This is a genomic window from Alkalinema sp. FACHB-956 (genome assembly GCF_014697025.1).
Taxonomy (GTDB): Bacteria; Cyanobacteriota; Cyanobacteriia; order Leptolyngbyales; family Leptolyngbyaceae; genus Alkalinema.
On record NZ_JACJRC010000036.1, the window covers coordinates 1 to 43,607 of the forward strand.

General features: G+C 52.2%; 30 protein-coding genes and 1 pseudogene. 15 read left to right on the plus strand and 16 right to left on the minus strand.

The features are described 5' to 3' along the window. The first annotated feature begins 130 nt into the window (after positions 1-130). On the plus strand, positions 131-1,939 hold the full coding sequence (locus H6G21_RS22845; protein ID WP_277875324.1) for a response regulator: 1,809 nt from the start codon (positions 131-133) through the stop codon (positions 1,937-1,939). An 81-nt stretch (positions 1,940-2,020) separates the two neighbouring features. On the opposite strand, the gene H6G21_RS22850 is transcribed toward H6G21_RS22845, so the two are convergent. Continuing rightward, positions 2,021-2,431, minus strand: a complete 411-nt coding sequence (locus H6G21_RS22850; RefSeq protein WP_190576398.1) for a response regulator — start codon at positions 2,429-2,431, stop codon at positions 2,021-2,023. 610 nt (positions 2,432-3,041) lie between these two features. On the opposite strand from H6G21_RS22850, the gene H6G21_RS22855 reads away from it, so the two are divergent. From H6G21_RS22855 to H6G21_RS22870, 4 genes are all read left to right on the plus strand, one after another. Then, positions 3,042-6,734: a PAS domain S-box protein gene (locus tag H6G21_RS22855; RefSeq protein WP_190576400.1), complete on the plus strand. Its 3,693-nt coding sequence runs from the start codon at positions 3,042-3,044 to the stop codon at positions 6,732-6,734. A gap of 240 nt (positions 6,735-6,974) precedes the next feature. Continuing rightward, entirely contained in the window at positions 6,975-7,373 is a 399-nt protein-coding gene (locus tag H6G21_RS22860) for a response regulator (RefSeq protein ID WP_190576401.1), read from the plus strand. 789 nt (positions 7,374-8,162) lie between these two features. Further along, positions 8,163-8,708, plus strand: a complete 546-nt coding sequence (locus H6G21_RS22865) for a helix-turn-helix transcriptional regulator (protein ID WP_190576403.1) — start codon at positions 8,163-8,165, stop codon at positions 8,706-8,708. A gap of 151 nt (positions 8,709-8,859) precedes the next feature. After that, positions 8,860-9,513 carry a DUF2301 domain-containing membrane protein gene (locus H6G21_RS22870; protein ID WP_190576405.1) on the plus strand — a complete coding sequence of 218 codons (654 nt, stop codon included), beginning with the start codon at positions 8,860-8,862 and terminating at the stop codon, positions 9,511-9,513. A 115-nt stretch (positions 9,514-9,628) separates the two neighbouring features. On the opposite strand, the gene H6G21_RS22875 is transcribed toward H6G21_RS22870, so the two are convergent. Further along, entirely contained in the window at positions 9,629-10,552 is a 924-nt protein-coding gene (locus H6G21_RS22875; RefSeq protein ID WP_190576407.1) for a glutaminase, read from the minus strand. Positions 10,553-10,772: 220 nt separating this feature from the next. Next, entirely contained in the window at positions 10,773-11,717 is a 945-nt protein-coding gene (locus tag H6G21_RS22880; protein ID WP_190576409.1) for a DNA polymerase III subunit delta', read from the minus strand. Between the two features lie 193 nt (positions 11,718-11,910). Here H6G21_RS22880 and H6G21_RS22885 point away from each other — a divergent pair, with 193 nt between their 5' ends. From H6G21_RS22885 to H6G21_RS22895, 3 genes are all read left to right on the plus strand, one after another. Then, complete coding sequence (locus tag H6G21_RS22885) at positions 11,911-12,282, plus strand: hypothetical protein (protein WP_190576411.1); 372 nt, start codon at positions 11,911-11,913, stop codon at positions 12,280-12,282. A gap of 224 nt (positions 12,283-12,506) precedes the next feature. Then, complete coding sequence (locus tag H6G21_RS22890) at positions 12,507-14,492, plus strand: SUMF1/EgtB/PvdO family nonheme iron enzyme (RefSeq protein WP_190576421.1); 1,986 nt, start codon at positions 12,507-12,509, stop codon at positions 14,490-14,492. A gap of 826 nt (positions 14,493-15,318) precedes the next feature. Beyond that, positions 15,319-15,531, plus strand: coding sequence for a hypothetical protein (locus tag H6G21_RS22895; protein WP_190576423.1), 213 nt, complete (start codon positions 15,319-15,321; stop codon positions 15,529-15,531). On the opposite strand, the gene H6G21_RS22900 is transcribed toward H6G21_RS22895, so the two are convergent. Beyond that, a complete protein-coding gene (locus H6G21_RS22900; RefSeq protein ID WP_190576425.1) occupies positions 15,506-15,652 on the minus strand; it encodes a hypothetical protein in 147 nt (48 codons plus the stop codon). The two genes, H6G21_RS22895 and H6G21_RS22900, sit on opposite strands and share 26 nt — an antisense overlap. 202 nt (positions 15,653-15,854) lie before the next feature. Here H6G21_RS22900 and H6G21_RS22905 point away from each other — a divergent pair, with 202 nt between their 5' ends. Continuing rightward, on the plus strand, positions 15,855-16,406 hold the full coding sequence (locus H6G21_RS22905; RefSeq protein WP_190576427.1) for a hypothetical protein: 552 nt from the start codon (positions 15,855-15,857) through the stop codon (positions 16,404-16,406). Between the two features lie 248 nt (positions 16,407-16,654). Here H6G21_RS22905 and H6G21_RS22910 read toward each other — a convergent pair whose 3' ends face one another. Both H6G21_RS22910 and H6G21_RS22915 read right to left on the minus strand, forming a co-directional pair. Further along, entirely contained in the window at positions 16,655-17,086 is a 432-nt protein-coding gene (locus tag H6G21_RS22910; RefSeq protein WP_190576429.1) for a hypothetical protein, read from the minus strand. 102 nt (positions 17,087-17,188) lie between these two features. Next, positions 17,189-19,069, minus strand: a complete 1,881-nt coding sequence (locus H6G21_RS22915) for a M48 family metallopeptidase (protein WP_190576431.1) — start codon at positions 19,067-19,069, stop codon at positions 17,189-17,191. Between the two features lie 115 nt (positions 19,070-19,184). On the opposite strand from H6G21_RS22915, the gene H6G21_RS22920 reads away from it, so the two are divergent. Further along, the gene (locus tag H6G21_RS22920; RefSeq protein ID WP_190576433.1) at positions 19,185-19,457 is read left to right on the plus strand and encodes a cupin domain-containing protein; all 273 of its coding nucleotides are present in this window, start codon (positions 19,185-19,187) and stop codon (positions 19,455-19,457) included. A gap of 6 nt (positions 19,458-19,463) precedes the next feature. On the opposite strand, the gene H6G21_RS22925 is transcribed toward H6G21_RS22920, so the two are convergent. The 5 genes from H6G21_RS22925 to H6G21_RS22945 all read right to left on the minus strand — a co-directional run bounded on the left by H6G21_RS22925 (position 19,464) and on the right by H6G21_RS22945 (position 27,798). Further along, complete coding sequence (locus H6G21_RS22925) at positions 19,464-21,641, minus strand: caspase family protein (RefSeq protein ID WP_190576434.1); 2,178 nt, start codon at positions 21,639-21,641, stop codon at positions 19,464-19,466. An 81-nt stretch (positions 21,642-21,722) separates the two neighbouring features. After that, positions 21,723-22,424, minus strand: coding sequence for a hypothetical protein (locus tag H6G21_RS22930; protein WP_190576436.1), 702 nt, complete (start codon positions 22,422-22,424; stop codon positions 21,723-21,725). Next, entirely contained in the window at positions 22,408-24,834 is a 2,427-nt protein-coding gene (locus H6G21_RS22935; RefSeq protein WP_190576439.1) for a CHASE2 domain-containing protein, read from the minus strand. Before H6G21_RS22935 ends, H6G21_RS22930 begins: the two co-directional genes overlap by 17 nt. 247 nt (positions 24,835-25,081) lie before the next feature. Beyond that, entirely contained in the window at positions 25,082-26,227 is a 1,146-nt protein-coding gene (locus H6G21_RS22940) for a DUF1822 family protein (protein WP_190576441.1), read from the minus strand. 185 nt (positions 26,228-26,412) lie between these two features. Next, positions 26,413-27,798: a hypothetical protein gene (locus tag H6G21_RS22945; protein ID WP_190576443.1), complete on the minus strand. Its 1,386-nt coding sequence runs from the start codon at positions 27,796-27,798 to the stop codon at positions 26,413-26,415. Positions 27,799-28,105: 307 nt separating this feature from the next. Between H6G21_RS22945 and H6G21_RS22950 the strand changes: the two genes are divergently transcribed. Next, positions 28,106-28,465: a recombinase family protein gene (locus H6G21_RS22950; protein ID WP_190576445.1), complete on the plus strand. Its 360-nt coding sequence runs from the start codon at positions 28,106-28,108 to the stop codon at positions 28,463-28,465. A gap of 251 nt (positions 28,466-28,716) precedes the next feature. On the opposite strand, the gene H6G21_RS22955 is transcribed toward H6G21_RS22950, so the two are convergent. Then, on the minus strand, positions 28,717-28,947 hold the full coding sequence (locus tag H6G21_RS22955) for a hypothetical protein (RefSeq protein WP_190576447.1): 231 nt from the start codon (positions 28,945-28,947) through the stop codon (positions 28,717-28,719). Between H6G21_RS22955 and H6G21_RS22960 the strand changes: the two genes are divergently transcribed. Beyond that, positions 28,942-30,474 (plus strand): IctB family putative bicarbonate transporter, encoded by a 1,533-nt coding sequence (locus H6G21_RS22960; protein WP_190576449.1) that lies wholly within the window; start codon positions 28,942-28,944, stop codon positions 30,472-30,474. The two genes, H6G21_RS22955 and H6G21_RS22960, sit on opposite strands and share 6 nt — an antisense overlap. 267 nt (positions 30,475-30,741) lie before the next feature. After that, positions 30,742-32,220 carry a glycoside hydrolase 100 family protein gene (locus H6G21_RS22965; RefSeq protein WP_190576451.1) on the plus strand — a complete coding sequence of 493 codons (1,479 nt, stop codon included), beginning with the start codon at positions 30,742-30,744 and terminating at the stop codon, positions 32,218-32,220. Between the two features lie 287 nt (positions 32,221-32,507). Here the strand turns inward: H6G21_RS22965 and H6G21_RS22970 are convergent, their stop codons facing one another. Further along, a complete protein-coding gene (locus H6G21_RS22970) occupies positions 32,508-33,440 on the minus strand; it encodes an NmrA family NAD(P)-binding protein (RefSeq protein ID WP_190576453.1) in 933 nt (310 codons plus the stop codon). A 460-nt stretch (positions 33,441-33,900) separates the two neighbouring features. Beyond that, entirely contained in the window at positions 33,901-36,777 is a 2,877-nt protein-coding gene (locus H6G21_RS22975; protein ID WP_190576463.1) for a CBS domain-containing protein, read from the minus strand. A 114-nt stretch (positions 36,778-36,891) separates the two neighbouring features. Here H6G21_RS22975 and psbZ point away from each other — a divergent pair, with 114 nt between their 5' ends. Both psbZ and ribH read left to right on the plus strand, forming a co-directional pair. Then, a complete protein-coding gene (psbZ, locus tag H6G21_RS22980; protein WP_190576465.1) occupies positions 36,892-37,080 on the plus strand; it encodes a photosystem II reaction center protein PsbZ in 189 nt (62 codons plus the stop codon). Between the two features lie 294 nt (positions 37,081-37,374). Beyond that, positions 37,375-37,947 (plus strand): 6,7-dimethyl-8-ribityllumazine synthase, encoded by a 573-nt coding sequence (gene ribH, locus H6G21_RS22985; RefSeq protein WP_190576467.1) that lies wholly within the window; start codon positions 37,375-37,377, stop codon positions 37,945-37,947. A 1,414-nt stretch (positions 37,948-39,361) separates the two neighbouring features. Here the strand turns inward: ribH and H6G21_RS25890 are convergent. Together H6G21_RS25890 and pruA are read right to left on the minus strand one after the other, a co-directional pair. Further along, positions 39,362-40,012 (minus strand): annotated as a pseudogene (locus H6G21_RS25890) (BMC domain-containing protein); the annotation flags it as partial. Between the two features lie 127 nt (positions 40,013-40,139). Further along, on the minus strand, positions 40,140-43,172 hold the full coding sequence (gene pruA / locus H6G21_RS22995) for an L-glutamate gamma-semialdehyde dehydrogenase (protein ID WP_190576471.1): 3,033 nt from the start codon (positions 43,170-43,172) through the stop codon (positions 40,140-40,142). Positions 43,173-43,607 lie beyond the last annotated feature (435 nt).

Sequence of the window (43,607 nt, forward strand, 5' to 3'; positions counted from 1 at the left end):
GAGCTGGATGGGTTGAAGCGCAGGTTTACTCACAGATTCAATCTCTAGTCCCTAATAGAATGCTAAATTAACTGCTTTTTCTGGATTCTTGTAAAAACTCTCTATTTTTTTAAGCCTGAGTAGTTACGATCTGATTTTATTAGACTTGAGCTTGCCAGATGTCGATGGCATTACCCTCTGCCGCCAACTCCGCACCACTGGCAACCAGACTCCGATTCTAATGCTTACGGCCAAGAATAGTCCCTACGATCGGGTGGCGGGGCTAGATGCAGGAGCCGATGATTACCTCAGTAAACCGTTCCATGAAGCTGAACTCTTAGCCCGGATTCGGGCTTTGTTACGACGACAGCAAGCCTCAAAGCCCTCGTTGTTGCAATGGGAACGGCTACAAGTTGATGTGGATGACCGAACGGTGTTATATGACAGCGTGCCGATTCACCTCACCCCCAAGGAATACGGCATTTTGGAAATGTTATTGCAGTTTCCCCGGCGCATTTTTAGTCGATCGGCCATTTTGGATCAGGTGTGGGGTCTGGACACCGTCTCTGGAGAACGAGCCGTCAATACACAGATTGGCGGACTCCGGCAAAAGCTCAGAGCCGCTGGCATCAGCTTCGAACTGATTGAATCCGTTTATGGACTGGGCTACCGCCTCTTGCCCCCTCCGTCGCCCTCCGATCCGCCATCAGAGCCTAGCGTTCCGGCAGAGGGGGGATCCTCGCGATCGAAGCCTGCACGGCGATCGCAGAAAACTCCGGCCCCTGCCCGTCCCTCCGTGGAAGCTGAGATTCAAGCCAAAATGGCCCAAGCCTGGGCGATGTTTCAAGAGACACTGCCCCCCCGCCTAGCCCAATTGGAGAGGGCGATCGCGCAGTGGAGCCAGGGCACGCTGACACTAGAAGTCCGCCAACAGGCCCAAGCCGAAGCCCATCGTCTCATTGGATCTTTCGGATCCTTAGGATTTCCCCAGGGCTCGGAACTGGCCCGCAGCTTAGAAACAGCCCTCCAGTCCGATCGTCCCTGCGATGCAACCCTGGCTCAGCAAGTTTCCGAGACCCTTCAGACCTTAGAACAACAGCTAGCCGCCTATACTGCCAGGCTCAATCAAGACACCTACGCCGGAACCCAACCGCAACTCCCCCTTGCCAGTCCCACCGGAGAGACCATTCTGGCGATCATGACCCAGGATCGGCAATTGCTGACCACGATCGAGCATTTTTCTCCCCTGAGTGCTTGGCAAACGGTGTTAGTGGCCAACCTCAGTGACATCCATCAACTGCTGAAGCAACAACTGCCCTTGGTGAGCATCCTGGATTTCGCCATGGCTCCCGAAGCCGAAGCCATCCAGGTCTTGAATACGCTCACAAGCCAACGGGTGCCCGTGGTGATTCTGCTAGACCAAGATGCTTCTCTGCAATCTCCAATTGATCGCTTACAGCAACGGGTTTACCTGACTCGGTTGGGGGCAAGGGCGATTGTCAGCCGACCGATCGAGCCTGCCATGCTTTTGAAAAGTTTGACCCAGGCGATCGAAGCGACCCCGGATCCCGATGCCCAAATTTTGCTAGTGGATGATGATCCCCAGGTGCTGGCCACCATTGCCACCCTGCTGGAACCCTGGGCACTCCAAGTCACGCCCTTAGAGAATCCAAAATATTTTTGGGAAATTCTCAATACTTGCAACCCTGATTTATTGATTTTAGATATCGAGCTACCTGAAATTAGTGGCTTTGATCTCTGTCGGGTGGTGCGGAGTGATCCGGATTGGGTGGACTTACCGATTATCTTTTTGTCTGCCCACACCGATCGGGCCACTGTTACACAGGTCTTTAGTTTGGGGGCAGATGACTATGTGAGAAAACCGATCGTGGAGCCGGAGCTCATCGCACGCATCTTGAATCGCCTGCGCCGATCGCCCAGTCGCGATCGGTACCCATAGGAGTAGCCCCAGCAGCCCCCACCGTTGTCAATTGCACCTTGAACCCTGTCGGGATGATGGGAGAGGAGATCCCCAGATTCCCTAAACCTTTTGCAAAGAGGTTTGCTGGATCGTTGTAATCACTTCCAGCAACTGAAACAGCCGGAGCGGTTTTTTTAAATAGGCCGTCGCGCCTAACTGTAGAGTCTGTTGGTGATTCTCCTCATCCATTTCAGCAGTCAGGAAAATAAATGGAACCTGTGCCAGAGTCGGATCATTACGGATAGCGTTTAACACGCCATAGCCATCCAGTTCTGGCATATTGATATCACAGATAATCAGATCAGGGTGATGTTGCTTGGCAAGTTGCAATCCCTGCATCCCATCTTCAGCGCGGATGGGTAAAAAACCAATATCAGTCAAAATTTCGGCTAAAATAGCTTGAAATTTTTCGTCGTCATCAATCAGAAGAACCGTTTGATTCACGCACAAATCATTTTGAGTCACGTACATTACCGAATTCAACGTTTTGGTTAAACTACTTTGATCAAGCTCAAATCTATAATGAACGCTTCACTTAGAGCTACACATCATCCACTTGCATTATCCATGTAAAATACATCATCCACCGGCACCTGACTGGGGAAACACCAGGATTCCGTGAGTACAGCAACTCTGATGAGCGGAGTAAACGGAGAGTTCTTGACTGGAAAGCTTTACTTTGTAGCCGTATTGGTTAGGCTAATTTGCTGGAGCTTAACTTAATTTGCTGGGGCTGATTTGCTAGAGCTGATTTGTGTAGAAATGTGAGGACGTCTCAACCCAGTGAAAAAACAAACAGATTGACTAGATTGTAGATTTTCCCTGCTAGAGAAGAAAGGCTTGGAATCCGACTGTGTAGCTCATTAGAAGCATACTCATTTACCTTCATCCCTCAGCATAGCTTTAAAAAATCAGGAAATTGTAAGGTTTTTCACTTTTTTCATGCCTTGTTATCCACTTCTACAAACTTCCCCTTGGTCACTGGGCGCACAGAAGGAACTACAGAAGTAACTGACGCCCATGGGGAACCGGGCCCTAGCTTATCATGGAACAAAGACTCCAGACAGAAGGGCTGACAGTCATGTCCCAGCGATCATTCCAACAAGCACCATTTGAAACTTTCATTGAATCTGCCCATCAGCGTCTTGCGAACTTGTTACATCGGGTGCACATGCTAGAACAGGGTGGAGAAATGACTAACTTGGTCATGGAGACCGTTGGGGAAGTTGCGATTACCCTAGAAGAGCTGGAAGGATTGGCCCACAAATTACGGCAATATAATCAGGAATTAATTCAAGCACGACAATCCGTAGAACAGGAACGACAACGCTATCAGGATTTATTTAACTTTGCCCCCGATGGTTACCTTGTCACTAATGAATTAGGCCATATTCAAGAAGCTAACCAAGCCACTGCTAATTTATTGCGGGTCTATCCAGAAGATTTATTGGAGCGATCGCTGGCGACCTTTGTACATCCAGCGGATTTACCCATCTACGATCGAGTCTTTCAAAGATTACGGCAAGTGGGTCAAGTCCAAGGCTATGAATTGCGAATTCATCGTGCGGAGAATCCCCATAGCAACCCCGTGGAGAACCAACGGGAACATCCAACTGACAACCCAACCCCTCCTCAACCCGAGCACTGGGTTGAACTAAGTGTTGCAGTGATCCAGAGTCAAGACGGAACGGGACGATCGCTGCGGTGGTTAATGCGAGACATCACCGATCGTAAACGGATGGAATTTCAACTGAAAACCTCCTCCATCCATTTGAAGGACATTCTGAACCATGCCAGCGCAGCCATTCTCAGTTTTCGAGGATTTCTCAACAACACTTGGCATATTGACTATTGCTCCGCCGGATGTGCAGCCTTATTTGGCTATACCTCCGATGAAATGATTGCCGATCAGACCCTATGGGGCAATCGCGTCCTTCCCGAAGATTTGGCAGAGATCGTCCCTGCCATTTTTGAGAGTCTCCGCAAGGACAACGCTGGACAAGTGGACTATCGCTTTCGTCGGAAGGATGACACTTTAAAATGGATGAATGCTAACTTTACGGGCCGCTGGGATGAGGCAGAACAATGTTGGTTTGGCACGGGAGTGTTGACAGATATTACCGATCGCAAACAGCTAGAACTCCAACTACAGAAGTCTACAACTCAACTCAGTGCCATTCTGGATAATGCGATCGCCTCCATTTTTCAGGTGCGGGTCTATCCCAACTTTGAGTTGCAATACGACTATCAATCTGCTGGGGCAGAAGCGGTCTTTGGCTATACGGCGGAAGAATTGATGGCCGACAATTATCTATGGATGTCGCGGGTGCATCCGGAAGATTGGGCGAACCGCTTAGTCCCCGGTTTTCAGGATGTTTTCTCGGAGCGATCGAACACGATCGAGTACCGCTTATACCGCAAAGATGGGGAACTGCGATGGCTCACGGTTACCTTTGCCTCGCGCCAGGATGAAGCCGCAGGCTGTTGGATTGTCACTGGCATCAGCACTGATATCACCGCTTTCAAAGAAGCCGAAGCCTCCCTCAAAAAAAGTGAAACCCTCTATCGCACCTTGGCCAGCCATTTTCCCAATGGAGCCGTTTGTTTATTTGATGGAGATCTTCGATTCACCCTAGCCGATGGATTGGGTCTGGTGGAAGCAGGCTTATCCAAAGAACAATTGGAAGGCAAAACGATTTGGGAGGCCCTCCCTGCAGATTTTGTCGCTCAGGTAGAACCCTTTTATCGATCGGCCTTAGCGGGTAAAACCACAACGACAGAGCTGATGTTTGGTGCAGCAACCTATCAGGCGTACCACCTGCCTATCACCAATGATTGTGGTGAGATCATTGCAGGAATGGTCATGACTCAGAATATTACCGATCGCAAACGTCGAGAGGAACAGTTACGTCTGTTGGAATCAGTTGTTACGAATATTCACGAAGCAGTCATTATTACAGAAGCGATTGATACAGAAGCGATCGATACAGAAGCGATTGAGACATCGGCAATTGATACAGAAGCGATTGATACAGAAGCGATCGAACCCATCGTGGATGAAACAGCTACATTACATCCAGGCTTATCCGTAGAAAATGCTCAGTCTTTAGAAGAATCGTCAATGCAGTCCCACGCTAGCAATTCCCAAGCTGGGAATTCCCAAGCTGGCAATTCCCAAGATAATAATCCCTATCCTCCCCATCACCGGATTGTATATGTCAATCCAGCCTTTAGCGCAATGACGGGCTATTCCGCCGCAGAGGTTTTGCAGAAAACACCCCGATTTTTACAAGGGCAATGCACAGATCGCCAAGCCCTCGCCCAACTGAGATTGGCTCTACAATCAGGACAACCAACCCAGTTAGAATTTATCAACTATCGCAAAGATCATTCGCAATTTTGGGCCGATCTCAGCATGGTTCCGATCTATGGATCTGACGATCGCCTGAATTATTGGGTTTCGGTACGCCGCGATGTCACCGATCGCAAACAGGCAGCCACAACTTTGCAACAACTCAATGAAGCCCTAGAACAACGAGTTCAGGAACGGACACAAGCCCTGCAAGAAAGTGAAGAACGATTCCGTCATGCCTTTGACCATGCAGTAACTGGCGTTGCCCTTGTGGCCTTAGAAGGTCGTTGGCTCAAGGTCAATCCTGCCCTATGCCACTTACTGGGTTACAGTGAGCATGAGCTGCAACAATTTGATTGTCAGGATGTTTTGCATCCCGATGATTTCCATTCCTATTCCCTAATTCTGCACCAGTTAATTTCCGACGAAATCACTAGTCACCAATCGGAACACCGCTATCGCCACAAACAAGGCTATGACCTGTGGGTGATTTGTAGCCTTTCCCTGGTGCGGGATAGCCAAGGGCATCCCCTCTACTTTGTGAAACAAATCCTCGACATTACCGAGCGACGGGCGATCGATCAAATGAAAGATGAATTTATTGCCATTGCCAGCCATGAACTCAGAACCCCCTTAACCTCCATGCGGGGCTCCTTGGGGTTGGTGGCCTCCGGCGTTTTAGATGATGACCCTAAGATGGCTCGGGAGTTGATTCAAGTCGCGATTAACCAAAACGATCGACTGACTCGTTTAGTGAACGACATGCTGGATCTGGAACGGCTCGATGCTCGAACGGCAGTTTTGCAGCTCCAACCCTGTGCCGTGACAGCGCTGGTTCAACAGGCGATCGAAACCGTCTATCCCCTGGCAGAAGAAGCCGCGATCGCCTTCCACTGGCAACCGGCGGAGTTGCAAGTTCAGGCCGATCCAGACCGAATTGTTCAAGTACTGGTGAATCTTTTAGGCAATGCCGTCAAGTTTTCTCCGTCCCAAACCACCATCACCATTCGCGTCACCACAGCGTCCCACGCTTGCAACGCCCATCTGCTCGATCGATCAAGTAGACAATCGCAACTCTCTCAGAATAGACAATCGAACAGCAAGTCATCGCAAAACAGGCCACCACAAAACAGGCCATCGCAAAACCAGGAATTCCAGCCAGCCGATCCGCCTCCCGTCTATGGATTATTTTCGATTCAAGATCAGGGGCGAGGCATTCCTGCTGATAAATTAGACATGATTTTTGGGCGATTTCAGCAGGTAGATTCTTCCGATTCCCGCAATGCAGGAGGAACGGGGTTGGGGTTAGCCATTTGTCAAAAAATTGTTCAGCAACATACCGGAAAAATTTGGGCCAGCAGTACGCCTGGGCAAGGCAGCACGTTTTACTTTACATTGCCTCTAGCGACCCATTCCCCCTAAGAACCCATTACCTTGAGCGACCCATTCCCCCTAGCGATCGTAAAGCCCGATGGCAGCCCTTCGCAATGTAGTGCAGAAATGATACTCAGTACAGGAATGATATTCAGTGTGGGAATGTCATTCAGTGCAGAAATGTCATTCAGTGATGCAATCTTTGCTCGGAAGTGATTAGGATAATGGAATGGCTACTTCCGATCGATCCCCTTTACAACGCGGAATGCCAATAGGAATGTCTTTATCATGTCTTCCCCATCCCCCTCGGCTAATCTCCCCAAAACGATTCTCGTTGTTGAAGACGAAGCAAGTCTTAGATTGGTGATTCAAATTACATTGGAGCGATTGGGGGGCTGGAGTGTTCTGACTGCGGCTTCGGGGCGGGATGGGGTATCCCAAGCGCAACAGGTGCATCCCGATGCCATCTTGCTGGATGTGATGATGCCCGATATGGATGGACTGGAAGTACTGCAACAATTACGATCGCAGCCCCAAACTTCTCGGATTCCTGTGATCCTGCTCACTGCAAAAATCATGCCGATCAGCAGGGAAGAGCAAACACAGTTAGGTGTGTCTGGTATTATTGCTAAACCCTTTGACCCTTTACAGTTATCCCAACAGGTTGCAAAATTTCTACATTGGTAGTAAATTTATTGAAAGATCGGTCTTAGCAAACGGTCTTACCGAACGGTCTTAGCAAACGGTCTTACCGAACAGTGTGCACCTGAAATCCCAAGCAGATCGGGAGGGGAAGAGGGGAAATGGGTTACCTAGCTTGATCTCAGCTTGATTCCATAGAGAAAACTCAACAGCCAGGGCTGGGATCAGTTATTAACGCAATGAGTCACGATCGCAAAATTATTCTTCGATCGTGACATCCTTACAATTTCCTGACTTTCTTGATCTAACCTTGCAAAGTAACGCGTCTACACCCAAGTCAACCCACAATCAGCACCCAGTCAACTCAACTTTTTACGCTAAACAACTACCCCGAAGACATTCCTGAAGACAGTCTGTTCAGCAATTCCTGCCTAACACTTTCTGTCTGACGATCCTTGCCTCCTTTCCCATGGTGTTCCCTGAAGTTACGCGGAAGTCGATTCCGGTTCTGTGGAGGAAGCTCGGTGAGTGGTGAGTTTAGCATTGAGGATCCACTGATGGCCGAATTTGAGAGGATATTCATCCTTAATTTGAGAGGATATTCATCCTTAACCGGTAATCCATCGGCACCGGAGGACGTTTTTCCTGGTAACGCGCCCAGCAGAACACACTGGCTTATGGATTGAGGGGGGGCCTCGATCGTCAATCAGGATTTGAGTGTAGTTGCTTATGTCAAAGGATCTTGCAACCTAGTGTTGTGATGTACGGATACGGATTGAGGTAGTGATGAATTACGGTTTAATCCCTTGTCTGGCACAAGCCGAACCATTTTTAATGCAATTCGAAGTTCTCAATTCATTGCACCTTGGCATTTTTGTTGTTTCCCAAGATTTACAACCGCTTTATCTCAATGAACAGGCCGATCATCTGTGTGAGACTTTGTTTAAGTCTGCGCCCGATCGCTTGCCTCAGGATGTGCTGGTGGCTTGTCAGGAATTTCTGAATTTGGGAACTCCGCAGGTGCCGTTGGTGGTTGAATATCAGCCAAGTTTGATCCAATGGGTGAGATTACATATTAGTTTGATGAAGGGCGCACCCAATCAGGAAGCGCTGTTGCTTGTGGTGGTGGAAGACTGCTGCGAAGTGGAGTTACATCGGGATCAAAAAGCCTACGGTCTGACGAAGCGGGAAGCGCAGGTGTGGATGCTGCTGCGATCGCAGTGCACCTACCAGGAAATTGCAGATCAGCTCAAAATTAGCCTGAATACCGTGAAGACCCATGCCAAGAATGTCTATCTGAAGCGGCGGGAATTTGTAAAGCAAAAGCCAGACAATTTATTGCGACTTCCAGAGATGTCGCCGTTAATGCTGGCGAAGTGAGGGGATCAGTCCGTGAGATAGGCGGGGAAGGTGAGGATCGGGATGGGATGCTGAATTTTGCCACAGAAGGACGGGGGTCTTGTACGATCGAAGTGCGAGTCTAACGTGATTCTTTCGTACACCTACCGAGTTCACCTCAGCCAGTTTTACCATGATCTCCTCCTCCGAACCGATTGTTTACCAGGGGCAATTTGGGCCATTCACGATCGATGACCGCGATCGCCAAGGCGTCTTGATCTATCGATCGGCGTTGATGGTGTCTGCGGTTTGTGTTGCGTTGACCACCACAGTGGCGCTAGCAATGCCCCCGTCTGCGGTGCAGGCTTGGCTGATGGCGGGGCTGTATGGGATCTTCAGTGTGGCGTTGGGGGTGAGTTTATTCACCATTCATATTTATCTAGAAATTTTGCACCGGGCATTGCAGGCATTTTGGCTAGTGGGGTGCATTGCGGCGATCGGGGTTGCCCTTGGCGATCCAGCTCCCTTTTCTGAAACGGTGGTGCAGCAGCCCTGGACGATTTTGGGGATTGGGTTTACGTTTGCGGCGTTGACGGGCATCTATTTTAAAGAGGCGTTTTGTTTTAACCGTTTGGAAACGAAGTTTTTGACTGTGATTGTTCCTACGTTGCTGCTGGGGCATCTGTTGGGATTGTTGCCGATCGGGGTGGCGCAGGGATTGGCGATCGCGTGGTCGGGGTTGTTTTTGATTTTTGCGGGGCGGAAGGCGGTGCAAGCGATCCCGGATGATATTGGGGATAAGAGTGTATTTGAGTATTTGCATCGGCAGAAGGCTGAGGCGCAATAGTACAGCAGCGTAAAAATCACAGCAGTGCTAGATGACTCGTGGGGCTGTTGCATTTTGCCCTCACCCTAAATCCCTCTCCCAGAACGGGCGAGGGACTTTGAGTTTGGCTCCCGTTTTAATCAATGGCTAGGACGCTTAGCTTGAGGGATTGGGAGAGTTTACCCATGAGGAAGAGTCCTGCAACGGAATTGCCAATGACATCGATCGCGGGGCTGTAAATAGCGATCGCCCCTTCTTTGGGAATAATGGCGATTAAGGCACCACTCACACCGGATTTCATGGGAAGGCCAATGCGAACGGCATACTCGCCGGACACTTCGTACAATCCGCAGGTTAACATGAGTGCATTGACGATTTGTTGGTATTGCGATTGCAGTTGGGAATGGGGAACGGCTAGCAGGAGTGCGAGTTTCGCGAGGTCATCGATCGTTCCGGCGAGGCAACAAATATGGTTATAGGTTTCGATCGCGAGGTCGATGTTTTCTACGTATCCCGCCTGGTATAGCAGATTGGAGATCGCGCGGTTGGACTCGTTGGCCAGCGATCGCACGGATGCGAGCATGGCGTTGTCTAGGCGCAGTTGGCAGTTGGCCCGTTGATTGAGCCATTGTTGTAGCATTGTGCAGCGTTCTAGGCCGGTGCGACCGGGCAAGAGGCTGGCGAGGGTAATGGCACCGCTGTTAATCATGGGATTACGGGGAAAGCCCCGATCGGCGGCCAGTTGGGAGAGGGAATGGAAGGGTTGATCGGAGGGGCTTTTGCCGACTTTGGTGAATAGGCGCTGACTGCCGAGGGTTTCCAATAACATCAAGAGCAGAAAGGGCTTAATTACGCTCATCAGGACAAAGGGTTGGGCAATTTGGCCCGATCGCAACCAGCAGCCTTCTGGGGTTTGGATTTGCAGGGCGAGGCCATGGATATCGGCCTTGGCGAGGAGGGGAATGTAGTCGGGCAGTTGACCGAGGGATACCTGTGTCTGCGCATCCTCGATCCAGCGATCGAGGTCGGCTTGATTTAATTGCTGGAAGCGACTGACCACACTCCTGCCCTACCTTAAGTTCTAAATGTGTATATGTTGACGTGATATGTTTTGACGGTATGTAAATGGCGACCGCTGCCAGGGCAGCAGCAGCTTCGGGATTAATCGTTAATAAATCGTTTTAGAAGGACGCTGAACAGTCTCAAGTCTACACGGATTGTGTCTCTGGAACGGGCGCAACGCTACGAAGCCTTCTGATCAGAGCATTCAATGAAACGGTTCAGGCTTGCATCAATTTCATCAAGGCCACTTCCCACACGAGTTGTGGTTGCACGTAGGCGGCGAGGTGTTTTTTGGCTTGTTCTAAGGGTTGCAGGAGGCTGAGGTTGGTGGTGCTGCGCCAGTAGGTTTGCTGGAGGTAGTCGAGGAGCCAGAGTTGGGCTTCGGTGTCGAGGGTTTTGGCGATTTGTTTGGCGATCGTGAGGGCGTCGCGCAGGCTGGTGGGGCGTTGGGTGAGGAGGGTGAGAAGGTCGGGGGGGATGGTTTGCAGTTTTTCCCATTGGGCGATCGCGTCGCCGGGGCTGCCCTGGGCAAGGTCGAGGATTTCGGGTTGGTTGAGGATGTCGGCGCGATCGGTGTGGCGGAGTACGTCGGCGACTTGGTCGGGGGAGAGGCGATAGAAGGGGATGGTTTGGCAGCGGGAGACAATGGTGGGGAGGAGGGCTTCGGGGCTGGGGGCGAGGAGGATGAGGGTGGCTTGGCCGGGTTCTTCGAGGGTTTTGAGGAGGCCGTTGGCGGCGGCTTCGGGCATGGTGTGGGCTGCCTCTAGGACGATGACCGATCGCGGGGCTTCTAGGGGGGGGCGGCTGAGAAATTGGCTGATTTCGCGGATTTGTTCTAGGCGAATGATGGGGGGGGTTTTGCGTTTGGCTCCGGCGGCTTCGGCTTCTTGGGCGGTGAGGCGTTTGCCCTGGTGGAGGTAGGTGGGTTCGACCCAGAGGAGGTCGGGGTGGTTGCGTTGTTGGATGCGGCGGGTGAGGGCGGGGGTGGGGGAGTGATTAGGGGAGAGAAGGAGTTGGAGGAAGCATTGGGCGGTGAGGCGTTTGCCGATGCCGTTGGCTCCGGTGAAGAGGTAGGCGGGGGCGATGCGATCGCGGCTGACGGCTTGGGTCAGGAGTTCGATCGCGGCGGGTTGGCCGATGAGGGGGGCGAAGACGGTGGACATGCCAGAGGGAACGAGGAAGACTTCACTAGATTAGCGCATCGGGATCGATGCCCTGCGATCGGATGGGTTTATTTTAACTTGGGGTGGAGGAGTGGGAGGGTGGGGAGACGATGGGGGATTTGGAGGATACAATCTAGGGAGAATTTTAGAGACTGTGCCCTTTTCCGATCGCTGAATTGGCGCTGAATTAATTATGACTTTACCGATTCATCTCGAATTTGATTTCCAGGATCAAACAGCTCCAGAAAAGCAGGAGACTCAGACCCAGATGATCTTTCAGCAGGGGAGGATGATTCCGGGGGTAACAATGGAACGAGTTGTGGATCCTAATCCACCGGAGGGAATTAGATCGCCGGGTCGGGTGTTGTGGGGGTTGTTGCAGGCGGAGGTGAGTCCGGCGAGTTTGAAGAATTTGTTTGGCTTTTTGGGCGATCGGTTGGGGAATAAGCCGATCAAGATTAAGGCGAAGTTTGCGGATGGTCGGGAGTTTGAGTTGGAGGCAAGTAGTCAGGCGGAGTTAGCAACGGCTAGAACAATGCTGGAGGAGTTATCTAAGATTCACTAGTGAATGCTGAACGAATAAGTTATACCCAATTGATTGGTGATTGCGAACTATGACGATCCCCCTAAATCCCCCTTATTAAGGGGGACTTTGAAAAGGGGGGACTTTGAAAGAATTTAACTGAATTCTCTGCTGAATCGGGGGGTGATCAATCAATTTGGTATTCGGTAAACCGTTAAGTGATTAGTTAAAAATAAATTCTAGGTTGGAATGGATTGCGTGGGGTAATGGGAAAGTATGCACTGCTGATTGGGGTGAGTGAATACCCGGAGGGGTTGGGGAATTTGCCAGCGGCGGCGAATGATGTGCAGGCTGTGCAAGCGGTGCTGAGCGATCGAGAGCGGGGTGAGTTTGATGATGTGCAGGTGTTGGTGAATCCGGGGCTGGAGGAGATGCAGTCAGCGATCGAGATGCTGTTTGCCGATCGCAGTGCGGAGGATTTGCTGCTGCTGTATTTTTCGGGGCATGGGTTGACCGATGGGATGGGTAAGTTTTTCTTTGCGACGCCAACGACTCGGAAGCAGAACGGAGTGTTAATGCGATCGTCGGCGATCGCGGCGGGGTTGGTGCATGAGTTTATGCAGGATTGCCCATCTGAGCGGCAGGTGGTGATTTTGGATTGTTGCCACAGTGGGGCGTTTGGGGCGGGGCTGATGGCGCGGGATGGGGGGGATATCGATTTTCAGTTGCAGTTGGGTGGCAAGGGGCGGGTGGTGCTGACGGCTTCGGCGGCGATCGATTATTCCTTTGAGCGATCGGGGGAGGAGTTGGCGATTTATACGCGCTATTTGGTGGAGGGGTTGCGGACGGGGGCTGCCGATCGGGATGGGGATGGCTGGGTGTCGGTGGATGAGTTGCATGAGTATGTGAAGGATCAGTTGCGGAAGGCGGCTCCGAATATGAGTCCGCAGCGCTATTTGGTGCAGGATGGGGAGAAGATTCGGTTGGCGAAGGCGGGGGTGGTTGATCCTCAGCGTCAGTATCGCAAGGAGGTGGAGCGCTATAGCCAGGATGGGGAGATTCGTCCGGCGGGGCGATGGATTTTGAGGCTGAAGCAGCAGGCGTTGGGGCTGGAGGATGCAGCGGCTAGGGAGGTTGAGGCGGAGGTGTTGCAGCCCTATGTGGAGCATCGTCAGAAGGTGCAGGAGTATGAGGACTGTCTGCGGGAAGAGGTGGCGTTGCAGTTTCCGTTGGGTGAACGGGCTTGGCAGGAGTTGCGGGATTTGCAGAAAATTCTGAATCTGAGTGAGGCGGATGTGGTGGCGGTGCAGGGGCGAGTGTTGCCGGAAATGCCAACAAATCCAGAAATCGTAATAGAGGTGGTAAGGGAAGCACAGCAGGAAGTAAAAGTAGAATCGTCTAGTTTGTTGATTCCGTTTACGTTTACCACTGCTAAATTAATTGTTGAGAAGAACGGGAAAATTAAAATTAATCAATCCCAAGGTTCAGGGCAGCAGTTCATTGAAACGCTGGCGGATGGGACGACACTGGAACTGGTGCAGGTGCCTGGTGGTTCTTTTCAGATGGGTTCCGATGAGTATGACAGTGAAAAGCCGATTCATGGGGTGAAGGTGCCAGCGTTTTTGATGGGGAAATATCCGATTACCCAAGCCCAGTGGAAGGCGATCGCGCAACTGCCCAAGGTGAATCGGGATCTCGACCTTGATCCGGCTGACTTTAAAGGGCACGATCGCCCGGTGGAAAAGGTCTCTTGGTGGTCGGCGATCGAAGCTTGCGATCGGTTGTCCCAAGCAACCCAGAGAACCTATCGCTTGCCGACGGAAGCCGAATGGGAATACGCCTGCCGCGCGGGAACCACAACGCCGTTTTACTTTGGAGAAACAATTTCCACAGATCTCGCCAATTATGACGGCAACCATACCTATGGCAAAGGGCAAAAAGGTCAGTATCGGGAACAAACCACGCCCGTGGGCACTTTTCCAGCTAATGGGTGGGGACTGTGTGATTTACACGGCAATGTGTGGGAATGGTGCTTGGATCATTGGCATGACAACTACAAAGGAGCACCTCAGGATGGATCAGCTTGGCTCGATCGAAACGCCGAAGAAAATGCATATCGAATCCTGCGCGGGGGGTCTTGGTTCAGCCTTCCGATCTACTGCCGTTCCTCGTATCGCCGCTGGGACCCCGCCGGCGACTTCAGCAACTACGTTGGGTTTCGGGTTGTTTTAGTTGGCTTTCCAGGACTCTAAAAATTACCCTTTACTCTTTTATTCTTTTTCCTCTACTCTTTCTTTTGTACTCTTTTCTTTCGCGCGTAGCGCGGGGCTAGGTGTGTATTTGCGTATTTATTCCAGCATTCATCGCAACGTTAATTGAAGAGTTCGATTCCCGTAAATCCTCCCGATCCCCCTAAATCCCCCTTAAAAAGGGGGACTTTGAAGCATTTTTCCGGTTCCCCCTTTTTTAAGGGGGCTAGGGGGGATCTCCTCCATAGCGTAGTCGAATCAACTCTCACAGCATTATCTTTAACGTTAGTCACACATCTATTCCAGCATTCATCCCAACGTCGATCTCGGGGATTCGATCCCTCTAAATCCTCGATCCCCCTAAATCCCCCTTAAAAAGGGGGACTTTGAATGCATTCTCTCATGTCCCCCCCTTTTGAAGGGGGGCCAGGGGGGATCTCCTCCATAAACGTAGTCAAACCAACGATCGCGCATGAAAACTTCAAATACGAGTATCAAATGATACACGATCAAATTTTCAAAACCCTATTGACAGACCCAAGGTTTATCCGTAGGCTTGTCTTTCATAGCAACGCCATGGAACCTTGCCCGCTCTCACTTGACGATGCGGCACGAACCCTGGAAGCGCTATGTCCAACCCGAAAATTTAGAGCACTACCCAGGATTGTTCGCACCAACCCTGAGTAGCTATCCCCCAAGCTGATTAGCCCAGCAAGGAGGCTTGTTAAGAATTTTAACATTCGATCGAGCCACCCTTGTTTGTGATGTCAAACCGGGGTGGTTCTAAGTTTTTGGGCTTTTTCCAACCCACCCCAGGAGAAGCTCAATCATGGCTAAAGATACTCGCGATCGCGACGATCGTTCGATCGAACACAACCGTCCATACATCCGCCTACAACTCTTCGGCACCCGCGAAACCGTCCAATCCACCATCGATCGAATGCACGCAACCGGCTTCATGGATAGGGTTTACTGGGGTCAACCCATGCCCGTTCCCGGCAACGAAGTCGAATGGGTCAGCGTCCTGTACCGCCGTTGGTAAACGCCCAGCGATCGGGGTGCCGCAGGCTTGCTCCCGTTTTGCCCAAAACCCCTGCGGAACCCCGCGATCGGTCAGGCTGCACACGATACACTCGTGATGAGGCGCGATGTTCTAAAAGCATTGGGTTTACGATTGCAAGTCGTCGCAGCCTAACAATGCAGGATTAATCGCCACCGCGCATTTTCTCTTTAACATTTGTACCGACCCCGATCAGTATTTTTCAGGGCTCACTATACTAAAATCAACCTCCCCAGATCCCCTCGCGGAGTAGCAAGCTAACAGGGTGCTGCCAAATCCATCATGCGCTGTTGGCAGGAGACAATATGGCGATCATTAAACCCCGTAACGCACGGGCACTGACTTCCCTCACGACAAATGGCCTACAAATCGTGATTCCGCCTCAGAAAAATCTATTTCGGCTGTTATTTCTTTCTATGTGGCTAATAGGTTGGGCGATCGGAGAATTCGTAGTTGCCACCAGCCTGATCCAATCACCCCTAGGCGTAGATTCCGTCATGTTTTCCACCATCTGGCTCACCGGCTGGACAATCGGTGGAGGATTCGCGATCTACCTTTGGGTATGGAATACGGCTGGCAAAGAAATTATCACAATCAACAACCTACGCTGGATTGTGAAAAAAGACCTATTCGGTCACGGTAGAGTACAAGAATATGAAACACCCTATATAACTAATCTGAGAATATCTTCAGAGCCATTTAATCCCTTTGATTTATCATTCGCACTGCATTTTTGGGGAATCGGAGGCGGAACGCTAGCCTTTGATTATGGAGCCAGAACCTACAGATGTTGTAATGGCCTTGACGAAGCAGAAACCTATCAACTCATCAGTCGCATTCAGGAATATCTGAAGTAATTAATCCAAAGTAGTCAATTTAAAGCAATCAATCCAAGTCTAGACTCATCACTCACCCAAGCCAACATATCAAGTTATAGGAAGATGCTATCGGGGCAAAAGCATTCGATCCCCCTGAATCCCTATCTCCTTCGGAGAGGCTACGTCAAGAAACAGGGGACTTTGAAACAATTTGCCTGAATTCCCCCTTTTCTAAGGGGGGCTAGGGATCGAATCTGTAGCATTAATGAATCAATTTTGTGTCAAGTTTACCGATCGCCCTTAATCAGTTGATTCAGGATACTTCCCAGCTGCTCCAACGCTGCATTGGTCGATCTCTGGGTTTCATCCATCCGTTCTAGTTGCTGCTGTTGGCGGTTCAACTGTTCCTGTTGATTCGTCACAAGCTGTTGCAGCAATAGCTGAGTTTGGTCTAAGCGATCGATATTTTGCTCCAATCGCTCCATCTGCCGTTGCTGCATGGCAAAGACTGCTTCCAGGCGTTCGGTTTGACCCGTGAGGGCAATCAATCGCTCCTCATGGCCGTTGATCAGTCGCTGGGACTGGTAAATATATTCATCCAGACGGCTGTTTAGCCGATCGAAGCTTTCATGGGCTGATTCCGCATAACGAGCCGCTGACCCCACGATCGTGGTCACAGCCTCTAACTCGCTCTCAATCCGGTCTAGTCGATCGGTCATCCTGCCTCCTGAGTTTACTGTATAGAACAACTTTACCAAAATTTCTAGCGTTCAGTTGAGCAATTCACGTCAATTGATTAACAGGATTCATCACAGAATTGATTAACGCTGTGGCAGCATTCGATCGGAGTTCCCCGATTTCTTCTGCCGTTCCTGCTCTTCCTTAATCAACTGCAATACCTTCTGGCGTAGGGTCTCGTGACGCTCTACGCCCTCAAAGGCATAACGGTTATAGCCCGACTGGGTAATAATCGTCTCCAAATTCTTCACCCGTTCCCCCGAACCTGGGTGCGTCGAAGCCCACTCCGGAGGCCGCTGATCGCCCTTGCGTTTCTCCTCCTGTTGCATCGTCACCATCAAATTGCGTAACCCATCCGCTGCGTAACCCGATGCCGCCAGCAATCGCGTTCCCACATCATCCGCCTGCCGTTCCATATCGCGACTGTAATTAAACACAATCAAATCACTGGCAATCCCCCCCACATAGGGCACATACCCCACCACACTCGCAATCAAATTCCCCTGCGACATCAGTTGAAAGCCATGGGTCAGTGCCGCGTGGGAAATCTCATGGCCCAGCAACCCCGCCAACTCCGCCGTCGATCGACTCTTCACGATCGCCCCCGCATTAATAAAAATCTTGCCCCCCGGTAAGGCAAACGCATTCAGCTTGTCATCCAAAATCACATTGAACTCATACTCAAAATCCTTACGTCCCGCGATCGCCGCCATCTTCTGCCCCAGTTCATTGACATAGGCCAGCACCTCCGCATCTTCCACCATCGGGACTTGTCGCTTCACCGATTTGGCAATGCTTTTACCCAAACCCGATTCCCCCCGCAGTAGCGAAATCGCACTTTGCGCCGCCGTAAAGGGCCCCAGCAATCCACCCGTAACCGCATACCCGATCGCGCCCGTGATGATATTGCCAATCACATTGCCAGTCACCTTTTTGCGTAAAGCTTTGCGGTAGCGTTCCAAATTTTCATCCGCCAATTGCACAAATGCATTGACTTCACCATGATCTGGATTCATCAAGGCAAACTGCCGCGCCGCGATCGAGGCATCAATCCAGCGTTCCGCCTTCGCCAATGCCGCCACCCGCGCCTTAATCACCTCCGGTTCTCTGGGATAGTCCGCAGCCATCGCATCCAAGGCTTTCAACGCCTGGTCAGACTTGCCATATTTGTCATAGATTTTCAGCGCCAACAGTTGCCCCGGCAAAAACTGCGGGTAATTTTTCACCAGCAAATCGATCGCCACGATCGAACGGCTTTCCAGCCCCGCATCCCACCCCTGGTTCGCCTCCCGCCAATAGACCTTCCCCGCTGGCGGCAATTCCTCAGGATTCGTCATCAAGGGCGGCTGGGCTGGGCGTTCCGGCACATTCTCAAAGGCTGGCTTCACCGCCTTGTACATCGCCACCGCTGCTTCAATGTCCCCCGATTGGTAGCGTAGATCGGCCTCCAGCAGTTTCTGATACCGTTCCGTTTCCGCTTGCTTTTCCTCGGGCGTTGGCTCTGGGTTGAGGGGATCTTTCGGGAGTTCCAGCTTCGGTTTTGCGTCGGGGTTGGGTTGGGGTTGGGAGACGGGATCGGGGGTGATGGTATCCGCTTTGGGAGAGGCCGTGGGTTGGGGGGTGGGAAGGTTGGGGAGTGGGATCGTAGGAGAAGTTGTGGGCGTTACTGTGGGTGTCACTGTGGGCGTTACTGTAGGTGTCGCAGTCGGTGTCGCGGTGGGTGTCGCAGTGGGGCTAGGACTGGGACTGGTGCTAGGACTGGGGGAGGCGATTACCGTCTGAGCCGCGATCGTGCGTAACCCCGGTGACAGCGCTAGCAGTACTCCTAGGACAAACGGTAACACCTGCCGCTGAAGGATTCGTTGCAGTCGTTGCAAGGGCAGTCGTCGCAATTGCCCAAACCTCTGTGGCCCGTTCTGCTTACCCCGTTGCATCATGGCTGTTGCCCTCTCCTCGATCGACATCCTAGAAGCAAGTTCCTAGACTGCCAATTTAGCAATTTTTAGAAAGGATTTGGGAGAAACGAGATAAATTATGAAAGGGATCGCAATATCACTAGAAAGATTGAGGAATCATCAGATGGAAATCACGATCGAACATCAACCCAGTGCGGAAAAATTAGCGCAATTGGGCGTCAAACAATGGCCGATTTGGACGAAGGAAGCATCGGAATTTGATTGGTTCTATGATGAAGCGGAAACCTGCTACCTGCTGGCAGGGGATGTCACTGTGACGCCGGAAGGTGGGGAACCTGTGCGGTTTGGCCAGGGCGATTTGGTCACGTTTCCCGCTGGCATGGCCTGTGTTTGGAACATTCACAGTGACGTGAAAAAGCATTACGCCTTTGGTTAACGCTGGTTACGCTTGAACTTCCAAAATCGTAGACAGCATCGCGAATCGATCGACGGCAACTTGGGCAACCGTTTTTTGATTGCGTTTGAGATCACGATCGAGCGTGTTCAACAAATCCCCCACGATCGCCAACGGTTCCCCATTTTGCAAATCCAAGGGACTGCCCGATCGGGTACCCCGCTGCTGGGCAATTTTCTGTAACCCTCGCAGCACATCATTCAGCGGTTCCGTACTGGCTAAGGTAATTAACTCTAAAAATCCCGCAGGCGGTTCGATCATAAATTGAAAGCGATCGTTGCTTGCGGGAACCATGCGATGTTCCTGGGGAGCCAGTGGCACGGGTTTCTGCGAACCATCCCAAAGCAACGGATGCAAAATCGTCAAATCACCATTACTCGCGATCGCTAGAACCGCCACATGCAACGGCTGACGATCCTGATTAATCAGCTTCAACGCAATCTCCGATCCCGCTTTGACCGCTTGGACTGGGGCAGACCGTCGCCGCTGACGACTTCCACCGCCTCGACTTTCCGTCACACCCACCAACGCTTCCCGTTTGCGATCGAGAATTTCCACCGACACCTTCAGCGTTGAACTATTGCCATTCGATAGCGTTTTCAACACCTTCACCGCCAGTAAACTTTGCAAACGTTGGGCTAAACGTTCTAGTTCTGATCCGCCTGCGGCTAAACCATTGGGGAGAATTTTCAGGTCAATTGTACACACCTCCAATTTCCCTTGGTCATTGCGATGCAGAATGTAATCCACTGCTTGATCGGGACGATGGCTGAGTAATTCTAAGCGCTGGGCCGGAATCCGGCGCGTATTCACGAGGTTCGTTTTCAATTGTTGTAAATTATCCGTGACCGCAGCCGTAACGCCTAGACGCAAAGTCGTCTCGATCGCGATCCCCCGCACCTGTTCCTGTAATAAAGCACCTGGAACGATAGCTGCTTTAGGGGTTCCTTCGAGGGTGCCATAGCCGATCAGCCCCGTCCGTCCCTGTTGACGAATGTGTCCCAACGCCTGACCAGCGGAATTGACGATCGCAAATTTCGCATTTTTGGAAAACGCATCTAAGCTTTCCGGAGAAATGCCCCCGAGCCAAAACTCCACCCGATCGCCCTGCACCGACTGCACCACCGCTTCTGCGGCAGGTTGGGGCGGCTTAGTGAGATAAATCGGTTGTTGCTGGTAATTGCTGCCGGGTTTAACTTCATAAATCGGATCTTGCACAATCCGCGACGTTTTCGCTAAATCCTTCGTATTGCGCCCCAGATCAATAAAAACATTGCCTAAATTTTGGTCACTCGTTGCCTGCCACAGATAGCGCGTCAACAGATAGGTAAACGCCCCCGCATAGAAATCCCCAAAGGAAACGTCCGCCGAAAATTGGTTACGTTGAGCCGACCCTAACATCACGCCCTTAGCAATGCCCTGTTGTCGTCGTTGCTGCAATTCCGCTGTCGTCCAACCCATCGCCTGCATCCAGCGATCCTGATCCGCCAACTCCGCATCACTGGGCCGAGGCGCTGCCAGGTTGTCGCGAAAAATCGATCGCAGCACCGTTTGGTCGATCGCCGAGTTTGCATTACGGCTCGCCCCTCCAGAATGGCAACAATCCAGCACTGCGGTAAAGTTCTCCGTTTTCAACGCAGCAGTTAATAGGAATAAACTGCGTCCCATAATGCTATTCACGGAAGTCTGGAGATTACGATCGCCCTCGTTATTGGCAATTTGATAGTCGATCGGAACAATCACACCATTTAAGCCATCTTCACTAATGGGTTTGGGATCACGCACCCGCGCCCCATGGCCAGAAAAATGGAAAACAACTACATCCCCCGGTTTCGCCTGCTGAATCAGGTGTTCCTCAAACGCTTGAATGATATTTTGCCGCGTCGGTTGCAGCGTCTCTGGTTGCAAGACAAGAATGTCCTGAGCCTTAAACCCAAAGCGATGGATCAGTAATTCCCGTTGTAATTGCACATCCGTTGCGCAACCCCGCAGCGATCGAATGCCCTTGGGATACTGATTAATGCCCACTAATAACGCCAGTTTGCGCGGCGTGGACTGCGCTAACACCCGTCCCATGTGATCGCCGGAACGCTGGAAACTCGACGGACTCAGGCCGATCGTAGCCAACGTAGTAGCAGCAAATTCCAAAAAGTGGCGACGTTTCATAGGACTTTCTTACCGGACTCAGGACAAAACTCACCTCGGCCCTCCAGAACGACTGGAAGGCTCATTTCTGGCAGGCTTCTTTCAAGATTCCCCCTCTGCACAGGGATTCGGCATGGTTTCCAGCAATTTTTGTAATTCAGCCGACGGATACCGTAGGGAAAAGATTTCTTGGAAGGCATCCGCTTGCAGTTGTTTCTCCGCAAAAAACTGGGTTCGCCGCATCGTCCAAGTTTCTCGGCCTCCCACCACATTTTTCAGCGCACTCAAGCCCTGGGCCACTTCCATCCGGCTCTCTCCCGCCATGATGCGGAAGGGATAGCGAACCAGCTGCGTTTTGCCATCGAGATCAAACAAAACCCATTCATACTCTTGGCCGGGATTTAGCGGCTCTCCCAGATATTGCACATAGTTCAGGTTCTTTGCCCATTGGCCTGAAGTGGTTTTATCTAAGGCTTTTTTGCGAATATCTGCTTTCCAGATCACTTTTTCGGTTTGCTTCTCTTGAATCGCGATCGCCCCCGTTTTGCCTGTCCAAACCAGGGTCGGCTGCAAGTTCCACACCTCCGCAGAGTCCCCCGGCGCGATCGGGCAAAGACTTTCGATCGGGCGAGACGCCCCCGGCGCGGGTTTCTTTTGGAACAGCTTCGATAACACCCCCGTCCAAGTAGTGGGTTGTTTCTTAGGAGCTGCTTGCACTGGGAGCGCAATCATGGGAAGTACCGCTAGGCCGAGGGTCAAGACGATGCAATTTAAGCGATTAAGGCGATTAAAAGGATGAATCATAGGTACTTTTTTTGAGTGCAGGAATAACATACAGTCCCAGCGTGGCTACAGGTAAAAAATAGGGTAGCAGAACTGAAACGGTAATAAAGGTTTGCAGGCTCACCAAGCCATAGATACCCGCCGCAATCGCGAAGTTCCTGATTTTTACAGTTCGATATTGATTGCGTTGTGTTCGTCGTCGATCGTCGTTGATCCACAGCTGTCCTCCTAAGCCCGCCAGAGCAATCATTAGGAAATCAGGAATGGGAACCACCAAGCGTTGCTGTAACAGGTGATGCACCATGTAGGCATGGGCTTCTGCTCCCGTAAAGCTTGCTTTCGGGATGGCTCCAGGAGCTTGGCTTGACCAATAGGCGATCGCGGCAGGCACCGGAAAATTATCCTCACCCCGACCATTGAGTCCTGCCTCCTCGTAGCCACCGGGCGCAATGAGCACGATCGCAGGTGCTTTGTCCTCCGGTTGCAATTGGTTGTGGAATAGTTGCTGGGCACTGATGGAACGGTAAACCCGATCGGGGGGAATGGAAAAATCCAAAATCGGCTGAAACCAGGACTGGCCAAATTTGCGCACCCGATCGACCCAGGGCGAAAAGTGCTGTTGGCTCAGGAATTGCACCTGTTCTGGCGACCCCGCCGATTGATCAGGACGTCCCGCTTGCTGCGCTTGGGTGACACTCGCCAAGGCTAACGTATAACCTAAAGGACAAATCAGATCGCAGCCCTGGGACGAGGGCAGTTCCACCGTCCAGGGATAGAGAAAGGCATTGCCCTGTAAATTGGCCTCCAACTGAGCTAGGTTAGGCCGCACCCCAACGACAGTCTGACCTTTCACAATGGCCGCAAAAACAAGTAAGTTACCCCGTTGGGTTGCTTGGGCGATCGCCCGTTGCAAAGGCGGATCTTCCTGGGTCGGGCGATCGAGCAGGAAGTCGATGCCAATCACCTTGGGTGCTGGGTTCGCTGGCCCCGATTGCGTCGTCTGTAAGCGGGGAATTTGATTGAGGACATCGCCTAAGTAGCTACGATCGATGGGATTAATCTTACGGGCATCCAAACCCCGATCGCGGATCGACGCCTCATCAATTTGTACTAACAACGTGGGCGGTGATGCTGCGGGAATTTGTTGGGTCACGTTGCGGTAAATTGCCTGAAGACCCAACCGACTATCCAAGAGCAAATCCTGGACAGGAACGATTAAACTCAAGCCTGCGATCGCCGTTAAGGCCATGGCTTGTTTACGACTGGGCAGCCATGGGGTAATGCGGTGCCGCCAGCCCGTCGGCGTCAGGCGAAATAGGGGAACTTCTGGATGGCGAAACAGGGATGGAATCAGCGCAGCAGAGGGATAATGCAACGTGCGATCGTGCTCCTGTTTCAGGAATTCGCAGGCCGCGCAGAGGGCTTCATGCACATTGGCAAATTGTTCTAATTGCCGAATAAATTCCGTGAAAAACAGTTGCGCCACTTGGTTGTGAATGGGTTCCCGCATGATGGCGACTTGGCTCAACCCTAAATCAATTAAGGCATTGGCAATACGAAGTCCTTTGCAGGAATTGAAAATGGCAAATTGTAATCCGGCGGCTTTGGCTTGTAGCAGGTGCGGTGCAATTTCCTGGACTAGAATCGACTGTCCCGGCGCGATCGCGAGTTCTCCCCCGGTGTAGGTCGTTTCGTCGCTGTGCCCTGCGAAAAAAATCACATCCCAACCTAAGGGGTCGGTAATAGCTTGGGTAATTTCAGTTTTGAGTTCGGTGGCAGTTCGATCGGCCTGTCCCCCCACAAAGCTGACTGTCAGGTTTTTCAGCGCATTCACTTCCGACTGGAAATCCAATCCGGTGCTGTCCCCCAGGATGGCGAGAATTCGCGCTTTGCCTTTGCGGCGGAGTTGTCCCGGTTCATGGCGAAGATTGGTCGGGGTGCGGGCAAAGCGAATCGTTTTGCGATTGCCGAATTCAGTGCCAATGTTCCAAGTTTCCCAGGGTAAATATTCCAGTTCGATCGGCTTGCAGGTAATGAAGACATCAACGATCTCACCTTCAGCTTTGGCAATGGTCGATCGAATCGGTAGCAGTTCACCACAGTTAAGCCATTGGTGAAACTGACGTAACCATTGGTCTTCCGCATCGACTAACGTTTTGCGGCGATCTTTAGCTGCCCCCGCCAGACTCCCGCTACTTTGCACCCGCGCCCGCAGTCCAGAGGGGGAGTCTGATTCAGGAAGAGAGGGCGATCGATCAGTCGCGATCGGGGCGTTCCAGTGGGAGTAGTAATCAACATAGGCGTTGTGCCAAGTTTGATACAGTGCCGTTAGGGTTTCGGGATAGGGCACTTCCACCATGAGTTGCTGACCCTGTCCCCAGCCCAGTTCAAAAATGCAAGTTTCTTTAACGCGAAAGATTTTAAGACGCATGGGACGTAGTAACCAGGGAGCAGTGATTCAAACCGTTATTCGATTCCCTAATACCAAATTGATTTATCAATGCCACAGATCCGACCCCCCTCTCCCCGCGTTACGCGCCGCTGTACTAGAAAAAAGGGAAAATTCAGGCAGATTCTTTCAAAGTCCCCCTTATTAAGGGGGATTTAGGGGGATCATGATGGGTTGCAATCACAAATTGATTGGGTATGGGAGGCATCCTCGGAAAATTTTAATCTAGCTAGTTCGGTTGGAAGGCAAATTGCGGTAGGGTTTCGACCTGACCATTGGGTAACCCGATCGACACCGTAAAGGCTTCCTCATAGGTGCCAATCACCTGGGCAAACAGGTAGGCATCTTGACTGGCCGGATCAAAGGTTTGTTCGACCAAAATGCCCGTCGGATCGCTAATTTGCAACGTGACCCCTGGGGGAAGCCGATCGGCCTGTGCCCCCAACACCACCAGCAACGACCATTCCGGTTCTGGCCCCTCCACCGTGCCCGTAATGGCATACAGCCGCAACGGTGCATCGGCCAGTGAGAGATCCTGGTAACCGCCCCGCGCATCAACGGGAATTTGGGTGCCCTGCCGCTCCAAGGATTGCAGCAATCGCGCTAACTCCAACGCCGACGTTTCCCCCGATCGCATCGCCCCCGCCGTCGCCAAGGCATTGGGCGGCAACAAGACCCAGGCCAATTCCTCCGCGACCTGATCCAACTGCCCCTGCAACCAACGTCCCACGTTCATCACCGATCGCGAAACCGATTGGGCAACCTCTTGGGCTGCGTCAGTAACCCGTTGCGGCATGGCCTGCAAGACCGATTGCGATACCGATGCCTGATGCTCCAAGGGGAACATTGCGGGATCGGCACAGCGTAGATTGAGCAACAGGTGCCCCGGCTCCCGATCGCAGGCCGCCAAAGCAAGTTCATAGCTTCCAGTCGCATCCGCTGTCTGTCCAGCCAGTTGCGCTTGCAGATCTGTCTGGGCAATAAATCCCGTCACCCAAGCCTGGTTTTGCTCCTCCATGACTTGCACGAGGACATAAAAATGGGCTGGATCCGTGAGCAGTACTCCGGGCACCGTCACCGTTTCCTCATCCACGCTGGTCATGGCTAACGACTGCACCTGAAACCCCTGGATTTGCACAGCACCGTGCGTCGGGCTGGTGGTGGCTAGGCTGGGCTGCAACCCCCGATCGCTCAGCCAAGTTTGCAAGCCTACCTGGGCCAATGCTTCTAAGTAGACGGCCCACTGTTGAGCCGAGGGAGCCTGTTGACTGGCCTGTAATGCCTGCTGGATTTGCTGATCCGTCAATTCGATCGCATCCAGGGATAACGGTTCCAGTTCAAACAAATCCGGGGTATCGATTAAAAAGTTCGTCATAGCCTTTAGCGCGGTGAGAGGATCTGCAAGATGCAAGGTAGAAGTGCCAGATTAAAAATTGTCCTGACAGTGGTTGTATAGATTTTGAGTTGGGGGGACTTATTCAATTCCCCGATCGCAATTTCCAGATTTTAAGCCCCAAATTTTTTAAACCCCCAATTTTAAGCCCCCAATTTTAAGCCGGATCAGCGGGACGGCCCGATCGGTTGCAATTCATCCAAATGCTGACAGAGGGTTTTCGCAAACAGACTCCCGCTGGCATAGTCCTGCACGTAGTCCTTCGGGGTTTGGGCTTGGGCCGCCGCTTCCTCCATCAGCTTGTCAATCTGTTCGTTCAGCGCCTCCGCAATCCGGCGATCGAGGGCTTGGATTTCCTCCGGGGTCACGTATTGCGCCGCCTTCTCCAACACAAACGCCTGGAGTCGATTTAATAGGGCATGGCGAATATCCTCCCGCAGCGCCTTGAGGTTCAGCAGCCGCGTGACTTGGTACTGGGCTTGCAGACCCACCTGTTTAGCAATCTCCGTCATCGATAATCCCTGGCAGTGGAATAATTGCAGGGCTTGCAGAAAATGCGTAGATTTGGGTGCTTTGAGCCGAGTGGTGCGATCGGCCACAACCTGCTGCATGGCCGCCTGTAGGCTCGTGGTGAACCCCTGGCGGTAGACTTGCAAAAATTGTCCGGCCCCGCTGTCCTCCTCCGGCGGCTTATCGGCAATACGATCGGCCAGGGTAAAGTTCTCCCCCTCATCCAGCGAACTGGTTTTCAACGATCCCCCCTTCACCCAGACTCGATATTGCCGGATGCGATCGGCAATCATGCGCAACTGTCGCAGCACCGCCGTGGGGCTGAGATCAATCTGCTCGGTTTGTAACCACTGCGCCATCTCCTGCAATTGCTCATCCGTCGGTTGGGGACAGGAGCCTTTCACCCCCGCTTGCCGTTGTTGCAGGCGATCGCGGCGATAGACGGCGTGGTAGCTTTCCAAAATCCGCTGGGCTTGCTGGATTTCCCCCGGCGTCAACGGCTGATAGGAGGACAGAATATGTTCCAGCTTTTTGGGGGTGGTGTCATTGAGGATGGCCCAATCGCTCAGGAGATAAACGCCACATTCTAATAGGAAGCGATTCAGTTCTCGATGGTGTTTCACCAAGCGCACCGTCCAAGTGCTGAGGCTACCGCGCCGTGGATCGAAGCTTTCTAGAATCTGTTTGGCCAGCGGTTTGTAGGCCCGAGGTTGGGTGCTGCCATCATCGTCAAGCACGAAGGGAAATAAATCCGTGCGCCGGAAGCCATGGTTTTCGCCAAACTGCATTTCCAGTTGAATACACACCTGTTCGATCTGGCTAGAGATAAACGATCGCAGGCTGAGTTCAGCCAGTTGGCTATCTGGCCCAGATTCCTGTATCCAATCCATGAGCTGTTGCTGAATGGCTACATTGTTTGCAGAATCAGCAATATCGGGAAAGTGCATCAGAATAAAATTCTTGACCGCTGGCAGTTCCTGGGCACGGCTGCGACCCGTATTGTCTAGTTTTACGAGTTTCCAATAACGAGAAGCAGTACTCATATCTCTCCGCGATCGCCCCAATGGTTTTACGTTTTATTACCGAGTATCTATTTTTATTAAGTCAACAGGATGACTTCCATCCGCTCTCTGAGCGACAAAATCTGGCTTTACCCACTCCTAGATTAGGCATGATACCTTGGGTCTGCCAAGCCTGAAGCGTCCAGATTCCCGTGAAAATGGGTTATAGGAAAACACGATCGCACCGCACGAAAGAAAAGAATAGTTAACTACCAATCCCCTCACAAAAGTTGGTCAATACTTAAACTAGGATAGTCTTTAAGCTATATAGAGGACGATATTTAGCTCCATGAACGCTGAACAGTTTCAACGGCATCCTGTTTGGGAACGCCTTAACCAAGGCCGTCAAGCCAAAGCTGCTCAAGGAGGGTATGCAGGGTATGGTGCGCCAGCCTTTGGACAACAGTCGATCGATGGTGAACTCGTCGAAAATCCCAGTGAGCAAGAAATTATTGACTTAATTCGACGGCACCACAAATCTGGTAAATCCCTCCAACAAATTGCGGATTGGCTCAACAATAAAGGTTACACAACTAAACGTGGGCAACAGTGGCGCAGGGTATCGGTCAAACGAGTTTTGGATCGTCTCTATGGCAGGTCTACTCAACTGTCTGGAGAAGTCACCAAGCTCAATCACGAAGCTCAATGAAGCCTAAATCTCAGCGCCACCACAATAGCGCCACCACAATATAGATCTCTTACAGATAGATCTCTTATAGACAGATCCCTTGCAGATAGATCTCTTACAGACAGATCCTTTGCAAAATTTGAACCATTCTTCCCCAGATTCGATTTTCCTCAAATTGAGCTAAATTCTCCTTTTTTCTCGTTGCGCGGTACACAGGGGGCAAGGGAGATCGGATCTGTCCTGTCTATGGGGCCATCTGAAACCAATTGATACTACTGGCCTTCCTGGCCTAGGGCGATCGTTTCAGGGGATCCAAGACTGTTCCCCAAGGCAGGCAACTGGAAAGGCGGGCAACTGGAAAGGCGGGCAACTGGAGTCGCCGCCGCCAGTCGATCGGGGCTGACTGGATCGAGGCGAGGCGATCGGGGCCAGACGATCGAGGCTGACTGGATCGGTTTTAGCCGATAATATCCAGAGCCTTTTATGGATAACTGGCCATGCACACCTTTTGGCAATCCTTTACGCTACAGACTTTGCCGCTCTATCAGTGGCGATCGTCTAGCTATCTCTACCAACTGGTGGGACTCCTGCAAGCTTGGCGATCGGGCAGTTGGCTTTTGCAGCAGGGGGATTTAATGGCGTTGGGACTGTTGGGCATCCTCTTCGGCCTCGCACCCTATGTCTCCACCACCCTGATTTCGATCTTATTGATCGCCTGCATTGGCTTTTGGGCATTGCTGACAATCTCGGATCCGCGCGAAAAAGCGGGGTGGGGCTTTACACCCATTCACCTAACGTTGCTGCTGTACTGGGGCATTTCCGTGATCGCCACAGGGTTATCGCCCGTCCGCACCGCCGCGATCGAAGGCTTAGCCAAACTGACGCTCTATCTGCTGACATTTGTGGTGATGGCGCGGGTGCTGCGGATCCCTCGCCTGCGATCGTGGCTGATTGGGATCTACCTCCACACCGCACTCCTCGTCAGTTGCTACGGCATTCGCCAATGGATTTTTGGCGCACCCCCCCTCGCCACTTGGTCGGATCCGGAATCGGAAATGGGCAACTTCACCCGCGTCTACAGTTTTCTGGGTAATCCCAACCTGCTGGCGAGCTATCTGATCCCAGCGGTCGCCTACAGCCTCATGGCCATTTTCGTCTGGCGCGGTAAATTACCGAAAGCCCTCGCTGCTGTCATGGCGATCGTCAATACCCTCTCCCTCGTCTTTACCTTCAGTCGAGGGGGCTGGATTGGCCTCGTGCTGGCCCTGGTTATCATGGGCTTGCTGGTGGGATTCTGGCTGAATCTCTACCGCAAAAAGTGGGTGTTGCCTGCGGTACTGGGCGGCATGGGGGGCTTTATTTTGCTGAGTGTCCTGTTTGTGCCACCCGTGCGATCGCGGGTGATGAGCATGTTCATTGGCCGGGGAGACAGTAGTAATAACTTCCGGCTCAATGTGTGGACTTCGGTGGTGGATATGATCAAGGCGCGTCCGGTTCTGGGTATTGGGCCAGGAAACGATGCCTTTAACAAAATCTATCCCCTCTATGCCCGATCGCGCTTTACCGCATTGAGTGCCTATTCCGTTCTGTTGGAAATTTGCGTAGAAACGGGTTTGATTGGCCTCTTTAGCTTCCTCTGGTTCCTGTCGGTCACCTTTACCCAAGGCATCGTGCAACTGCGACGGCTGCGGGATAGCTTGAATACCGATGGCTTCTGGTTGATTGGAGCCGTGGGAAGCATGGTAGGACTGCTGGGACAAGGTTTAGTGGACACCGTGTGGTATCGGCCTCAGGTGAATATGCTGTGGTGGTTGGCCGTTGCCATTATTGCCAGCTTTTACACAGCCCAGCCCCTGGTTCAGCAGACCGCAACCCCAATCCCACCCACCCCCACCCCCTCAGATGCCCTCAAACCCGGACAGCGGGGCTTTGCCGCCAGTATGTTTGGTGACCACCTTACCGTAGAGGATCGAGCCGACGATCGGGATTCTGAGGCTCCGTCCCCGGCGAACCCCGATCGCCAGTCCTAGCCGCTGATGTCATAATCTCTTGACGTATTAAATTCATACGGCCTTCATACAGTCCCAGCGAGGGCTCTGGACGAGCGGACTAGCGTGGTTTGTGCCATCGCCAGTTCTGTGAGATCCCAGGCGATCGCTGGGCTGTTTATTTTTCAGCCCGCAATTGTATCCGGGAGATCGTCAATCCACGGTGCACCTTCGCCGTATTTTCACAGTGGCAAGGCCCCACTCTCCAGGAAATCTTTTAACCTGGGGGGAAAGCATTCGGTGTTATCTATGTCCCGTGCCCGACTGGATGAAGCGGCCATTGTTCAAATGGCCCAGAAGTTGCTCTATGAGCAAGCGATGGTCACTTTGGATGGGCAATGGATTGGTGCGGTTGCCGCCATTCCCAAACAATCTCGGAAACAGCCCGTTCAACCAGAACTCAACTACGGTGAAATTTTTATTCGGGATAATGTGCCTGTGATGGCATATTTTCTCACGCAGGGGAAGTACGAGCCGGTGCGCCATTTCCTGCTGACTTGCCTACGCTTACAAAGCCAAGAAATCCAAACCCGAGGCATTTTTCCCACCAGCTTCGTAGAGCAGGATGGCCATGTGGTTGCCGATTATGGCCAGCGGGCGATCGGACGGGTAGTTTCTGTGGATGCGACGCTGTGGTGGGTCATTTTGGCCTATATGTACGTGCGGGCCAGTGGCGATCGGGATTTTGCGGGCCAAGCGATCGTGCAAAGCGGCATTCAGCAATTTCTGGATCTGATTTTGCGACCTTCGTTTCGCAAAGCGCCCACCCTCTATGTCCCCGATGGCGCATTTATGATCGATCGTCCGCTGGATGTGTGGGGCGCACCCTTGGAAATTCAGGTCTTGCTCTATGGGGCGTTGCACAGTGCAGCAGGGTTAATGCAAATTGGCTCGGAATCCGTTCACTCCCAAGCGTCTAACGCGCAAGATCCAAATCAGCGGACGAAATCGAAATCCTATTTATTCCAAACGCCGCACTCCGTTCACCATTGTTTGGAATATGCCCACCGATTACGGCAGTATCTGCTGAAGCATTATTGGGTGACGAGTAAAACCGTGCAGGTGCTCAGACGCCGCCCCACGGAACAGTATGGGGTGGAAATTCAGAATGAATATAATATCCACACGGAAACGATTCCCCACTGGTTGCAGGATTGGATGGGGCCTCGGGGGGGATATCTGATTGGGAATATTCGCACGGGGCGGCCTGATTTTCGCTTCTTTACCTTAGGCAATTGTCTGGGAGCGATTTTTGATGTGATTTCGGTGAAACAGCAGCAAGCCCTGTTTCGCTTAGTGGTGCAAAATCAGCATGATTTGGTGGCCCACATGCCCCTGCGCATTTGTCATCCCCCGCTTGTTGAGGAGGATTGGCGCAATAAAACGGGCTACGATCGCAAAAACTTACCTTGGTGCTATCACAACGCGGGTCACTGGCCTTGTTTGATGTGGTTTTTAGCGACGGCAATGCTGCGTCGGCACCATCCAGAGGATTTAGCGATCGAGGTGCGGCAGTTGTTAGAAGTGAGTTATCAACTGATGCTGCGGCAGTTGCCCCAACAAAAGTGGGCAGAATATTTCGATGGCCCAACGGGAAATTGGATCGGGCAACAGGCACGCATTAATCAAACTTGGACGATCGTTGGCTTTTTACTGATGCACCATTTGCTGCGGGTGAACGGCCAAGATGCCCACCTGCTGGATGTGCATTACGACATGAAGTTGTAATGACAGTTGGACTAGTCGCTGGAATTACAATCGATCGTGCCATTATAAAACCCCTCTCTCTCCAGAAAGGGGTTTTGCTATCTGAACCGATGGTCGTCTAAACCAACGGTATAAGATTTGCACGTTATGGTTCTCTCAAAGCCAATTGCTCCCAAGCTAACGAGCAATCATTTAAAAGCACAACTGAAAGCACAACTGGAAACACAACTGGAAATACAACCAGAAACAGAAATGAAAGCACGAATTTAGATCATCACGTGAGAGGTTCCTGTTAGAGAACCCTCTTCCTACCAGAGAATCATCGTGTTGTAGTGCTCGCGGATGTAGGATTTCAACGACTGCGGTTGAATGTGGGGATAGCGATCGGTCATCACAGCCCCCAGCTTACCTTTTCCAGAGACTAAGGCATAGTGATACTGTTGGGAGAGATAATCCCGCATCGATCGGGCCGTTTCCCGTTTCTGTTCAATCCAGCGTTGTAACTCGGCTACACTCCCCAAATTCCGCTCTGCCAACACTTGAATCGTATTGGCTTCAAACAGCGTTTTCAATTCTTTCATCGTGACCGTGTCACCCGCCACTTGCAACGCGGTATTCGCCAAACCTTCATCGAGTACAGCCTCAGCGGTGTAGGCGGCCACATCGTGCACCGTCGTGGTGTCAAAGGCCGTATTGCCATCGCCCCAATACTTAAACAATCCCTTGTGTAAATCAAACACCACCCCAAAGGGACTGAACAAAACCTCTGTCAGAATGCCATTCAGAATCAGCGTGTGGGATAACTTACGATTTCCCTGGAGGGCTTGATAAATCGCTTTCCGGAAGTTCAAGCTGTAGTGATCGCCCCAGTCTAAGTTGCGATAATCCACGGAGAAATCAGAGGGAATGAACCGTTTGACGCCTGCGGCTTCTGCGGCTTGAATCAGGTTCATTTGCCCATTGACAACCACATCCGCATCGCCATTGACCACAGAAACCACAGTTTCAATGCCACGGCAGGCGGCTACCAAACTTTCGGGAACCAGCAGATCCCCATGCACCAACTGCACACCCATCCGTTGCAAGTTGAGCAGTTTTTCCTGACTGTGGGGATTACTGGACGTATGTTCTCGAACGAGTGCTTTGACGGTCAAGTTTTCTTTTTGTGCGAGGGCTTTACCAATTTCATAGCCCACCATACCCGTTGCACCGACTAACAGGACTGGTAACTTCGCAGTCATAGCTCTAATCCTCAATTGCACAGAAAAGATTGCCAGAACAGATTACACAGAACAGATTAAATTGAATATAAAAAATACTCGTTATTCAACAATTAATACAACAATTAATGCAATTTTTAAAGAAACACTAATCAAGGCTATTTCCCGTAGGTCTGTTTTCAATTAAGACATGTCCAATCAACATGCTTTATAAATCCAGAGATCGGCACAGGCCGCCTTAGATCATTGTGAACAGGCTAGGACATCGATCGAGGACTCGCTTGAGAGAACTCGCTTGAGAGTTAGCCTTGATTAATGTTGGATATCTTGCACGGAGTCATTGTAAGAATCATCTGTTCCTGTACTATCGTGCAATTAATTTTTCGGGGATCGCAATCTGTCAGTCTTTCTTTCCATTAGTCGATCGAACTTCATGAAGTTCTTCAACAACGGGTTAAGTCCTGCTGCATTTGCAAGGATTTCATGACGTTTGGGAAGATGAAGTTAACGGATAGTGGGTTTGGAGATAGCCGATCGCGGCGGGGCGATCGGTAATCACTCCATCCAACGTTGCCGCTTGTAGCGTTTCCAAAATTTCCTTAAAGAGTTTTCCCGGTTTATAGCCTAGGGTTTTGAGGTCATGGCCGGTGAGCAATGGTTTGACGGCTGCCAATTGGGTTAAGTAATGCCAAATTGCGCGACGAATGGGGCGCGATCCCCTTGCTGCCACAAGGGATAGCAGCGGTAAATCGTAGGGCTTCAGTAATTGGTAAATTTGACTGGCGCGATCGCACTGGGGTAACTGCTGGTTCACTTGCAGTTCCACCGCCGCCAATTGCGTTAAACGATCGATGCAATCCACCGCTAACTGCAAATTTTGTGCAACCGTCTGCCGGACAGTCGTGAGACGGCTGGCCTCGTTGGTGAGACGGCTGGCCTCGTTCATCGTATCCTGCATTGAATTTGTCGCTAGATCGATCGATCGTTCAGCCAACGGATCAGCAGGCGGTTCGGGCTCGATCGCGGCAATCAGCACTTCCAACAACATCTGCCAAGACTGAAGATGGCCTTCTTGGTTACACTGTTGCATCCACCATTCCATCAAGCGTAACTGTCGCCACAGTTGCGTTGTTAACTTCAGCGTTGGATAGATACAGCACAGCGCATCCAGTTCCGCTAATTTACGAACCGCCAATCGCCAATACTTCGCTTGCAGAATATATTTTAATTCCGCCTTCAGTCGCGTTTGTAAGGCCGGGGCAATGACCTTGCCATTCTGTGTCTCGCGCACCTGATTATAAATGCCACTGGCGATCGCGTGGCGGATGTAGCCTTCCGTTTGCGCATCGAAGTCAAACCCCAACCGCGCAGCAAACCGAACGCCCCGGTAAATGCGCGTCGGATCTTCAATAAAACTATTGGGATGCAACACCCGCACACACTTCGCCCGCAAATCCAGCACCCCACCAAAGAAATCCAACATTTCCCCCGATCGAGGATTTGTCAGCCGCAACGCCAAGGCATTAATCGTAAAATCCCGGCGGTAGAGATCCTGCTGAATCGAACTGGCCTCCACTTCGGGATTCGCCGCTGGGTAGGGATAGAACTCCGTGCGAGCCGTGGCAATGTCGATCCAGAGGGAATCCAGTACAGGATCCTTGTGCCAAGTTAAGGCCGCCGTCTGAAATTTGCCATGGACTTCTAATTTGGCTTCCGGATATAACGCCTGCAACGCCTTGGCTAACTCAACCCCGGCCCCGGCCTCCGCCGATCGGTGATAGCCATCCACCACCAAATCCAAATCCGTCAGCATCACCGGCTGGCCCACTGCCGAGAGCATCAGATCCCGCACACCACCCCCCACCAGATATAAATGCCAGCCCCGTTCCTCCGCTTGCTGGGCCGCGATCGACAAAATGGCTTTTAGTGGGTCAATTAATTTATTCAGCGAAGGCACTACCGCATGGCGCGGGGGCACCACGGTGATCGATCGACGGGCGTGACCTTCCGATCGGGGCGATCGCGGGTCTTGCCGATCCTGATCCTGGCGATGCAACTGCCGCAGCACATCCGTCCGCGTCACGATACCCACTAACTTGCCCTGCTCCAGCACGGGTAAGCGGCCAATGTCATAGGTCACCATCAATTCTTCGATCGCCGGTAGGGTCGTCTCTGGGGCGATCGTATGCAGATTCGTCGTCATGTAGCCCTTGACCTTGGCATGGCTAAAGCCATGGTGGAAGGCAATGTCCAAATCACGCCGGGAAATCACGCCGATCAGTTGCCCCGCATCATCCATCACCGATAGGCCAGAATGCCCATAGCGCAGGAGGATCCGCTGAGCTTCGGCGATCGTGGTTTCCGGCAAAATGGTGCGCACGGGGGAGGACATCAGTTCCCTGGCAGTGGGGGCCGGAGGAATCTGTGCCCGCAACTCAACTAGCAACTGCTCCAGAATTTGCGGATAGTCCCCCTCCCGCAGATTCAGTGCTGCCGCTTTGGCATGACCACCGCCCCCCCAGGGTTTGAAGAGTTGATTCAGATCGGTTCCTTTAATCCGCGATCGGCCAATCACGGACATCTTGCCACAGGAGGCTTCGATCGGATCCTCTGCACAGCCATAGCGATGGGCCAGCAGGATCCCATCCACATCCGTCAGATCGACCAAGTGAGAAATTAGCGTAGACAGACCGGGGACAAATTCAGCGGTTTCCAGCAGCACCCAGGCGAGGGTATACCCCTGGATTCCTTCCGTCTGAAGCCGTTCCAGGGCTTCCCCTAACAGAACTTGCAACTGGGGGGAGAGGCCCGGTTCTAGGTACTCGCTAATCACCGGAAGGCTGGCCCCCTGGGTCATCAGCCAGGTTAGCGCCGCTGCATCCCGAGGGGTCGTATGGTCAAAGGTGAGGGATCCCGTATCCACATGGATCCCCAAGGCGAGAACCGTGGCATCCAGGGCATTCAGCACATAGCCTTCCTGCTGCAACTGTTCTGTGATCAGGGTCGTAGTGGCTCCCAAATCCTCGACAATTGTCTCCTGGGCTGGAATATCACAGTCAGCCTGGGGATGGTGGTCATAGATCGCGATCGGCACCGGCAAGTCCAGCCATTCCGCCGTTTTGCCCAAGCGATCGCGGCTTTGGGTATCCACAATGCTGATCGATCGAATTTGATCCCCAGGTACCGATCGCCGCTCAATCAAGGGATACTCATCCCGGTAAAGCGCCAGAAAGTCCCGGACTGCTGGGTGAGCCCCCCCTGCTAGGACAATCCGAGATCCCGGTCGTAGCCGCGCTAATCCAACCGCTGCACCCAGCGTGTCGAAATCTGCGGTCGTATGGCATAGAATCAAATCCATTTTTCTGATACGGTACTGTCATGGGTAGATCGCGCAGCGCAACCCTGCGATCGTGCATGGGATCGTGCCGCAACGGATCTAAAATTTTAATCAACGCTGTCTTGGGAGAAAAAAATGACGATCCTGTTCCAACTGCTGCTGACCATTCTGGTTCTATTTTCCTTCGCCCTGGCTGTCTATGTACCTGTTGCCTATGCATCTCCCCAAAATTGGGATCAGTCTAAGCGGCTGATTTTCCTGGGATCCATTGTTTGGGCAGGATTGGTCATTGCCGTGGGTGTGCTCAATTTCTTGGTTGCTTAGATCTCTTGGTTGCTTAGATCTATATCATCCAACTTTTAAGATCCTCGGGGAGCGTTTTGGGTTCGGTGGCGATCGTCTCAAATAGTCACAATCCACGCTCCTTTAATTTTTGGAAATTCCCCCTTAAAATTACACAAGTCGCTTTTTCTCGATCGATCTATCACTTTAGATAGAGAAAACTTGAGTTGTAATTTCATACCCGTCGATATAGCTTTCAATGGGGTTGGAGGCTACAGAAATCTGTGACAGTTCAGATTTAATGTGTTCCCCACTTACTCGCAGTACAATTAACGAATGGCTACTTTTGAAGGAACATTTGCCCACGCAGAGGCCTATCGCTTCGCAATTATTATTGGGCGTTTTAATGATTTGGTCACCATCAAGCTCCTGGAAGGCTGTCAAGACTGCCTAAAGCGTCATGGAGTGGATGTTGACCCCCAGGGCACCCAGGTGGATTACATTTGGGCACCGGGTTGTTTCGAGCTACCTTTGTTAGCACGACAGGTGGCGGGTTCGGGTCGCTATGATGCAGTGGTCTGCATTGGTGCAGTCATTCGGGGCGGCACTCCTCACTTTGACTACGTGGCTGCTGAGGTGTCCAAGGGCGTTTCGGCGGCGGCGTTCCAAACAGGTGTTCCCATTATCTTTGGGGTGTTGACTACAGACAACATGCAGCAGGCCCTGGAAAGAGCTGGGATTAAGAGCAATAAAGGCTGGGAATTTGGCATGAGTGCGCTGGAGATGGCCAGCCTCATGCACCAACTGCGGGAAGCCGGTTGTACGAATGGCCAAAGCCCGATTGGCCAAAGCCCGATCGCCAGTTCTCCTACCCTGCACACCTTGCCGGTCACCGTGGCAGATAGCTAGGGGCGATCGCGGCAGGTTCGATCGCGCGGTTCATCATTCTAAATCTTGGCTACAAATCGGCTGTAAAGCTTAGCTAGCTGTAAAGCTTAGCTATAAGTTAGCGCTGATTGTGGGGACATTTAAACACCTCACGATCAGCGCTTTAACTATTACAACTTTAACTATTGCAACGATGATTGCCTATGATGGCAGCCTAGTTCCGCTACTCAGTCGGTTCCTCAGCGGCTGGACTGGACTGGGTTGGACTTTTTTCCTGGTTGGGAGAAGCAGACCCTCCCGCACTGGGGACTTCCGCATCGGGCTGGCTATCGGATTTGCTGTCGGATTTGCTATCAGATTTGCCGAGGGGTTGGCTCTCAGGTTGGCTAGGCGTCCCTTCAGGCACCGCCTTTATCGTCTCAATCGTCTCAGCAGAATTTGTCGCGATCGCGGGAGCATTCTGCGGCGAGGGTGTTTCTGGGGCAGGCGGTTCGATCGGGGGCTGGGTGATGATAGGAGTCGCGATCTGGCTGGCTTCAACGACTTCAACTGTCACTTCAACCGCTTCGACAACCGCTTCCACTACTGGCACCGATTCCACCACGGGCACTGCTTCCACTACTGGCACCGCTTCCGCCACGGGCACTGCTTCCACTACTGGCACCGCTTCCACGACTTTGACTTCAGGAGCAGTCTCCAGCGAAGTCTCCAGTGAACGGTCAGATAAGACCTGAGCTGGAGTTTCAGATACCGCTTCCGGCGATACCGCTTCCGGTGCAAGCTGAAGCAAGTCAGGCGCGATCGTTTCTACCGCACTAAATTCCACCGCGATCGCGTCGATCGCTGGCAATTGCGAGGAGGACGGGTTAGAGGGCGTCGTGTCCCCGATCGGCGGATTGAGGCGCTCCGCATCGATTTCCGCAGCGTCTCGGGGCATAACTTCAACGGGCGAAATTTTTACGGGCGCAACTTCAACCGGCGTAACTTCAACTGGCGTAACTTCAACCGGCGTAACTTCCACAGGTACAGCTTCAACGGGGGCCGCTTCCACTTCAGTGCGCAACTCAGCGACAGGTTTAACTACAGGTTCAACTACAGGTTCAACTACAGATTCAACTACAGGTTCAGCCAAGGGGGACTGCGTTGGCGTTGGCTCGATGGGGGATTCCGGGGATTCTAAAGGCGCATCTAACCCGCGATCGAACGATTTCGCCTGCCACGATTCCGCCTCAAACGGCTCAACAGCAAATTCTTGCAACGGCTCCTGGGCAGCCCGATCGGGCATCCGCAAGTCTTCGATCGGCTGCTCTAGTTCTAATTTTTGGGGTTCAAAAACTTCTTCATTAAAAACAGGAATTTCTTGAGGCTGCGGCAGTTCCAACGGCTGGAGCGGCTGCAATTCACGCACCGTCTCTTCCACCGTGATGTTAATGGGCATCCGCACCGGCTGAAGTTCTTCGATCCAGCAAGCGGCGATCGGCATCGTCCGTTCCAAATCCTCCAGCGGTCGGGGAATCACCATGACGGCGTGCAGTTCACCCACCCGATCGGCCTCGGCCATGCCAATTTCGATCGCAGCGGCCACGTTGGACATCGACCCCCGCACGATCGCGGTACAGAGCCCAGCACCCGTGGTGTGATAGGCCGATAAGGTAACATCCGCCGATTTCAGCATGGCATCAGCGGCGGCCACCAATGCCGGGAACCCCCGCGTTTCGATCAACCCCACGGCCTGATCGCGAAACCGATTATTCTCTCGTCCTTCCACTAGTTCCGCCAACCGACTCCCGATCGGCAACACTTCCTCCAAATTGGGCATGGGCCGGGGAATAATGACCGACGAGGTTTTTTGGCCAAACTGAGCGGCTAATTCTTCCCCCGTCTGAATGGCCAAGCGAATATCCGGCGTTCTGCCCCGCACGACCGCCGTACAGTAGCCACTACCAATCTGCTCATACCCCACCAAGGTCACAGCGGAGGACTTCAGCATCATGTCTGCAATGCCCACGATCGCTGGGAAGCTCTGGGCCGAAATCAGCCCAAGCGCCAGATCGGAATAGGGATCGTCAGAACGGGTACGATACATAGAAGTCTTGAATGGGGTTCGTTGCTATTCTATCGCCTCCAGTTCCAGCTACCCCGATTCCCTAGGTTTAATCCAGCAATGCCTCTGTTTAGAAAGACTCATCCTTCTGGACGGGGCATGGGCAAGCTTAAACATCCACCCCTTCGATCGGGGCAAACCCTTGGCGCTGAATATTTTCCGTCACGGTGCGCGGCTCTAAAAATTGCAACAAATAATCCGGCCCCCCTGCCTTGGAGCCAACGCCGGACAACTTAAAGCCTCCAAAGGGTTGCCGTGCGACGATCGCCCCGGTAATGCTGCGGTTGATGTACAAGTTGCCCACTTCAAATTCAGCCTTGGCCCGCTCAATGTGCGACGGGGTGCGGGAAAAGAGGCCCCCGGTTAAGGCAAAATTCGTCCCATTGGCGATCGCCAACGCCTGATCAAAATCCGTCGCCTGCATCACCGCCAACACAGGGCCAAAAATTTCCTCCTGGGCGATCGTGCTTTGCGGATCAACGTTGGTAAAAATCGTCGGCCCCACAAAATAGCCCGTTTCTGGGCTGGGTAATTCGATCGCGAGGGTGGCCTCTGCTTTTCCCTTAGCAATGTAGTCCCGAATCCGTTGCTGGGCTGCGGCATCAATCACCGGCCCCACCTGGGTACTGGCAGCGGCGGCATCCCCCACATTGAGGGATTGGGTGGCTTCCACCAATCGCGCCACAAAGGCGTCATAAATCGGCGCAAGCACCACCACCCGCGAACAAGCCGAACATTTCTGTCCGCTGTAGCCGAAGGCGGAATACACCACCCCCTGCACGGCTTGATCTAAATCAGCGCTCTCGTCAACGATGATGGCGTTTTTGCCCCCCATTTCCGCCACGACACGCTTCAGGTGTTTTTGTCCCGGTTGCAATACTGCCGCATCGGCATAGATCTGGCAGCCCACCTCCTGGGAGCCGGTAAAGACAATCATCTGCACATCACGGTGTTTAACGAGGTAATTGCCAACGGTGGAGCCACGACCGGGAATGTATTGAAACACACCGGGGGGAATTCCGGCTTCAACCAAAATTTCACTCAGCTTTGCCGCAATCACCGAGGTTACTGCAGCGGGCTTAAGCAATGCACAATTCCCCGTCACCAATGCCGCGATCGTCATGCCGGTGGGAATCGCTAACGGAAAATTCCACGGCGAAATGACTAACACAAGGCCCTTCGGCTGATAGAAATAGCGATCGGTTTCCCCTGCTACATCGTAGCTGAGTTCCTGGGCGAGCCGTTCCATTTCTGCGGCATAATAGCGACAAAAATCCACCGCTTCTGAAACTTCCCCATCCGCTTGCCGCAGAGGTTTTCCCGCTTCATAGACCATCCAGGCATTTAACTCGTGGCGACGGGCTTCTAGTAAATCGGCGACTTTGCGAATGATGGCAACCCGTTCTTTGACGGGTGTACGTTTCCAGGTGGCAAAGGCGGTTTTTGCGGCGGTAACAGCCTCCTCCGCTTGGTCTAAATCGATCTGTCCCACTGTTCCCACGACCTGACTGGGCTGCGAGGGATTGACCGATGGCAGGGTCGCATCTGTAGTGATCGATCGACCGTTGATTAACGGCCCGTAGGTCTGTCCCAACTGTTGTTTTACACTGGCAAGTCCAGCATTCGCCCGATCGCGCAGATTTCCCAGGGCGTAGTCCGTATCCGGCGCTGGATCAATCCGACTCAGTGACGGAGAACTAGGGGCGATCGCCAGCGGATTCACTTCTAGTAATTCATCGCCTTCCCCCCACCTTGGAATCGCCAACAACTCCTCCGTGGGTCGCGCTTCCAAACTCTGCCGCAGGAATGAACTGTTGGCCGTATTTTCCAGCAAACGGCGAATTAAATAGGACATACCCGGAATTAAGTCCCCATAGGGGCAATAAATCCGTACCCGCTGCCCCCGTTTGGCGATCGCGGTGGCCAAATTATCCGCCATGCCGTAGAGCATTTGAAATTCCACCCGTCGTTTGGGAATGGCCAAGGCATCCACGATCGCGAGGGCATGGGCCTGGGAGCGCACATTATGACTGCCGATCGCGGCGTACAGGTGGGCATGATTTTCCAGCAGCAAGGCCGTCATGCGCTCGTAATTGGCATCGGTGGAGGACTTGTGGTTATAGACCGGCGTGGGCCAATGATTCTGGCGCGATAGAATCGTTTCCTGATCCCAATAGGCTCCCTTGACCAGGCGCAGAGTGATCGGATGGCCGCGCTCCTTGACCCAGGTAATCAAATCCTTCAAATCACCATAGCTATCGCGAAGATAAGCTTGCAGCGTCATCCCCACATCGGTGCGATCGCGAAATTCTTCTTCCAACAGCAATTGTTTCAAGGCCGTTAGGGTGGCCTCTTTATAGCGGTATTGCTCCATGTCAAAATGCACCGCGACGCCCAATTCCTTCGATCTCCGCAGTAAGGTGCGAATGCGATCGCTGACCTTGGCTTGGGATCCGGCTGCATCCAGGGGATCAAATTGGGAATAAAAGGCCGTTAATTTGACGGACACTTGTACCTTGGGTAAGGCATCTCCCTCCGCAGCATCAATGTTCGCCACCGTTGACCAGCCTTTCGCAGCATCGGTTAACTGTGCCATTAAATCTAAATACTGCTGCAAATATTCCTGCGCTTCCGTTTCCGTAATCACGGCCTCACCCAACAGGTCGATCGTGAAGGCCATCGACTGTTTACGTAGCTGTTCAATACTTTTGAGCGCTTGCTTGAGAGTTTCGCCTGCAATATATTTCCGCGCTAGGGTTTCCACTGCTGTTGCCAACGTCGTTGCCGCAACCTGTCCTGGAACGGAATCGGCATGGGTAAAATTTAACAATCCCTTCAAGGCTTGGGGCAGTTCCACCGCTGCATCGCCCAGGTATTCCTGGAGGTGACGGGCGATCGCGGCTTTGGTTTTCAATGCTGGCAGGCAATCGATTAAGCGAAATAACTGCACCCGCAGTCCGGGATTTTCCATCGTCCAAGCCAGCAGCTTGTCGTCCCAGCGCAACTGATCTTGGAACTTAGCAAAGAACGATCGCTTTTCTCCCGTTTGCGCCAAGAGTTCCCGCGCGATCGCTTGGACTTGGGCTTCGTAGGGAGACTTATACACGTGTTCTGAAAGGGTACCAGAGGTAGAAATTGCCATCGAACAGCCTCCCGTATGATGCGAAGGGAAAGGGTTGAATAGACTGATCCACTGGGAATCAAACAAAAAATCTGAGATCAATCAAGGAATTAAATTTCTAGAATAAAGAATTAAATTTCTAGAATGAAAGACTTGCAATCAGTTAAGAATTCACAAGCAACTTTGACAGATTAGTTTGAGCGAAATTGCCAGAAGTGATGGGTTGCAAAACACTCAAGTTCTATAGCGATCCTAAACGAAAGCAATCCTCAATGACGGGTGAGTTCTGTACATTTTGCCCTCACCCTAAATCCCTCTCCCAACTTGGGCTACCGTGTACACACAAGTCAGGGGAAAGTCATTTTCCAACCTAAGAAAATGCCTTCAAACCGTTGTAGACCCTTGACGATCGTCACAACACCAGGGGGACGCTGCGAGGGATAGCCAGACCATCCC

What these genes read in the sequence shown, in the direction of transcription:
- H6G21_RS22850 (WP_190576398.1), bottom strand. Translation starts at nt 2,431, where the DNA reads ATGTACGTGACTCAAAATGATTTGTGCGTGAATCAAACGGTTCTTCTG.
- H6G21_RS22855 (WP_190576400.1), top strand. Translation starts at nt 3,042, where the DNA reads ATGTCCCAGCGATCATTCCAACAAGCACCATTTGAAACTTTCATTGAA.
- H6G21_RS22860 (WP_190576401.1), top strand. Translation starts at nt 6,975, where the DNA reads ATGTCTTCCCCATCCCCCTCGGCTAATCTCCCCAAAACGATTCTCGTT.
- H6G21_RS22865 (WP_190576403.1), top strand. Translation starts at nt 8,163, where the DNA reads ATGCAATTCGAAGTTCTCAATTCATTGCACCTTGGCATTTTTGTTGTT.
- H6G21_RS22870 (WP_190576405.1), top strand. Translation starts at nt 8,860, where the DNA reads ATGATCTCCTCCTCCGAACCGATTGTTTACCAGGGGCAATTTGGGCCA.
- H6G21_RS22880 (WP_190576409.1), bottom strand. Translation starts at nt 11,717, where the DNA reads ATGTCCACCGTCTTCGCCCCCCTCATCGGCCAACCCGCCGCGATCGAA.
- H6G21_RS22885 (WP_190576411.1), top strand. Translation starts at nt 11,911, where the DNA reads ATGACTTTACCGATTCATCTCGAATTTGATTTCCAGGATCAAACAGCT.
- H6G21_RS22890 (WP_190576421.1), top strand. Translation starts at nt 12,507, where the DNA reads ATGGGAAAGTATGCACTGCTGATTGGGGTGAGTGAATACCCGGAGGGG.
- H6G21_RS22895 (WP_190576423.1), top strand. Translation starts at nt 15,319, where the DNA reads ATGGCTAAAGATACTCGCGATCGCGACGATCGTTCGATCGAACACAAC.
- H6G21_RS22900 (WP_190576425.1), bottom strand. Translation starts at nt 15,652, where the DNA reads ATGCTTTTAGAACATCGCGCCTCATCACGAGTGTATCGTGTGCAGCCT.
- H6G21_RS22905 (WP_190576427.1), top strand. Translation starts at nt 15,855, where the DNA reads ATGGCGATCATTAAACCCCGTAACGCACGGGCACTGACTTCCCTCACG.
- H6G21_RS22910 (WP_190576429.1), bottom strand. Translation starts at nt 17,086, where the DNA reads ATGACCGATCGACTAGACCGGATTGAGAGCGAGTTAGAGGCTGTGACC.
- H6G21_RS22915 (WP_190576431.1), bottom strand. Translation starts at nt 19,069, where the DNA reads ATGTCGATCGAGGAGAGGGCAACAGCCATGATGCAACGGGGTAAGCAG.
- H6G21_RS22920 (WP_190576433.1), top strand. Translation starts at nt 19,185, where the DNA reads ATGGAAATCACGATCGAACATCAACCCAGTGCGGAAAAATTAGCGCAA.
- H6G21_RS22925 (WP_190576434.1), bottom strand. Translation starts at nt 21,641, where the DNA reads ATGAAACGTCGCCACTTTTTGGAATTTGCTGCTACTACGTTGGCTACG.
- H6G21_RS22930 (WP_190576436.1), bottom strand. Translation starts at nt 22,424, where the DNA reads ATGATTCATCCTTTTAATCGCCTTAATCGCTTAAATTGCATCGTCTTG.
- H6G21_RS22935 (WP_190576439.1), bottom strand. Translation starts at nt 24,834, where the DNA reads ATGCGTCTTAAAATCTTTCGCGTTAAAGAAACTTGCATTTTTGAACTG.
- H6G21_RS22940 (WP_190576441.1), bottom strand. Translation starts at nt 26,227, where the DNA reads ATGACGAACTTTTTAATCGATACCCCGGATTTGTTTGAACTGGAACCG.
- H6G21_RS22945 (WP_190576443.1), bottom strand. Translation starts at nt 27,798, where the DNA reads ATGAGTACTGCTTCTCGTTATTGGAAACTCGTAAAACTAGACAATACG.
- H6G21_RS22950 (WP_190576445.1), top strand. Translation starts at nt 28,106, where the DNA reads ATGAACGCTGAACAGTTTCAACGGCATCCTGTTTGGGAACGCCTTAAC.
- H6G21_RS22960 (WP_190576449.1), top strand. Translation starts at nt 28,942, where the DNA reads ATGCACACCTTTTGGCAATCCTTTACGCTACAGACTTTGCCGCTCTAT.
- H6G21_RS22965 (WP_190576451.1), top strand. Translation starts at nt 30,742, where the DNA reads ATGTCCCGTGCCCGACTGGATGAAGCGGCCATTGTTCAAATGGCCCAG.
- H6G21_RS22970 (WP_190576453.1), bottom strand. Translation starts at nt 33,440, where the DNA reads ATGACTGCGAAGTTACCAGTCCTGTTAGTCGGTGCAACGGGTATGGTG.
- H6G21_RS22975 (WP_190576463.1), bottom strand. Translation starts at nt 36,777, where the DNA reads ATGGATTTGATTCTATGCCATACGACCGCAGATTTCGACACGCTGGGT.
- psbZ (WP_190576465.1), top strand. Translation starts at nt 36,892, where the DNA reads ATGACGATCCTGTTCCAACTGCTGCTGACCATTCTGGTTCTATTTTCC.
- ribH (WP_190576467.1), top strand. Translation starts at nt 37,375, where the DNA reads ATGGCTACTTTTGAAGGAACATTTGCCCACGCAGAGGCCTATCGCTTC.
- pruA (WP_190576471.1), bottom strand. Translation starts at nt 43,172, where the DNA reads ATGGCAATTTCTACCTCTGGTACCCTTTCAGAACACGTGTATAAGTCT.